This window comes from Variovorax sp. DXTD-1, from assembly GCF_003984625.1.
Lineage (GTDB): Bacteria > Pseudomonadota > Gammaproteobacteria > Burkholderiales > Burkholderiaceae_C > Variovorax.
Genome location: NZ_RWKH01000006.1, coordinates 56,546 through 111,338, shown reverse-complemented (window position 1 = coordinate 111,338; position 54,793 = coordinate 56,546). Strand labels below are relative to the sequence as shown.

The window sequence follows — 54,793 nt, the reverse complement described above, 5'->3', positions numbered from 1 at the left end:
CCCTCGCGTAGACGGCCGGGCGCACACTGTTCGGCGTTCACACCAACCGACAGCCATGGAATTCAAGGACTACTACAGCGCCCTGGGCATCGACCGCACCGCGTCGGAAGACGAGGTGCGCAAGGCCTATCGCAAGCTCGCGCGCAAGTACCACCCCGACGTCAGCAAGGAAGCCGACGCCGAGAAGCGCATGCGCGACATCAATGAAGCCTACGACGTGCTGCGCGACAAGGAAAAGCGCACCGCCTACGACGCGCTGGCCGACCGCGTGGCCCGCAGCGGGCACCCCGAGGGCGACTTTCAGCCGCCGCCGGGCTGGGACACGGGCTTCGAATTTCACCGCGGCCCGGGGCAAGGGCCGGCCGACCACGCGGACTTCAGCGACTTCTTCTCCTCGCTCTTCGGCGAAGCCGAGCGGCGCGGCGCGGCAAGGCGCAACTACCGCGCGCGCGGCGAAGACCATCATGCGGCCATCGAAATCTCGCTCGAAGACGCGCTCAACGGCGCCGAGCGCGAGATCACGCTGCGCGCGCAGGAAATCGACGCGCAGGGCCGCCCCGCGCTCAAGACGCGCACGCTCAGCATCAAGATTCCGCCCGGCATGCATCCGGGACAGTTCATCCGGCTTGCCGGACAGGGCATGCCCGGCCACGGCGGCGAGCCGGCCGGCGACCTGTACCTGGAGGTGCGCATTGCGCCGCACAAGCTCTACCGTGTCGAAGAACGCGACCTCTACTTGACGCTGCCCGTTACCCCGACCGAGGCCGCGCTGGGTGCGCAGGTGAAGGTGCCGGTGCCCACCGGCGGCGCAGTCGAGGTGACCGTGCCGCGCAACGCGCGCAGCGGCCTCAAGCTCAGGCTCAAGGGCCGCGGCCTCGGCGGCAAGCAGCCCGGCGACCTGTACCTGCTGCTCGACATTGCCCTGCCCCCGGCCGACAGCGAGTCTGCCCGCAAGGCCTACGAGCAACTGGCGCAGGCATCGGCTTCGTTCAACCCACGCCAGCATCTGGGAGTGTGAGCATGGCGACCGTTTCCGTCACAACAGCCATCAGTGCGTCGCAGCCGCTTGCCGCGAGCGAGTTGGCCCATGCCTGCGGCGCCGACACCGAATGGGTGGTGCAGCTCGTCGAAGTGGGCATCGTGCAGATTTCCGCGGCCGAGGCTCCGCCCGAGCGCTGGCAGTTCTCGAGCAGCGACCTGCAATGCGCCCTCGAGGCGCGGCGGCTGGAGCGCGACTTTGGCGTGGGCCTGGACGCCGCGGCGCTGATTCTCGACCTGCAGCACGAGGTGCGGCGGCTCAAGGCCGTGATTCGCGCGCACGGCTTGCGCTAGCGTGCAGCGCCCTCAGCCTCGATCTCGGCGTCAGGCGGATTTGCCGCGCGCGGTCTTCTTCGAGGTCTCGGCGCGCGGCGCACTCGCGGGCGCCGGGGCGCCGGCACCGTTCAACTGATCGACCCACAACAGGGTGTCGACGTAGGTCATGAAGCGGTTGAGGTACTCCGGCGACAAATCGCGCATCAACAGCAGCGACCTGTGCACCAGGTGGTGCGAGTTGAGCGGACCGGCGTTCTCGGGCACCTTGGCGAGCGATTGGGTCAGCCGCCGCTCGGCGCTGAGCCGCGACCAGGTGCTCCTGAAGAACTTGAGGGTCTTCAGCTCGGCGGGCGCCGGCGCAAGGCCGTGCAGCGTGTCTTCTGCCACCGCGGTGCCGCCGCCGATGGCCGGTGCATGCCGCGCGATATGGTCGACCAGTTCCGCGAGTGCGCCGCGAGCGGGTGCGCCTGCAGGCAGTCGTTTCGCGGCACTGTCCGCACCCTGGGCCTTTTCAAGATTCCTGCCGTAGGCCGCAGCCAGGCCGGCGAGCTTCTCATCGAGGATGCGCCTCGCCTCCCCCTGATGCGCAGCCGTACGCCTGGCGAACGCCTCCATGAGATGAAAGCGCACCGGGTCCGCGCGATGCTGCCCCTGCGCCCGCCAGGCGCCGATCATCTCGATGGGATCGACGTGGTCGCTCACGGCCGCTTCGTGGTGGCGTTGGATTGCCTTGGCGTGGGCGCCATTTCCACACGCCGGTTCTTCGAGCGGCCTTCGGCATCGGCATTGGACGCGACCGCCTGCTCGGAGCCGAATGCCGCGGCAAACACGGACGACGAGGGAATGCCCTCTTCGATGAGCGCGCGCGTGACCGTGAGCGCGCGCTGGGCCGACAGCTCCCAGTTGTCTGCGAACGGGCGGTTGCCGTCTTTCGACTGCCGCATCTGCCGGTCGTCGGTGAAGCCGCTCACCATCAGCACCTCGTCGCGCGCCTTGAGGTAGGCCGCCACCGGCGCGGCCAGGCTCTTGAGCAGCTGGCGGCCTTCAGGCTGCAGGTCGGCGGAGTTGAATGCAAACAGCACGCTGCCGCTGATGCCGATGCGCCCGTTGTTCAGCGTGACGCGGCCCGCCGCGAGCGGCCCGGCGAGGGCCTGTTCGAGCGCTTCGCGGCGCTGCGTTTCGGCCTGCCGCTGCTGCACTTCGGCTTCGAGCTTGGCCGCAAGGTCCAGCTGCATGCCGAGCGCACCCACGAGAATCAGCACAAAGGCCCCGACCAGGCCCGCCATCAGGTCGCCGAACACCGCCCATACCGGAACGGTCGGTTCCAGTCCGCCGTCGGCTTCTTCACCCATCATGCTTCGCTGCCCACGGCGGCTTGCCGGCTGGCAATCTGCTGCAGGTCTTCGACGATCTGCTTCTGCGACATGATGCTCAGGTCGATGACCTCCCGCGCCTGCGCAACGTAGTAGGCCAGCTGCTCGTCGCTGCGCGCAATGGACTTGCCCAGCGCGCCTTCGACGCGCTGCAGATGCGCCACCAGCTTGTCGTTCGATTCGCTGAACAGCTGCACCGCAAACCCGAAGGCCTCGCCAAGGCTTGCCACCTCGACCGCGCTGCCGGTGATCTGCGCGGCAACGCTCTCCAGCTTGCCGGTTTCGGCCTCGACCTTTTCGGTGAATCGGCTGCCTACGCGTTCGAGCACATCGGCCGACGCGCCAACCAGCGCATCGACCGCCGAGCGCTGCTCGGTGGAGGCATGGTTCACCGCGTCGAGCAAGGTGCCGAGCGTTTCCATGATGCGGCTGCGCTCTTCCAGCATGGCGTTGTCGCGCGCCATGCTGTCAGAGAGCTTCTGCCGCAGTTCGGCCACCACTTCGGCCGCAACGCGCGGTGCATCCGAAGCGGCTTGCAGCAGCTGGGCGATTTCTGCCACGGTGCTCTTCGCATGCGCCTCGGCCTGCGCCGACATGTCGCGCGCAGTTTGCGCCAGCGTTTCGAAGAGCTGTTGCTGCTGGCTGGCCGTGTTCGCGCCGGCCTGCTGCCATTCCTGCTGCAGCGATGCAGCCATTGAGGACAGCGCCGCGGTCCAGGCCGACAGCCGCTGCTCGTCGCGCGATGCCATGTCGGTTTGCAGGCTGGCATGCGCCTGGCCCACCGTGCGCAGCAGCGATGCCGAGTGCTGCTCGAAGGTGGCTGCGGCAGCCGCGAGCGACTGTTGCGTGTCGCCCGACAGTTTTTCGCTGGCGCGCTGGTGCTCTGCGAGCGCACTGCCCCATGTGTCGGATACGCTGCCCACGGTGCTCTCGAGCCGCGCGGACACGGTCTCCACCAGCGAAGCCGAGCGCTGCTCGAAGGTTTCGGCAAAGCGCTCCTGCGAAACGCGCAGGTCCCCCGCCAGCGCCTCATTGCTGCGCTGGTGTTCGGCCAGCGCGGCCTTCCACGTATCGGCCACGGTGGCCGTGGTGGCCTCGAAGCGGCTCGAAAGCCCTTCGAGCTGCTGCTGCACCGTGTGCGCGACCGTGCCGTGCAACGAGGCCGTCTCGCGCGCGATGCCGGCCATGGTGGCTTCGACGACCGGCTGGATCGTTGCGCCGGCAATGCGGGCGCTTTCGGTCAGGCTCTGCTTCAGCGACTGGTCGACCGACGAGGCCAGGCCGGCGTACACCGCCTCGGCCTTGCTGTGGAAATGCTCCTGGCTGGTGATCAGGCGCTCGTTCAACGCCTGGCTCTGCCGCTCCATGGCGGCCAGCATGGCCTGCAGCTGGTCGACCAGCATGGGCATGGCCTGGGCCTGCTGCTCGAGCAGTTGGAACGACGCCTCGCGCTGATGCACCAGCGAGTACACGCGCAAGGTGGTCGCAATCTTTGTGTCGAGCATCTGCCCGGCCTGCAGCCGCTCACGCCGGCACAGCGCTGAGGCCAAACCCAGCATCGCCGACGCAGCCACGCCTGCCACCGAAGTGCCGAACGCCAGCCCCAGCCCCTTCACCGGCGCGGAGAGCGAGGCGCGGATGGCCTGCAGGTCGGTCGCGCTTTCCAGCGCCATGCCGGTGCCGTTCAGCGTCACCACCATGCCGAGAAAAGTGCCCAGCATGCCCAGCAGCACGAGCAATCCGGCAAGGTACGGCGTGAGCGAGGGGCCGGGCAAGCCGACGCGCTCGCCCTCGATGCGCAGGCGCACCGCATTGCGCAGCGACGGATGCAGTTGCTCCAGCCACGAGCCCAGGTTGGCCGGGGCTTCGGTCAACCGCGCCGCGGCGCTGGCCAGGGTGGACGTGGCCTGCCTGAACCGATGCAGCTCCACCACCCCCATCAGGTAGAACGCACCCACCAGCACCGTGATCGAAAGCGCCAGCGGATGGCTGGAGCCGAGGTAGCCCGCGCCCACCCAGCACACCGCAGCCAGGCCGGCGGCAAAAACAGCGTATTGAAGAAATCTAGTCATGGCACTCTGGTGGCCTCGCGAAAGGCTTCAAGGAGCCCTTCGACGGGTTGAAATCGGAAGTCCAGTTCGGCGAGCAGCACGTTCTTCATGTCCTTGCGGAACACATGCAGCCACTCGCCGGCCGGGGCCTCGCTGGCGGGTTCGGCTGCCGTCGGCAGGCCGTCCCCGCTCAAGCGGGTGAAATGTTTTTCGAGCAGGGCGGGCACGCCGGCCAAGAGGCTGTGCTCGCGCGCAGCCAGCACCTGTTCCATGACCACGTCCACGGCAGCCAGCCGGGCCATGGCCGGCGACCTGGCCGCCAGCGCGGCCCGAAGGCGCCCGCGCAAAGGGCCGATGCCGGCCTCCATGGCTTGCTGCAGCGCGAGGTAGCGGCGGCGAAACGGCGGGAACTCGGTCGCTGCCGCCACGGCGGCATCTTCGGCAATGGCCTTGGCCAGCGCGGTGCGCGCACCGGCGCACTCCCGCTCCTCGGCGTTCGCGCCAGGCCGCAGCCGTGAAGAAGCAGCCGCCGGAACGCCGTCCAGCGCCGCGGACAGCGAAATGGCATCGGTCCAGCCGAACCATTGGCTCAATCGGTCCGCGGTGGCTTGCCGGGGTTCGCGCAGGTCCGAATCGGCCAGTCGCGAAAGCAAGCGAACAAGCGCCGAACCATTGAAAACTGTGCGCTGTGAAACGTGCGCCATACCCCAGAACGAAAAACCTGGCAGTCTACACCGGCCACCCTCCCTGGACGCCTCCGCGGACCCTCCCCGGCCGAGTGAAACTTCCGGTAACGCGGCGCCCTGTAACCGGGCGTTCCAGGTCGTCAAGGCGCACGCTGCGCACAGACTCGCCTACGCCTGTCGGCGCCCCTATGCCCTTCGTGGCAAACGCGAAAAAGCCGGACGATGCACTGGGCACCGTCCGGCTTTTTTGTCTTGGCTGGAGCAAGCGGCCAGATGCCGCTGTTCCCGTGCCTGCCGTGATTTACAGGCCGGCTTGACGCGTGAAGCTGCGTGCTTGCGACGGAACCACGCTGCCTGCGAAGGCTTCGCGGCGCAGGTTCTGGCCCGGTGCGTGAGCGGCGGCAACGGCTTCGTTGCGAACTGCGGCGCGGTCGGTCGAAGCAGCCAGCACGGGAGCCACGGTTGCCGAAGCGGCATCGCTGTACACGTTGCCCTCGCGGGCTGCGGCGGCGGCTTGAGGCGCCACGTCGGCGCGGCTGTAACCGGAAGTCAGGGGCTGCACGCCTTCGTAGGTTTCTGCGTGGGCGCCAGCGGCGGCGAGCAGGGAGAGAGCAGCGGCGGCGAGGATGTTCGAGGTCTTCATTTCAATTTCCTTCTTGATTGGGCTTTGGATGCCCTGAAGTTTGCACCACGATGACAAGGGAAAACCCTAGCCAATCGAATCGCAGTGTTCATGAAACTGAAACAATGACGAGGAACTTTCTGACGAGAGGGCAAAAGTGCACATCTCGTTTAAGAAATTTAGCTCAACCTGCGTATTTTTTCTCTAGCCGGTCGAGCTCGGGTTTTCCGACCAGGCGTTGCCGTTCGGCAAACGAAGCCACGAGCGATGGGTCTTCGTCGAGGCGGCGAGTATCACGCAAAAGCGTTAATGCACGTTGCATGCCAGCCACCGCGCCCTGCAATGCAGCATTGGCGTACAGCACCAGCCCATAGCCGAGCGCGCCCAGTTCTTCGGCACCGAAGGTCGGCGTCTTGCCGCCGATCACCATGTTCATCAGTTGCGGCTTGCCCACCCGCCGCGGCAAGGCGCGCACTTCGTCGGCCTGTGTCACGGCTTCCACAAAAAGAATGTCGGCACCGGCCTCGCTGAACAGCTGCGCACGTTCGACAGCCGCCTCGAAGCCGTGCACGGCCGCCGCATCGGTGCGGGCCATGATGAGCATGTCGGCATTGGTGCGTGCATCGGCCGCGGCCTTGATCTTGCCGAGCATCTCGGCTGTGTCGATGACCGCCTTGCCCGCGAAGTGGCCGCAGCGCTTGGGGCTGACCTGGTCTTCCAGCTGGATGCAGTCGGCCCCTGCCCGCTCGAGCACGCGCACTGCATGCCGCACGTTCAGCGCGTTGCCAAAGCCGGTGTCGGCGTCCACCAGCAGCGGCAAGCTCACCGCGTCGCGAATGCGCGCCGTGTGCTCCGCTATCTCATGCAGGCCCATGAAGGCCTGGTCGGGCATGCCGAAGTGCATGTTGGTGACGCCAGCGCCCGTGACGTAGATCGCCTCGAAGCCGAGGTCTTCGATCACGCGGGCGGAGAGCGCGTTGAATGCCCCCGGCACCAGCACGCCGCGGCGCGCCTCGGCCAGGCGGCGCAGCACCCTCTTGGTGGATTCAGTGTTTGCTTGCATCGGATCAGGCGGCATACAGATCGACATACTCATGCACCGCCATGGCCTCGAGCTTCTTCGCATCGAGCGACACATCGAGGATGGCCTCCTGCCGCTTGTGCGCGAAGCGGCGTGCCAGGTTGGTGCGGAACTTGGCTTCGAGCAGCGGAATGCCGTCCGCGCGGCGGCGCCTGTGGCCGATGGGGTATTCGACGACCACCTCCGAAAAGCCGGTGCCGTCCTTGAAGGTCACCGTCAGCGCGTTGGCAATGCTGCGCTTTTCGGGGTCGTGATAGTCGGCGGTAAAGCGCGGGTCTTCCACGCACACGATCTTGTCGCGCAGCGCATCGATCCGCGGGTCGCTCGCAACGCTGTCTTCGTAGTCGCCGGCCGTGAGGCGGCCGAAGATCATCGGCACCGCCACCATGTACTGAATGCAATGGTCGCGATCGGCCGGATTGGCGAGCGGCCCCTTCTTGTCGATGATGCGAATGCAAGCCTCGTGCGTGCGGATGGTCACGCGCTCGATGTCCTCCACCTTCTTGCCCGCCTGCTTCAGCTGCGCATGCAGCGCCATGGCCGCCTCCACCGCCGTCTGGCTGTGAAACTCGGCCGGAAAGCTGATCTTGAACAGCACGTTCTCCATCACGTAGCTTGCATACGGCCGCTGGAATTTGAAAGGCTGGCCCTTGAACAGCACGTCGTAGAAGCCCCAGGTCTTGGCCGTGAGCACGCTCGGGTAGCCCATCTCTCCGGTCTTGGCGATGAGCGCAAGGCGCACCGCGCGGCTCGTGGCGTCGCCCGCGGCCCAGCTCTTGCGGCTGCCGGTGTTGGGTGCATGGCGGTAGGTGCGCAGGCTCTGCCCATCCACCCAGGCCAGCGACACGGCATTGACGATCTCGTCTCGCGACAAGCCCATCAGGCGCGCCACCACGGCCGTCGAAGCCACCTTCACCAGCACCACGTGATCGAGGCCCACCTTGTTGAACGAGTTTTCCAGCGCAAGGCAGCCCTGGATCTCGTGCGCCTGGATCATGGCGGTGAGCACGTCGCGCATCACGAGCGGCTTGCGCCCCGCCGCCACCGCATTGCGGCTGAGCCAGTCGGCCGTGGCAAGAATGCCGCCGAGGTTGTCGCTCGGATGGCCCCACTCCGCCGCAAGCCAGGTGTCGTTGAAGTCGAGCCACCGAATCATCGTGCCGATGTTGAAGGCCGCCTGGATCGGGTCGAGCTGATACGGCGTGCCGGGCACCTTGGCGCCATGCGGCACCACCGTGCCGGGCACGACCGGGCCGAGCAGCTTGGTGCAGGCCGGATACTCGAGCGCCTCGAGCCCGCAGCCGAGCGTGTCGATCAGGCAGTGGCGCGCTGTTTCGTACGCCAGCGCGCTGGTGATCTGCTGGTGGTCGAGCACGTAGTCGACGATGTCGACCAGCACCTGGTCGGGTTCGGGGCGGACGTTGCTGATGTGAGCGGACATGGTTCTTCTCTGTTGCGGTAACGGTGCTTAGCTGTGCGCAAGCCTTCAGCGGCGGTCCGAGATCGGCACGAAGGCCAGGTCTTCAGGGCCGGTGTAGTTGGCGCTGGGCCGGATGATCTTGTTGTCCTGCCGCTGCTCGATGATGTGAGCGGCCCAACCGCTGGTGCGCGCAATCACGAACAGCGGCGTGAACATGGCCGTGGGCACGCCGAGCATGTGATAGCTCACGGCGCTGAACCAGTCGAGGTTGGGAAACATCTTCTTGGCGTTCCACATCACACTTTCGATGCGCTCGGCAATGTCGAACATGCGGGTGGAGCCGGCCTCTTCCGAGTTGTTTTGCCACCCGCTTGATGACCGCATTGCGCGGGTCCGACACGGTGTAGACCGGGTGGCCGAAGCCGATGACGACCTCCCTGGCTTCCACGCGGCGGCGAATGTCCGCCTCGGCTTCGTCGGGTGTGTCGTAGCGCTTCTGTATCTCGAAGGCCACTTCGTTGGCACCGCCGTGCTTGGGCCCGCGCAACGCGCCGATGGCGCCGGTAATGGCCGAATACACATCGGAGCCCGTGCCCGCCACCACGCGCGCGGTGAAGGTCGATGCGTTGAACTCATGCTCGGCATACAGGTTGAGCGAGGTGTGCATTGCGCGCTCCCAGCTTGCCGAAGGCGAGCGGCCGTGCAGCAGGTGCAGGAAGTGCGCACCGATCGAATCGTCGTCTGTCTCCACCTCGATGCGCTTGCCCTGCGTGGACCAGTGATACCAATAGAGCAGCATCGAGCCGAGCGACGCCATCAGCCGGTCGGCAATGTCGCGCGCACCGGGCAGTGAATGGTCGTCCTTCTCCGGCAGCACGCAGCCGAGTGCGGAAACGCCGGTGCGCATCACGTCCATCGGGTGCGCGCTGGCGGGCAGTCGCTCCAGCGCTTCCTTCACGCTCGCGGGCAGGCCGCGCATCGCCTTCAGCCGGCCCTTGTAGGCGCGCAGCTCCGAGGCGGTCGGCAGCTTGCCGTGCACCAGCAGATGCGCAATTTCCTCGAACTCGCAGACGTCGGCAATGTCGAGGATGTCGTAGCCGCGGTAGTGCAGGTCGTTTCCGGTGCGCCCCACGGTGCACAGCGCGGTGTTGCCGGCGGTCACGCCTGAAAGCGCGACGGATTTCTTCGGCCTGAAGCCGGCGGCGGGCGCGTTTTCTGCGATCAGTGTCATACCGTCTCCTCGAATGTCTGTTCATGAAAGTGCGGCGGATTCGCCAGCCGCACCGGGCGTCCGGCGGCATCGACCGCCACCATTTCGAATTCGCCGTCGAGCACACGGGTGAGCGCATCGGTGGCCACGTCCTGCACGCTGCCCGCAACGCGCACGGTGAGCGAACTGCGGCCCACGCGCGACACGTGCGTATCGAGCACCAGCGTGCTGCCCAGCCGCACGGGCGCGTGGAACAGCACCTCGCCGCAGCGCGCCATCACCACGTCGCCACGCACGAAGCCGCGGCCGGAAAGAAACGCCGCCTTCGACAGCAGCTGCAAGGCCTGTCCGCCGAACAGCGTGCCGTAGTGGTTGGTGTGCTCGGGGAACACCACCTCGATCAGTCGGACTGTGCCGCGTGCGCTTTGCATATTCGCAATTTACGCAAGATCGTGTCCATAATGAAGGACTGAATTGGCGAATGATTGCGAAGACCTTGCACGCAATTTTGCGAATCTTGCGAAGAACGGATCGACGATGAAGAAGACCTTCATGGGCGTGCGCCTGCGAAGCCTGCGCGAAGAGCGCGGCCTGAGCCAGTTCGCGCTCGCGCAGCAGTTGGGCCTCTCGCCGAGCTACCTGAACCAGATCGAGCAGAACCAGCGGCCGCTCACGGTGCCGGTGCTGTTGCGCCTGCATGCCACGCTGGGTGTCGACATCCAGGCCTTCTCCGAAGACGAAGAGGCGCGGCTGATCGCAAGCCTGCGCGAAGCACTGGCCGACAACCCGGGCGGCGATGCCGTCGCGCTTGCCGAGCTGCGCGAAGTTGCCACGCAAATGCCGGCCGTGGGCCGCGCACTGGTGGCGCTGCACCAGCGCCACCGCGACGCCACCGAACGGCTCGAAGCACTGGCAGCCGAACTGGGCGACGGCCGCGGCGACCTCGCGCGCATGCCGCAGGCGCGGCCCATGCCCTTCGAAGAAGTGCGCGACTTCTTCTTTGCGCACCAGAACCACATCGCGCCGCTCGATGCTGCCGCCGAGGCCTTTTCCGCGCAATGGCGGCTGCGCGAAGGCAGCCCGGGCGACAGGCTCGCGCAGCGGCTGCTGGAAGCGCATGGCGTGCAGGTAATTCCAGCCGCCGACGACGAAGACGGCGCGCAACGCCGCTACGACCCGGCCACGCGCGTGCTGCGGCTCTCGCGCTACCTGGAGCCGGGCCAGCATGCGTTCCAGCTCGCAACACAGCTCGCGTTTCTTGAAGTAGGCGAGCTGATCGACCAGCTCGTGGCCAATGCGCCGCTCTCCAGCGACACCGCACGCTCTCTCGCGCGCATAGGCCTGGCCAACTACTTTGCCGCCGCCCTGCTCCTGCCCTACATGATTTTTCTCGAGGCGGCCGAGCAACTGCGCTACGACATCGACCAGCTGGCGAGGCGCTTCGGCGTGGGCTTCGAAACCATCTGCCATCGCCTGAGTTCGCTGCAGCGGCCCGACGCGCGCGGCGTGCCCTTCTTTCTGATTCGCGTCGACCGGGCGGGCAACATCTCGAAGCGGCAATCGGCCACGCACTTCCACTTTTCGAAGACCGGCGGCACCTGTCCGCTATGGAACGTGTACGAAGCCTTTGCGCAGCCCGGACGTGTGCTCACCCAACTGGCTCGCATGCCCGACGGGCGCGCCTATCTGTGGATTGCGCGCACGGTGTCGCACGGGTTCCGCGGCTACGGCTCGCCCAACAAGACTTTTTCCATCGGCCTGGGCTGCGACGTCAGCCATGCGACGCGGCTCGTCTACTCCAAGGGCCTGGACCTGCGCGACCCCGATGTGCCCACCCCGATCGGCGCGGGCTGCAAGGTGTGCGAACGGGAAGCCTGCCCGCAGCGCGCCTTTCCGTTCGTCGGCCGCCCGCTCGACGTGGACGAGAACCAGAGCCGCTTCATGCCCTATGCCGCGGCGCCCGACAAATACGGCACCGCGCGCGCCGCGGTCAAGAACGCGGCCAGCCGCGCACCATCGTCCGGATTGCCACGGCGCCGCTTGCCTTGACCTCGGCGCGGTAAGCACCCAGCAGTGCTTCGCGCTCGGCCGCGGCATGCGGGTCGTTGCGCCAGGCCAGCAAGGCAGCCACATCCGCATCTGGCAATGCCGCGAGCAAGGCCTGCGTCACCTGCTTTTCGAGTTCGCGCGCCACGGTCAACAGATTGCGCGGGCGCGGCGACGTGACGCCACGCGACCACAGCGTGTCCACCGCCATGTCGAGCGTGCGGTCGGGCAGCGACATGAACTGGCCGGCATTCCCCCGGGCCAGCTGCTTGACGACGGAACTCAGCAGCAGCTGGCTCGAAAAATCGACCTCTCGCATGTCGGCCACCGCCATGCGCTCAAGCAGTTCCGTGCGCGCAGGATCGGCCGGCTTCGCACGCTCGCGATTGAAGAACTCGAATTTGGCCGCCTGATCCTTCGCGGCGTAGTCGGCGCGCAGTTGCGCGAAGCGGGCCACCGCTGCCACTATTTGCGGGCTTGGCGCGGCTGCGCCCCTGCCCGCAGCGGCTACTTCCTGCTGGATGGCGGCGACGGATGCCGCTACATCGAAAGACCGCGCGGCTGCTGCATCGAGCGCCTGGAGTGCGCTGTCGGCAATGGCCTGATCGGCAGGCTCGAGCAGCTGGCGGGCATCGCGCGCCACCGCGCCCGGCGCATAGGCGGCCTGGTAGCGCGCCTGCACGCCTTCGAATTGCAGCAGGGCCTGGGCGCGGTCTTGCGCACGGGCCAATGCGGGCGCCAGCAACAGCAGGAGCAAAAGAAAAGGTGCGAAGGAGAAACGTTTGGCAACGACTGGAGAAGCGGTCATGGCGTCATTATTGGCGCTCGCCGCGGCCGCCCTCTTCCCCTCTCCTGCGCTCGCTCCTTCAGGCGGCGGCCAGTTCCTCGCGCAGCAGCTTCGCAGCCGTCACCATGTTCGACAGCGCCGCCTCCGTCTCGGGCCAGCCGCGGGTTTTCAGGCCGCAGTCGGGATTGATCCAGAGGTTCTCCGGCGGCACCACGCCCGCGGCCTTGCGCATCAGGCGCACGATCTCGTCGACCGAGGGTACGCGGGGCGAATGGATGTCGTACACGCCGGGGCCGATCTCGTTCGGGTAGCGGAAGCCGCCCGCACTGTTCTCGCCACCGAAGCCCCGCAGCAGTTCCATGTCGGAGCGGCTCGTCTCGATGGTGATCACGTCCGCATCCATGGCGGCAATCTCGGGCAGGATGTCGTTGAACTCCGAATAGCACATGTGGGTGTGGATCTGCGTCTCGTCGCGCACGCCCGAGGCGCTGATGCGAAACGCGCGTGTGGCCGACTTCAGGTAAGCCGGCCAGCCCGCGCGGCGCAGCGGCAAGCCTTCGCGGATCGCGGGCTCGTCGATCTGGATGATGCCGATGCCCGCGCCCTCGAGGTCGACCACCTCGTCGCGGATCGCCCAGGCAAGCTGCTCGCAGGTGGTGGCACGCGGCTGGTCGTCGCGCACGAACGACCATTGCAGGATGGTGACGGGGCCCGTCAGCATGCCCTTCATCGGCAGTTGCGTGAGGCTCTGCGCATAGGCGGTCCACTCGACCGTCATCGGCACCGGGCGCGCCACGTCGCCGAAGATGACCGGCGGCTTCACGCAGCGCGATCCATACGACTGCACCCAGCCGTTGGCGGTGAAGGCAAAGCCGTCGAGCTGTTCGCCGAAGTACTCGACCATGTCGTTGCGCTCGGCCTCGCCGTGCACCAGCACGTCGATGCCCAGCGCTTCCTGCTTGCGCACGGCCAGCGCGATTTCGGCGCGCATCTTTTCGCGATAACCCGCCGCATCGAGTTCGCCGCGCTTGAAGGCGGCGCGCGCGGCGCGGATTTCCGAGGTCTGGGGGAACGAGCCGATGGTGGTGGTCGGCAGTGCAGGCAACGCAAAGCGCGCGCGCTGCACCGACTGGCGCTTGTTGAAGGTTGACGTGCGCTGGTCGTCGCCCGCTACACCGCGCGCCAGCCGCAGCGCCACATCGGCGCGGTGCACGCGCGAGCTGCCGCGCCGCGCGGCCACTGCGGTACGCGCAGTCTTCAGCTCTTCGGCGACGGAGCCTTCGCGGCCCTCGAGCACGGCACGCAGCACGCGCAGTTCGTCGAGCTTTTCGACCGCAAACGCGAGCCACGACTTGAGCTCCGCATCGAGCTTGTTTTCCGCCGCAAGGCTGAACGGCACATGCAGCAGCGAGCACGACGGCGCTATCCACAGTTCGCTCCGGATCTTGTCGACCACCGGGCGCAGCGTGGAAAGCGCGGCATCGGGGTCGGTGCGCCAGATGTTGCGCCCATCGACGATGCCGACCGACAGCACCTTGTGCGCCGGGAGCCAGTCGGCCACGCCCGTCAGCTCTTGCGGCGAGCGCACGGCATCCACGTGCAGGCCGGCCACCGGCAGCTGGCAGGCAAGGCGCAGGTTGTCCGAAAGCGGCGAGAAATACGTGGCCAGCAGCAGCTTGGGTGCACTGCGGGCCAGCTGCCAGCAGGCACGCTCGAAGGCGTTGCGCCAGGCATCGGGCAGGTCCAGGCCCAGGATGGGCTCGTCGATCTGCACCCACTCCACGCCCTGCTGCTTCAGGCGGTTCAGCACCTGCTCGTAAACGGGCAGCAAGGCATCGAGCAGCGAGAAGCGGTCGAAGCCCGCTTCTTTCTCCTTGCCAAGGTACAGAAAGCTCAGCGGACCGAGCAGCACGGCCTTGACCGCATGCCCGGCCTGCTGCGCCTGCGCCACTTCGTCGAACAGCCGCGACGAGGCCAGCTTGAACTGGGTGGCCGCGGTGAACTCGGGCACGAGGTAGTGGTAGTTGGTGTCGAACCACTTGGTCATCTCCAGGGCGAAGGTGCCCGCCGTACCTTCGCAGCCGTGGCCGCAAGCCGCATCGTGCACATGGCCGGCTTCGTCTTCCACGCCGCGGGCCATCTTGAAATAACGCGAGAGTTCGGGTTCGTCGCCCTTGAAGCCGAAACGCGCCGGCTCGCAGCCGAGCAGCTGGATGTGATTGGCCACGTGGTCGTAGTAGGCGAAGTCGCCGACGGTCACGTAGTCGAGCCCCGCGTCGCGCTGGGCCTGCCAATGGCGCGCGCGCAGCTGTTCGCCGACCGCTTCGAGCGCGGCGCGGTCGATCTCGCCGCGCCAGTGCTTTTCGAGTGCGAACTTCAGTTCCCGGTTGGCGCCCATGCGCGGAAAGCCGAGGGTGTGGGTACGGGTGGTCATTTGCAGGTATTCCGGTCGCTGTATCTTGAGAATCAGCAATGGTCGGGCTTTGAGGAATATGATTCAAACGAAACGTTTTGCCATTTCACTTGAAATTCATTCATGTTGCAGTCCATTCTGGAAATACGGCACCTGCGCACGCTGGTTGCGCTGCGCGACACCGGCAGCCTGGTGCGGGCGGCGCAATTGCTCAACCTCACGCAGTCGGCACTGTCGCACCAGATCAAGCTGCTCGAAGACCGTTATGGCGCGCAGCTGTTCGAGCGCAAGTCGGTGCCGCCGCAGTTCAGCACCACCGGGCTGCGGCTGCTGCAGCTGGCCGATACCGCGCTGCCGCTGGTCGAAGAAGCGGAGCGCGACGTGGCTCGGCTTGCGCTGGGGCGCAGCGGACAACTGCGCATCGTGGTCGAGTGCCACACCTGCTTCGACTGGCTCATGCCGGCAATGGACGCCTTTCGCCAGCGCTGGCCCGAGATCGAACTCGACATCGTCTCGGGCTTTCACCCCGACCCGATCGCGCTGGTCATGCAGAACCGCGCCGAGGTGGCGATCGTCTCCGAGCAGGACCCGGACGAAACGGTGGACTACCACGCGCTGTTCCGCTTCGAGATTGTGGCATTGCTGGCCAACGACCACGCGCTCACGGCCAAGCCGCATCTCACCGCACGCCACTTTGCCGACCAGACGCTCATCACCTACCCCGTGCCCGACGAAATGCTCGACATCGTGCGGCAGGTGCTGGCTCCTGCCGGCGTGGAGCCCGCGCACCGACGCACGACCGAGCTCACGGTGGCCATGCTGCAGCTGGTGGCCAGCGGCCGGGGCGTGGCGACCTTGCCGCTGTGGGCGGTGCAGAACTACCTGGATCGCGGCTACGTTACCGCGCGGCGGGTGGGCGCCAGGGGCCTCACGGGCCGGCTGTACATGGCGTGTACGCAGGGCACCTCCGGCCAGCCATGGCTGGCCGACTTTGTGCGCATCACGCGCGAGAGCTGCTTCAAGAGCCTGCCCGGGATCGAGCTGCTTTGACCGGAACTTGCCTGCGTGGTTTGGCGGTTTTTTTGCAGGCCTCGGCAGCAATCCATTCGCGAAAGGCAGCAACCTTGGGTCGGTCGCGGCTGCTTTCCGGGCAGACCAGGTAATAGGCAAAGTCTTCGATCCAGCTCACATTGCAGAGCTGGACCAACCGACCCTCCGCCAGATCGTCGGCCACGACAGCGGCGGGCAGCAAGGCCGCGCCCTGCCCCATGAGTACCGCCTTCAGCAGCAGGCCCGAATCGTCGAACGACGGGCCGCGGGCGGGCCCCATGTCTTCGATGCCCTGTGCCTTGAACCACAGCTGCCAAGCCTTGCGGTCCGCATCGTTCACGCGCGGCCAGCGCTTGAGCTCGGCCGGTGCCACCGGCATGCCCAGCCGCTGCACCAGCGCCGGCGCAGCGACGGGAACGATTTCCACCGTCAGCACGCGCTGACTGCTCAACCCGGGGTAGCAGCCAAGGCCATGGCGAACGGCAACGTCCACGCCGTCACGCGAAAAATCGGCCAGCGCAGTGCTGCTCACCACCTGCAGGTCGATGTCTGGATGCGCATCTTGAAAACCCTTCAGGCGCGGCACCAGCCACGCAGCAGCGAAGAACGGCGTGGCGCTGATCGTGAGGATGCCGGTCTCCGCGGGCACCGCCACGCGGCGCGTTGCGTCGCTGATCTGACGGAAGGCATTGCGCACCGGTGGCAGGTACGCCTGGCCTGCATCGCTGAGAAAGATGCCGCGGTTCGCGCGGCGAAAGAGCGCCACGCCGAGATGCAGCTCCAGCGACTTGATCAGTTGGCTTACGGCACCGGCGGTTACGCACAACTCGTCGGCCGCATTTTTTACCGACAGGTGACGGGCCGTCGCTTCGAAGGCGCGGAGTGCGTTGAGCGGTGGGAGCTGATATTCCATTGCTTAGTTAATCTAACTCGAACTCATTAGAAAATCCGGTTTGTGCAATTGCATACGAAGGAGGATTATCGAGCTACAAAAAAGCTCATAGACAAGCATGCAGCATCTTCGAAATTTTTCTGAACTTAGTTTTTATGATTCTTCAAAGCACATCGGCGAATCGGTGATTCATTACCTCGACCTGACGGAACTCGCTGCCCGCATCCGTTCGCGCGAGATCTCACCCGTGGCCGCGACTCGCGGGCAACTCGACCGCATCGCCGCACTGGACGGCACGCTCCGCAGCTACGCGCTGGTGATGGGAGATCCAGCAATGGCGCAGGCCGAGGCGGCGGAGAAGGAAATAAAGGCCGGCTCCTATCGTGGCCCTTTGCACGGCGTTCCACTCGCCGTCAAAGACTTGTGCGACACCGCAGGCTTCATCACCGCGGGCGGCATGGCCATCCACCAGAACCGCATTCCCGCAGAAGACGCGACTGTGGTGCGCCGCTTGCAAGAAGCCGGCGCCGTGCTTCTGGGCAAGCTTCAACTCACAGAAGGCGCGTACTCCGATCACCACCCTTGCATCGAGCCGCCACGCAACCCGTGGCATGCGGAGCATTGGCCGGGCATGTCGTCGAGCGGCTCGGGCGTGGCGACGGCCGCCGGTCTTTGCTACGGCTCGCTGGGTTCGGACACGGGCGGATCGATCCGCTTTCCATGCGCCGCCAACGGCCTGACCGGGCTGAAGCCCAGCTGGGGCCGTGTGAGCCGCCATGGCGTTCTCGACCTCGCGCCGTCGCTGGACCATGTGGGACCGATGGCGCGCAGTGCGGTCGATGCCGGCGTGCTGCTCGGCGTGATAGCCGGCGCCGACGCGAACGACCCGACCGCATCGCTCGACCCGGTGCCAGACTACCTTGCCGCGGTGGGGCAAGGCATACGCGGGCTGCGCATCGGTATCGATGCCGCGTTCAACTGCGACGGCGTGGGCTTCGCAACAGAGACCATGCTGGCGGATGTCGCCGAGACCTTTCGCGCGCTTGGTGCACGGATGGTGGACGTGCGCCTTCCCGATGTGACGCAGGCCGTGGCGGACTGGTTTCCGCTTTGCGCCGTGGAGGCGGCGGTTGCACACGCCGCAAGCTACCCGGCTCGCAAGGACGAATACGGGCCTGTGCTCGCCTCGGTCGTCGACGCCGGTCTTTCGGTAAGCGGCGTCGACTTGCAACGCATTCTCTTGCGCCGCATGAACCTGCGCGGCCGCATGGCCGAGGTGTTCTGCAAAGTCGATGTGCTGCTGATTCCGGTGCACCCCTTTGACTCGCCCACCGTCGAAGCCATGCAGGCCCTTGCCGAAACGCCCTCGCTCGTGTCTGCATTGCTGCGGTGCACCGCGCCCTTCGACATGACCGGACACCCGGCGATCACGCTGCCGGGTGGATTCACCGCGGGAATGCCGCTCGCGTTCCAGCTGGTCGCCGCGCACATGAACGAAGCAACGCTGGTGCGGGCCGGGGCGGCGTTTCAGGGCGCCACCACCTGGCATCGGCGCCATCCGCTGGATTGACCATCATTAAAGCCATCTCCTCGAAATCTCCATTCCAATCGCGGCATGTGGGCATCTTCCGCGGCTGGTTCGTGGTGGCCGGTGCTTTCACGGTCACCCTTGTGGGCTTTGGCAGTGCATACACCTTCAGCGCTTTTCTCGAGTCCCTGCAACGCGACTTCGGCGCCTCACGCGGATCCGCGTCGCTGGTGTTCTCGATTGCCGGCTTCTTGTATTTCGGGCTGGGCGTGATCAGCGGCCCGCTTGCGGACCGATGGGGCTCACGGCAGCTTGCCGTCGCGGGCATGCTGCTGGTCGGCCTGGGACTGGCCGCTGCGGGGCAGGCCCGCACGCTGACACAGCTCTACCTTGCATACGGGCTTGGCGTGGGCCTTGGGGTCGGTGCATCCTATGTGCCGGTGCTGGGTGCTGTGCAGCGCTGGTTCCGCAGGCGCCGCGGATTCGCGTCAGGCTTGGCTGTAAGCGGCATCGGCGTGGGCACGCTGCTGATGCCGCCGCTCGCGGCCTTCCTCATCGAAGCCCTGGGTTGGCGCCATGCCTATCTGGCGCTCGCTGGCGTAGCCGTGGTGGCGGGCGTGGGCATGGCCCTGCTGATCGAGAACGACCCGCAAGACCGCGGGCTCGGCCCCGACGGAGACCCGCGGGATGCGCAGGCCTCACCGGCCATGCCGCCGGGCGCCACGGTAGGAGAAGCAACAAGGTCGCGGCGCTTCGCGGGCCTGTACGCCGCGTGCCTGATCAGCTCCTTCGGGTTGTTCGTTCCCTTCGTGCACCTCGTGCCCTATGCACTGGACCACGGCGTGCCACCGGGCTCGGCCGTTCTTCTGCTGGGATCGATCGGCGTCGGCAGCACGGCCGGGCGCTTTTTTCTCGGCGGCCTGGCCGATCGTCTCGGCCGTCAGCTCGCACTGCCGCTGATGTCCGCCGGCATGGCGCTTTCACTGGTGGTGTGGGCGAGCTCAGGCGGGTTCTGGGGCCTGGCCGTCTTTGCGTTTGCCTATGGTGTTTTCTACGGCGGTTTTGTCGCGCTGCTGCCCGCCCTGGTCATGGACTATTTCGGCGGCCGCAGCATCAGCGCGATTCTTGGCGTGCTGTACACCAGCGTGGCTGTCGGCACCTTGATCGGCCCGAGCACGGCGGGCTTTGCATTCGACGTCAGCCGCAGCTACATGCTGCCGATACTTGCGAGCATCGGCGCCAACCTGATTGCAGCCGGCATCCTGCTGTCGATATCGAAGGCGCGAAAAGGCGCCCGGCCGACGACCGCAGTGCACAGCGGCAATGAGCCATGAGGGGTCACGAAGCCTTCTGCACCAGCTTCAGCACGCTCGAAAAATCAAGCGCTCCGTGCCCCGCGAGGCTGTGCGCCGCGTACAGGCTGCGCGCCAACCCGCCCAGCGGCGTGGCGGCGCGTACGGCGGTGGCGTTTTCCTGCGCCAGGCCCAAATCCTTGAGCATCAGGTCGGTACCGAAGCCGCCCGCGTAGTTCTTCGATGCGGGTGCGGTATCCATCACGCCCGGCATCGGGTTGTATTTTTCAAGCGCCCAGTTACCCCCGGAACTGCGGCGCATGATTTCGGACAGCACCTTGGGGTCGAGCCCGTTGGCAACGCCCAGCGCCAGCGCTTCGGAGGTGCCGATCATCAAGATGCCGAGCAGCATGTTGTTGCAGATCTTCGCGGTCTGGCCCGCACCTGCCGCGCCGGCATGAAAGATGTTGGCACCCATCTTCTCGAGCACCGGGCGGGCGCGCTCCAGGTCTCTCGCTTCGCCGCCGACCATGAAGGTGAGCGTGCCGGCAATAGCCCCGCCGGTGCCACCGGAAACCGGCGCATCGATCATGGCAATGCCCTTGGCAGCGGCCGCCTCGGCCACCTTGCGCGAGGTGGCAGCCGCGATGGTGCTGCTGTCGATGACGAGCGTGCCGGCCGCGATGCTCTCGAGCAGGCCGGGCTTGCCGGCGCCGCCGAGAAACAGGCCCTCCACGTGCGCGCTGGCCGGCAGCATGCTGATCACCACCTCGGCACCGGCAACCGAATCGGCAGCGGAAGAGGCAATGCCCAGGCCTTCGGCCGCGTATTTCTTGCAAGCCTCGGCCGACAGGTCGAAAGCCTTCACCTCGTGGCCCGCCTTCTTCAGGTTCATGGCCATGGGGCCGCCCATGTTGCCGAGGCCGATGAATGCGATCTTCATTTTTTGTCTCCGTTGTATCTGTGGAAGCGGGTCAGACCAGCGCAGCCAGCTCCGCCGGCATTTCGCCGCGCGGGCGCAGGTGGTCTTCGATGAAATCGGGCGTGATCTCTTCGATGGTGGCGGGATTCCAGCGCGGGTTGCGGTCCTTGTCGATCAGCACCGCGCGGATGCCCTCGGCAAAATCCTTGTGCGCGCAAAAGCCGAGCGAAGCCCAGTATTCGAGCCGGAACACCTCGGCCAGCGACATGCGGTGCACGCGCTGCCACAGCTCGAAGCTCAGCGCGGCCGAACTCGGCGCGCCCTTCATGAAAGTCTTGGACGCGGACTGCAGCCATGCATCGTCGCTTTGCAGGTTGCGCAGGCGGTTCGCAATGTCGAGCAGGTCGTCGCCGGCCATCAGAGCATTGATGGTGTCGTAGTGCTCGCGCACCTTGGATGGCGGCATGTGCGCGCCCTCGCCCGCCCGCGCGAGAATTCGCGAAAGCTCGGCACGGTCGGCCTTCTGCTCGCCGTGCCAGCGCGTAGCGGCAATCGCCTCGAGCACCTGGCCCTTGTGCTCATGCGGCACCAGCACGTCGGCCAGCCCGCAGAAGATGGCATCGGCCGCATTCAGGTTGGCGGCGGTGAGCGCCAGGAACAAGCCCGTGCGCCCCGGCGTGCGACGCAGGAACCAGCTGCCCCCCACGTCGGGGTAGAGGCCGATGCTGATCTCGGGCATGGCAATGCGGCTTTGCGCGGTGACCACGCGGTGCGAGCAGCCCGACATCAGGCCTACGCCGCCGCCCATCACGATGCCGTGGCCCCAGCAGAGAAACGGCTTGGGAAAGGTGTGGATCAGGTAGTCGAGCTCGTACTCTTCGCGGAAGAAGTCTTCGGCGTAGGTGTTGCGCGCGGGGCCGCATTCGAGCAGCGTTTGATACAGCTGGCGCAGGTCGCCGCCGGCGCAGAAGGCCTTCTCGCCAGCTGCCTGCATCAGCACGCCGACGATGCCGTCGTCCTTCGCCCACTCGCGCAGCTTGGGCGTGAGCAGGCGCACCATGTCCACGGAAAGCGCGTTGAGCGAGGCCGGTGCGTTGAGCGTTGCAACGCCGAAGCGCTGGCCGCCGGCGGTCTTGATTTCTTCAAAAAGAACTACGGAGTCGGTCATTGTCTTGGGAGGTTGTGGATGCGAGGCGTCAGCGGATATCGCTGTCCCCTTCCAGCAATTTTCGCGCAACGATCACGCGCATGATCTCGTTGGTACCTTCGAGGATCTGGTGCACGCGGGTATCGCGCACCAGCCGCTCGAGCGGAAACTCGCTCAGGTAGCCGTAGCCGCCATGCAACTGCAGCGCCTCGTTGCACACGTTGAAGCCCGCATCGGTTGCAAAGCGCTTGGCCATGGCGCAGTAGGTACTGGCATCGGCGTGCCCCGCATCGAGCTTGCTTGCGGCAAGCCGCACCATCTGCCGCGCTGCTACCAGTTCGGTCGCCATGTCGGCCAGCTTGAACTGCAGCGCCTGAAAGCTCGATATCGGCTTGCCGAACTGCTGGCGTTCATGCAGGTAGCGGCGCGCCGCGTCCAGCGCGCCCTGTGCTGCGCCCACGGAGCAGGTCGCGATGTTGATGCGCCCGCCGTCGAGCCCCTTCATGGCAATGCGAAAGCCCTCGCCTTCCTTGCCCAGCAGGTTCTCGGCCGGCACGCGCACGTTGTCGAAGTTGATGGTGCGCGTGGGCTGGCTGTTCCAGCCCATCTTGTGTTCCTTCTTGCCATAGCTCACGCCGGGCGCGTCGGCCGGCACCGCAAACGCGGAGATGCCGCCCGCGCCGCCGCCGCCCGTGCGCGCCATGAGCACCAGCACATCGGTCGACCCCGCGCCGGAGATGAAGGCCTTGCCGCCGTTGATGACGTACTCGGCACCCTGCAGCTCGGCGCGCGTCTTGAGCGAGCCCGCGTCCGAACCGGCGCCCGGTTCGGTGAGACAGTAGGAAGCAAGCTTGCGCCCGCTCGTGAGGTCTTCGCCCCATTGCGCCGCCACGGCATCCGTGGACCAGGTGCCGAGCATCCACGTCGCCATGTTGTGGATGGTGATGAAGGCAGTGGTCGACGGGTCGACCGCGGCCATTTCCTCGAACACCAGCGCCGAGTCGAGCCGCGGCAACCCGAGGCCGCCGATGCGCTCGGGCGCATAGAGCCCGCAGAAGCCCAGCTCGCCGGCCTTCGCGATGGCCTCCTTTGGAAAGATCGCCTCGGCGTCCCACTGCGCGGCATGCGGCGCGAACTCGGCCTGCGCAAAGTCGCGCGCGCTCTGCGCAAAGGCGTTCTGCTCTTCGGACAATTCGAAGTTCATTGTTCGCGGCCCTTCCAGCGGTCCAGTTCGGCGGTCCGCTCCCGGGTCGATTTCTCCAGACAGGAATTGAACACCAGCGGCCAGATGGAGCCGCCTTCGTTCGCTTTCGAGGCGCGCTTGCAGGCGGGGTCGCGGCCCTTGAGCCAGGCGCGCTGCTCGGTGCGCAGCGCGACGCGCATCCGCGGCGAGAGCGTCTTCATCACCTCGCCGTAGCGGATGTTGAGCGCGGCATCGGCCGCACGAAAATCGCGCGCCGCGCAGGCGTTCATCTGCTGTTGGTTCCCGTTGGGATTGCAGTCGTCCGGACCGGCGTTGGCCGCCAGCGCGCTGCCGCCGAGCAACGCGAGCGCCGTCACCGCCCCCGAAGCCGCGACGCGGAGACCGTGCCTCATTTGAGGCTGATCGTGGTGTTGACGCCGTGCGAGACGGTGCTGTCGTCAAACCAGCGTGCCGTCACCGTCTTGGTCTGCGTGTAAAACATGATGACCTGCTTGCCGTAAGGGCCCAGGTCGCCCAGCTTGGACGCGCGCGAACCGGTGAACGAGAACATCGGCACAGGCACCGGAATCGGCACGTTGATGCCGACCTGGCCCACGTCGATGTCTTCCTGGAAGCGGCGCGCCGCCGCGCCCGACTGCGTGAAGATGGCGGTGCCGTTGCCGTTGGGGTTGCTGTTGATCAGCTCGATGGCTTCGTCGATGTTCTCGGCGTCCGCCACGCACAGCACCGGCCCGAAGATTTCCTGGTCATAGATCGTCATGCCCGGCTTCACGCCCGAGAAGATCGTCGGGCCGACGAAGTTGCCCTTCTCGTAGCCCGGCACGGTGGGCTTGCGACCGTCGAGCTCGAGCTTGGCGCCATCGGCCACGCCGCGCTCGATGAGCCCGTTGACGCGTTCATAGGCGGCACACGAAACCAGCGGCCCCACGTCCACGCCCTTCTCGGTGCCGGCACCGATCTTCAGCGTCTTGGCCTTGGCGATGAGCTCGGGCACCCAGTTGCGCGCCTCGCCCACCAGCACCGCCACCGACACCGCCATGCAGCGCTGGCCCGCCGCGCCAAAGCTCGCACCTGCCAGCGCGTTGAGCGTTTGCTCCTTGTTGGCATCGGGCATCACGATGGCGTGGTTCTTCGCGCCCATCATGCATTGCACGCGCTTGCCGGCCAGCGTGGCGCGGTTGTAGACGTGCGTGCCGACCTTGGTCGAGCCCACAAAGCTGATTGCCTTGATGTCCTTGTGGTCGCAGATGCCGTTGACCACAGCCTCGCCGCCGTGCACCACGTTCAGCACGCCGGCCGGAATGCCGGCTTCGAGCGCCAGTTCGGCGAGGCGCATGGTCACCATCGGGTCTTGCTCCGAGGGCTTCAGCACGAAGGTGTTGCCGGTGACGATGGCCATCGGGAACATCCACAGCGGGATCATGGCCGGGAAGTTGAACGGCGTGATGCCGGCGCACACGCCCAGCGGCTGCAGCAGCGTGTAGGTGTCCACGCCGTTGGCCACGTTGTTGGCCAGTTCGCCCAGCTGCAGGTTGCCGATGCTCGCGGCATGCTCGACCACTTCGAGGCCGCGGAACACGTCGCCCTCCGCGTCGGGCAGCGTCTTGCCCTGCTCGGCCGTGAGAATCGCAGCCAGCTCGCTCATGTTCTCGCGAATGAGCTGCTGGTACTTCAGGAAGATGCGGGCGCGCGCGCCGATGGGCGTCTTGCGCCAGGTCTTGAAGGCGTCCTTCGCGGAGGCCACGGCGGCATCGAGTTCGGCCTGCGTTGCAAAGGGCACGCGGGCCAGCACTTCCTGCGTGGCCGGGTTGACGATGTCGCGCCATTCGGTGGTCTTCGATTCGACGAACTTGCCGCCGATCAAGAGCTTGACGGTGGCGACCTGGGTGGCCGAGGTCTTGGGGGTGGTGGTGGCGTCCATGGGGTTTTGTCTCCTGTGAATTCGGGGCCTGCGTGGCAGGTTCAAGCCGCATCCTAGCTTTGCAGATTTGCCATGACAATAGACAAATATGCGCCATCGCTTTGCAAAAATGCAGAGCCCACCCAAGGAAACGCGAGCACATGGACTGGGACAACCTTCGCTACTTTCTGGAGCTGGCCCGCTCGGGCACGCTGATAAGCGCCGCGCGCCGGCTGGAGGTGGACCACACCACGGTGGCGCGGCGCATCCAGGCGCTCGAAAAGGAGGTGGGCGCGCCGCTTTTCTCGCGCGAAGCCGGTGGTCACCGGCTCACCGAAGCGGGCCGCAAGCTGCAGCCGCAGGTCGAAGCCATGGAGAGCGCATTCCAGGCGGTGGAAAGCACCGCGCCCGCTTCGCAGGAAGGCCTGTCGGGCCTGATCCGCATCGGCGCCACCGAGGGTTTCGGCACTGTGGTGCTGGCGCCGCAGCTCGCGCTGTTCGCACAGCAGCATCCCAAGCTCACCATCGACCTGCTGGCCATGCCGCGGCTGGTGCATCTGTCCCGGCGCGAGGCCGACATCGTGATTTCGCTCGAACGGCCGGCGCGCGGACCCGTGGTCGTGACTAAGCTCACCGACTACACGCTGCGGCTCTACGCGTCGAAGCAATACCTGGCCGCCCACAAGCCGATCAGGACACGCGAAGACCTGCGCGGCCACACCTTCATCAGCTACGTGGATGACCTGCTCTTCAGCAAGGAATTGCAGTATCTCGACGAACTGCATCGGCCCGACGCCTTTGCGCTGCGCAGCACCAGCGTGCTCGCGCAGCACCGGGCGGTGGTCGCCGGGGCCGGCATTGCGGTGCTGCCGGCCTTCATTGCCGAACAGGACGCCGCATTGCGCCCCGTGCTCGGCGACCAGGCGAACTTCACCCGCACCTTCTGGATGTCGATGCCGGCGGAAACCAAGCATCTCGTGCGAATGCAGACGGTGTGGAACTTTCTGCGCGAAGCCGCCGAAGCGCAGCGCGATGCGCTGCTGCTGCCTACTACTGGATCAGCTGCGCCCCGGTCTTCGCCTGCAGCGCATCGAAGCTCACGCCCGGCGCGAGTTCGACCACCTTGAGGCCTTCGGGCACCACGTCCATCACGGCCAGGTCGGTGATGATGCGGTCGACCACGCCCACGCCGGTCAGCGGCAACGTGCACTGCTCGAGGATCTTGAAGTCCTCGGTGCCGTCCTTCTTCTTCGCGACGTGCTCCATCAGCACGATGACGCGCTTCACGCCGGCCACCAGGTCCATGGCGCCGCCCATGCCCTTCACCATCTTGCCGGGAATCATCCAGTTGGCGAGGTCGCCCTTCACGCTGACCTGCATGGCGCCGAGGATCGACAGGTTGATCTTGCCGCCGCGAATCATCGCAAAGCTGTCGTGGCTGCCGAAGATGGCCGAGCCCGGCAGCGTGGTGACGGTCTGCTTGCCGGCGTTGATCAGGTCGGCATCCACCTGGTCTTCGGTCGGGAACGGGCCGATGCCGAGCATGCCGTTCTCGCTTTGCAGCCACACTTCCTTGTCACCGACAAAGTTGGCCACGAGCGTGGGAATGCCGATGCCCAGGTTCACATAGAAGCCGTCTTCGAGCTCTTGCGCCGCACGCGCGGCCATTTGGTCTTGGGTCCAGGGCATCTCAGGCTCCTTTGGTGTTCTTGACGGGGGCGGGCACTTCGCTGCCAGCGGCGGCTTGCGCAATGGCAGCCTGGGCTTCGACCTTGGCGGCCGCTGCGTCAGCCGGCGCGGCGGCGCTCACAGTGCGCTTCTCGATGCGCTTCTCGGGGTTGGCGTTCAGCACGATGCGGTGCACGTAGATGCCGGGCAGGTGGATGTCGTCAGGCGCCAGCTCGCCCACTTCGACGATCTTCTCGACTTCGACGATGCAGATCTTGCCGGCCATGGCGGCGGCGGGGTTGAAGTTGCGCGCCGTGAGGCGAAATCGCAGGTTGCCTGATTTGTCGGCCACGTCGGCCTTGACCAGTGCCACGTCGGGCACCAGCGAGCGTTCCATCACGTAGGTTTCGCCGTCGAACTCGCGCAGTTCCTTGCCCTCGGCCACTTGCGTGCCGACGCCGGTCTTGGTGAAGAAGGCCGGAATGCCCGCGCCGCCCGCGCGCAGCTTCTCGGCCAGCGTGCCCTGGGGCGTGAATTCGAGGGCGAGTTCGCCGGCCAGGTACTGGCGCTCGAACTCCTTGTTCTCGCCCACGTACGACGCGATCATCTTCTTGATCTGGCGCGTTTCGAGCAGCTTGCCGAGGCCAAAGCCGTCGACCCCCGCGTTGTTCGAGATGACGGTGAGGTTCTGCACGCCGGTGTCCTTGAGCGCATCGATCAGCGCCTCTGGAATGCCGCACAGGCCGAAGCCGCCGACCGCGAGCATCTGCCCGTCGGCCACGACCCCCTTGAGTGCCGCGTCTGCGGAGGGATAAATCTTGTTCACTCGGGCTCCTTGATGGATGGATGGAGAGTTGGCGAAAGCTTTGAAGAGCCTTGAACGATACTACGTAGTCGCATACGTAGTATTTCGTAATGGTGACCCCCGATGCAGGAGATCGACTACCGCCTGGCCTTTGAGCATGCCCCCGTGGGTATGGTGGTTTCGCGCAACCGCACCATCGTGGCCTGCAACGAGCGGGTTTGCGAGATTTTTGGCGCAACGCCCTCTGCACTGGTCGGGCATTCGTTCAGCATTCTGTACCCCAGCGTGGCCGAGTTCGAGCGCATCGGCAAGCGCATGGAGCCGTTTCTGAACGCCAGCGGCCGCTATGCCGACAACCGCATGATGAAGCGCCTGGGCGGCCTGCACGGCGCCAGGGCCGGCGAAACCTTCTGGTGCCACGTCACGGGCCACGCCATGAACCGCGCCGCGCCGCACGAGGCCGGCATCTGGACCTTCGATGACCTGGGTTCACGCCGCGCCGTGAAGGCCGAGCTCACGCCGCGCGAGCGCGAGGTGGCCGCGCAGGTGATGCGCGGGCTCACGTCCAAGGAGATCGGCAAGGCGCTCGGCATCAGCCACCGCACGGTCGAGCTGCATCGGGCGAGGCTGATGCGCAAGTACGCGGCGGCCACCACCGCGGAGCTGGTGCAGAAGCTCATTGCCGGCTAATTCTTCGCAGCTACCCTGACCTGGTTCCGCGCCGATCGTTGCAAAAACGGAAACGCGGTGTCGCGCAAAGGCCTGTGCCGCAGTGCCTTGCGATGACTATCTTCGAGGCATGCGGACAAGTCGCCCGCAGCCATTCAGGAGTATCGATATGACCACACCTCTTCATTCCGAAAAGAACCTGCTTCTCTCGTCGAAGCTGTCGGTTGCGCGGGCGCAAGCCTTGGCGTCGCACCGGCTGCCGGTCACGCTGACCCTGGCAGCCATCATCCTCTCGGTGCTCGGCGTCAAGCCGTAGGGCATTGCGGCCCGGGCCCGCTCACTCGGGCTTGATGTCGGCCGCCTTGATCACCTTCGACCAGGCCACCAGTTCCTGGTCGACGAATTTGCCCAGCGCCGCGGAGTCCATGTAGGTGGCAAAGGCGCCCTGCTCGTCCACCTTCTTGCGGAACGACTCGCTCTCGACGATCTTCTTGATCTCGGCGCTGAGCTTCGCCACCACCTCGGGCGGCGTCTTGGCCGGCGCGAACACCGCGAACCACGACTCCACTTCGTAGCCCGGCAAGCCTGCCTCGGCCGAAGTCGGCACATTGGGCATCGACGGATGCCGCTTGCTGCCGGTATAGCCCAGCGCCTTCATGCGTCCGCTCGCAATGTGCCCGATGACCGAGGGCGGCGTGGTGATGAACATGTCCACGTTGCCCGCGATCAGGTCGTTGATGGCCGGACCCGAGCCCTTGTAGGGCACGTGCGTCATCGGCTGCTTGGCCTGCCGCGACAGCAGTTCGCCCGCAATGTGCTGGATCGATCCGTTGCCCGACGAGGCGTAGAACAAGCCGCCCTCCTTCTTCTTGCCGTGCTCGACCAGTTCCTTCATCGAGTTGACCGGCAGCTTGCCGCTGACGGCAACCACGTGCGGCGCGCGCATCACCATGGCCACCGGCACGAAGTCCTTGGACGGGCTCCACTTGAGCTGCGGGTAGAGCGAGGGGTTGCCGACGTGGTAGCCCGAGTACTGCATCAGCAGCGTGTACCCGTCTGGCGCGGCGCGCGCCACGGCTTCGGTGCCGATGTTGCCGCTGGCGCCGGGCCGGTTGTCGACGACCACGGGCTGGCCCAGCGCGCGCTGCAGCGGCTCGCCGACCATGCGCGCCATGATGTCGGTGGAGCCCGCGGGCGCGGTGGGCACGATGAAGGTGATCGGTTTCGAAGGCCAGGTGTCGGCGCTGGCCGTGGTGGCCGCGGCGGCCGCTAGCGCAAGGCCGAGATTGGCCGCAAGAAGGCGAAGTGTGGGTTTCATGGTTTGTCTCCGGTGGTTTTTTGTAGGCTGTCTCCGAAGCCGGCCCGTCAGGGCGCCAGCTCCGAGATTTCGATCAGATTCAGGTCGGGGTCGCGCACGTAGACCGAGCGAATACGCGATGTGGCGCCGGTCCGCATCACCGGGCCTTCGATGATCGGCACAGCCTTGTCCTTCAGCCGCGCGATCACGTCGTCGAGCGGCACGCTCGCGATGAAGCACAAGTCCAGCGAGCCGGGCATCGGCACCTGCGCCTTGGGCTCGAACTCGTGCCCCTTCACATGCAGGTTGATCTTCTGGTTGCCGAAGCGAAAAGCCTTGCGGCCCGGGCCGAAAGTTTCCAGCGCCATGCCCATCACGTCGATATAGAAGCGGGTGCAGGCCTCCTCGTCGACGGTGGTGAGCACCAGGTGGTCCAGATGGTCGATCATGTCTGCAGCTCCTTGCCGCGGCGCGCATGCGCACGCGCCACGATGTCGTTGAAATCCGCCGGTGGCGCATGCCGCGTGAACCGGTGTCCGGCGCGGGAGACCTGGCTCGGCAAGTCATGCTGCACCAGGGCCTCGAGCTCCGAGGCGGCTTCGATCAGGCCTTCCAGATCCATGCCGGTGTCGTACCCCATGCATTGCAGCATGTGCACCACGTCTTCCGTGGCCACATTGCCGGTGGCGCCGGGTGCATAGGGGCAACCGCCGATGCCGCCGAGCGACATGTCGAGCCGCTCGATACCCGCCTCGACCGCGGCCACGGTGTTGGCAAGCCCCATGCCGCGCGTGTTGTGAAAGTGCGCCGTCCATTGCAGTGCGGAATATCTCGCCAGCACCGCCTCGCAAACGGCCTGCACCTGCGTGGGAAAAGCCATGCCCGTGGTGTCGCACAGCGTGATGCCCTGCACCCGCAGCGCAGCGAAGCGGTCGATCCATTCGAGCACCGTGGCAAGCGGCACCTCGCCCTCCATCGGGCAGCCGAACACGCACGAGAGCGAGACGTTCACCGGCACACCGGCTTGCGCTGCCAACGCAATAACTTCGGTGAGCTGCGCGAAAGACTGCTCGCGCGTCATCCGCAGGTTGCTGAGGTTGTGGGTCTCGCTCACCGACATGACGATGTTGAATTCGCCGATGCGGCTCTCCAGCGCGCGCTCGGCCCCGCGCAGGTTCGGCACCAGCGCGGTATAGACCACGCCGGGCCGGCGGGCGATGCGCTGCATCACCTCTTCGCCGTCGCGCAGTGCCGGTATCGCCTTGGCGGAAGTGAACGAGGTCACCTCGATCTTGGCGTAGCCGAGCGTGCTGAAGCGGTCGACCAGCGCAATCTTGTCGTCGGTGGGAATGAATCGGCTTTCCATCTGGAAGCCGTCTCGCGTGGCCACTTCGTTGATGAAGAGCCGCTTGCCGTTGCCTTCTTTCATACGGCCTCGCTTTCTTCGGTGCGGCGCGCCGGCCAACCCGAACCACGCAGGTCGCCGGTGTGTTCGCCGAGCCGCGGCGCGGGGTGCGCGATGCGGCCCGGCGTGGCGCTGAGCTTGGGCACGACGCCAGGCACCTTGAGCCTGCCACCATCGGAAGTGGTCGCCTCGACGATCATCTGCCGCGCCTGGTATTGCGGATCGGCGGCGATGTCGGCCACCGAGTAGATGCGCCCGACGGGCACGCCCGCCGCATCGAGCACCGCCAGCACTTCGTCGCGGCTGCGCTGCAGCGTCCAGGCCTCGATGGCGGCGTCGATCTCTTCGACACGCTGCACGCGGCCGTCGTTGTGCACCAGCTGCGGATCATTCTCAAGATCCGCGCGGTCGATGGCGCGCATCAACCGGCGGAAGATGCTGTCGCCGTTGCCCGCCACCAGCACGTAATGTCCATCGCAGCACTTGTAGGCATTGGTCGGTGCGATGCCCGGCAACGCGCTGCCGGCACGTTCGCGCACTGCGCCGAACGCGTCGTATTCGGGCAGCAGGCTTTCCATCACGTTGAAGACCGACTCATACAGCGCCACGTCGATGAACTGCCCCTCCCCGCCATGGGCCGTGCGGTGGTGCAGCGCCGTGAGCACGCCAATGACGCCATGCAGCGCAGCCAGCGTGTCGCCGAGCGAAACGCCCACGCGCACCGGCACGCGGCCCGGTTCGCCGCTCAGGTAGCGCAGCCCGCCCATCGATTCGCCGAGCACGCCGAAGCCTGGCTTGTCGCGGTAGGGGCCAGTCTGCCCGTAGCCGGAGATGCGCAGCATGATGAGCCGGGGGTTGAGCGCATGCAGTTGCTCCCAGCCCAGGCCCCAGCCTTCGAGCGTGCCAGGCTTGAAATTCTCGATGAGCACGTCGGCCTCAAGCGCCAGGGTGCGCACCGCCTCCTGGCCTTCGGCGCTGCGCAGGTCTAAACACACCGAGCGCTTGTTGCGAGACTGCACCTCCCACCACACCGAAGTGCCTTCGCGCAGCATCCGCCATTTGCGCAGCGGGTCGCCGATGCCTGCAGGCTCGACCTTGATCACGTCGGCGCCGAATTCCGCCAGCGTCTTGCCGGCGAACGGGCCGGCGATGAGCTGGCCGAGCTCCAGCACCTTGAGGCCTTCGAGTGCGTTCATCTGCGTCTGTCTCCTGTGGGAATGCCCCAACTCTAAGAACAGATCGCGTCCGCCGGAATTGCTCTGACGGCAGCACCCCTTCGCAAAATGCGAAGGCCTAGAATCCCGCGATGGCCAGCCCGATCAATCCCGCGCGTGTCGATTTCGTGACGCTGCGCCTGTTCTGCGCCGTGGCCCAGTCGGGCAGCATCACCAAGGGCGCGGAGGCCTGCCACCTCGCGCTGTCGGCAGCCAGCCGGCGGCTTTCGGACTTCGAGGCCGCCACCGGGTCGAAGCTGCTGGAACGCAGTTCGCAAGGCATCGCCCTCACTCCCGCCGGCCATGTGGCCATGCAGCATGCAATGCGGCTCTTCCAGGGCTTCGAGCAGTTCAGCAACGAACTCGGCGACTACTCGAGCGGCGTGCGCGGCCATGTGCGGCTCTGGGCCAACATGTCGGCACTCACCGAGTTCCTGCCGGCTACCCTGGCGGCCTTTCTCGGCCAGCACCCGGACATCCGCGTTGAGGTCGAAGAGCAGCTGAGCGGCGACATCGTTCGCGCTTTGGTCGACGGCCTCGCCGATGTCGGCGTGTTCGCGGAGAACACGCCCGCCTACGGGCTCGACGTCGCGCAGTTCCAGACCGACGAGTTGGTGGTGCTGTGCGCCAGGCAGCATCCGCTTGCGCGCACCCGCAGAACGGATTTCAAGACCTGCCTCGCCCACGAGTTCGTGGGCCTGAACCGCAGCAGCTCGCTGCTCGAACTGACATCCCGCGCCGCCGAGCAGGCCGGCATTCCGATGCGCCTGCGCGTGCAGGTGCGCAGCTTCGATGCGATGTGCCACATGATCGCCGCCAACCTCGGCATCGGCGTGGTGCCGCTCGCGGCCTGCAAGGCGCAGGTGAGCGCGCTCGATCTCAAGGTGGTGCGGCTGAAGGACCCCTGGGCGATTCGCCGGCTGCTGATGGCGACGAAGACGGGCGAGACCTTGTCGCCCGCGGCGCAGTTGCTGGTTAAGCAGCTGCTTGCATCGTCCACCTGAAACCAGGCCGCACCAGCGGGCTGAAACCTCAGGCCTGCGGCAAACGGAATCCCGCCTTGAGGGTTTCGCGCAGGTGACTCACGAATAGATTGACCGCGCGCGGTATGTGCAGTGAGTACGGTCGAATGGCGTAGATATGGTCCGCGAATGCGCCGGTGGGCTGCCAGTCGGGCAGCACCTCCACCAGCTTGCCGGTTTGCAAGGCCGACTGCGCACTGAAGTCGGGCAGCAGGGCAATGCCCAGGCCGGCCTGCGCGGCATCGCGAAGCGCTTCGCTGTTGTTGGCCGCGAGCGGGCCGGCAATGGGCACGGTCATGCGCTCGGCCTGGCGTGCCCGGGCGTTGCGCCGCTCGAACGACCACACATTCGTTTCTTGCCCGCGGGGATAGTGCAGGCAATCGTGCTCGGCCAGCATGGCCGGCGCCAGCGGCGTTCCCTTGCGGCGGAGGTAGGCCCGGCTCGCCACCAGCACGGATCGGGTCTCGCACAAGCGCCAGGCCACGTGCGTATCGGGCGGCGATGCGGCATGCCGGACCGCCAAGTCGAAGCCTTCCGTCGCAAGCGAGCTGAGACGATCGGAAAGCTCCATCTCGATGCGGATCGATGGATGCGCGAGCAGGAAGTCGGCCAACCGCGGCAAGAGTTGCTGCCGCCCCAGCGCCACCGGCGCCGTCACTCGCACCAAGCCGCGCGGTTCGCCCGCATGGTCCTGGGCCTTCAAAAAGCTGTGGGCGATTTGCTCGAAGGGCTCCCGGGTCTGGTCGACGAGCTGCTGGCCGGCCTCGGTGAGCCGCATGCTGCGCGTGGTGCGCCGCACCAGCGGCACGCCCGCGGCGCGTTCGAGTTCGGCGATGCGCTGGCTCATGGCCGCCTTGCTCACGCCCAGGCGCGCCGCTGCGGCGGTGTAGCTGCCCTGCTGTCCGAGCACGATCAGCCAGTGCAGGTGCGTCCAGAGCGATTCGGCTTTTTGCGTATCCATGGCTGCATTGTTCACCATAGCGAACAAACAGTTCAACTTTAGCGCCTAGGCAGGCGCCCTTCCCTTTCCTAGACTGGCGCAATCACTTGACCCTGGACTCTCCATGACCACACAGATCGCGCATTTCATCGCCGGCCAGCACACCACCGGCGGTTCCAACCGCACGCAGGACGTCACCAATCCGGCCTCCGGCAAGGTCACGGGCAAGGTGGTGCTTGCCGCCGCTGCCGATGTCGACGCCGCAGTGGCAGCCGCCCAGGCTGCGTTTCCCAAGTGGGCCGACACGCCGCCGATTCGCCGCGCCCGCGTGATGTTCAAGTTTCTGGAGCTGCTCAACCTGCACAAGGACGAGCTGGCCCACATGATCACCGCCGAGCACGGCAAGGTGTTCACCGACGCGCAGGGCGAGGTCTCGCGCGGTATCGACATCGTCGAGTTCGCCTGCGGTATTCCGCATCTGCTCAAGGGCGACTTCACCGACCAGGTGAGCACCGGCATCGACAACTGGACGCTGCGCCAGCCGCTCGGCGTGGTGGCGGGCATCACGCCCTTCAACTTTCCCGTGATGGTGCCGATGTGGATGTTCCCGGTGGCCATTGCCGCGGGCAACACCTTCGTGCTCAAGCCCAGCCCGACCGACCCGACCCCTTCGCTGCGCATGGCCGAGCTGCTGAAGGAAGCGGGCCTCCCCGACGGCGTCTTCAACGTGGTGCAGGGCGACAAGGCCGCAGTCGATGCGCTGCTCGAGCATCCCGACGTCAAGGCCGTCAGCTTCGTGGGCTCCACGCCCATTGCCAACTACATCTACGAAACCGGCGCGCGCAACGGCAAGCGCGTGCAGGCGCTCGGCGGCGCAAAGAACCACATGGTGGTGATGCCCGACGCCGACATCGACCAGACGGTGGACGCGCTGATCGGCGCCGGCTACGGTTCGGCCGGCGAGCGCTGCATGGCGATCAGCGTGGCGGTGCTGGTGGGCGACGTGGCCGACAAGATCATTCCCAAGCTCGTCGAGCGCACGAAGACGCTCAAGGTGCTCGACGGCGAGAACCTCGCGGCCGAGATGGGCCCGATCGTCACCCGCGCGGCGCACGAACGCATCACGGGCTACATCGCCCAGGGCGAAAAAGAAGGCGCGAAGCTGCTGGTCGATGGCCGCCAGTTCGACGGCAACCAGGCGGGCGCGGGCTGCGGCGACGGCTTCTGGATGGGCGGCACGCTGTTCGACCATGTCACGCCCGAAATGCGCATCTACAAGGAAGAGATCTTCGGCCCGGTGCTCTCGTGCGTGCGCGTGGCCAACTTCAAGGATGCGATCGACCTGGTCAACGACCATGAGTTCGGCAACGGCGTGAGCTGCTTCACGCGTGACGGCAATGTGGCGCGCGAGTTCAGCCGCCGCATCCAGGTGGGCATGGTCGGCATCAACGTGCCGATTCCCGTGCCCATGGCGTGGCACGGCTTCGGCGGCTGGAAGCGCTCGCTCTTCGGCGACATGCATGCCTACGGCGAGGAAGGCGTGCGCTTCTACACCAAGCAGAAGTCCATCATGCAGCGCTGGCCCGAGAGCATCGGCAAGGGCGCCGAGTTCGTGATGCCCACCGCCAAGTGACCGAAGGCGCGATCCGAAGCAATCGAAGCAATAAGTTATAGCCGCGGGCGCAGCGGCGGCCTGCCAGGGCTAAGGATGGTCTGCATAACCACGGCAACGATGGTGTGCGAAGCCCGTGAACTCGCGATATGAGAAGACGGATACTCGCAAGCTCAATTTCGTTTGAATTCGGCGAGAAATTCGTCCCTGTTTGCGCCGCAGCGGGCGCTTTGCAGTTCTGCGGGCGCACTCATGCCGGCATCGCCTGCAAAATTCGATGGCGGCTCATCCACAGGTTGCTCAGCGCAAACAGCGTCGTGAGCTGCGCTGTGTTCTTCTTCAGACCTCGATAACGGACCTTCACGAAGCCGAACTGGCGCTTGATCACCCGGAACGGGTGCTCCACCTTGGCACGCACGCTGGCCTTGAGCTTCTCCAGCTTGTGAATCAAGGCGTCGATTTCGTTGTCCTTGTTCAAAGCCCGGCGCTTGCCGGGACGCATCGCCACGCGCCAGATGACGTTGGCCTTGGCGTCAGGGCGCTTATCCACGCCCTGGTAGCCCGCATCCCCAAAGGCCACCTCCTCGTGCCCGTGCAGCAGGCTGTTGCCCTCGGTCACGTCGTTGACGTTGGCCGCCGTGCCTCGCACGGTGTGCACCAGCCCGCTGTCGGCGTCCACGCCGATGTGCCTTCATGCCGAAGTGCCATTGATTGCCCTTCTGCGCCGAATGCATCTCGGGGTCGCGCAAGCCGTCCTTGTTCTTCGTCGAGCTGGGCGCCGCGATCAGCGTCGCATCGACCACGCTGGCGACCTTCAGCAGCAGGCCTCGTTCGCTGAGCGAATCGTTCACGGTCCTCAGAATCTGTTCGGCCAACTTGTGCTTGTCCAGGCGGTGGCGAAACCGCAAGATCGTGCTCTCGTCGGGCAGGCGGGAGAAATCGCCCAGTTGCGCAAACTCGCGGTAGATCGGCGTGTCGAAGAAAGCTTCTTCCATGGCGGGGTCCGACAGACCGAACCACTGCTGCATGAAGTGCACGCGCAGCATGGTGCTCAACGAGAACGGCGGGCGGCCGGTGCGGCCCTCGGGGTAGTACGGCGTGATGAGTTCGATCAACGCCGCCCAGGGCACGACCTGTTCCATCTGCGCGAGCAACTCCTGCTTGCGCGTCTTCTTCACCGTGAGCTTCAGGCCAAGGCTAGTTTGATTCATCAGAAAGATGATGCTCGCAATTCATGCGCCCAGATCGCCTTCGGCAACCACATCGCGTCGAGAGTTATGCAGACCATCCCTAACCAAAGGCTGACTTGCCCCGCTTTGCAGCCAGACTTTGGGCATGACCCTGGTCCAGCGCCCATGACGACGACGAGCCAAGCCGCGCGGAGCCTGTCGGCCGTGCCTTCGACCTTGCGGATTTCGCTTGCGGCGCGCGCCTCCGGCGACGCGATGTTTCCGCAGATCGGGGTGCGCGACGCCTACGCCGCATCGGTGCTCGAGCAGATACGCGACGACGGGCATGCCCTGCCGCAAGACAGGGCCACCATCTACGGCATCCTGAACCGCACGCGCCGCTTCCGCAGCCTTGCACAGGAATTTCTCAAGCAGCATCCGGGCGGCCGCGTGGTGAACATGGGCTGCGGCCTGAGCCACTACTTCCAGTGGCTGGACGACGGGCAGTGCCGCCTGACGGATGCCGACCTGCCCGAAGTGCTCGAACTGCGCCGCGCGCTGATTCCCGAAACCGATCCGCGGCACGACGTGTGCCCGCTCGATCTCACCTCCCAGGGATGGTGGGAGCAGCTGGCACTGCCGCGCAATCGCAAGGGGGCGCCCGTTTTTCTCTTTACCGAGGGCGTGCTGATGTACCTGGAGCCGCAACAGGTGCGGGCCGTGTTCGCAACCTTCGGCGAGCGCGCGCCCGCGGGCTCGGTGCTGGCGTTCGACGCCATGTGCTGGCTTGCCGTCGGACGCGCCGCGCAGCACCCTTCGGTGCGCGCCACTGGCGCGGAGTTTCGATGGGGGCTGCGCCGGGCCTCCGAGCTGACCGAAGCCCATCCGCGGTTGCGGCTCGATTCCGCCTATCGGGTGCTGGAAGGCTTCGGCCTGCCATACACCCTGTTCGCGCCGCTGGTGCTGATGATGCTGGGCGTGTCGCTCTACGCTGTCTATGCGTTGAACGCGACCGACCCCGCCGATACATAAACGCACAATTTTTCCAATCGCCGGCCTTGTCTGGCCTGCATTGCGCGGCTTGGCTGACGCCGGGCGGGCCAGCTTCAAGGCATGCTCGCCGTTCCTCTCGTCGCGGAAAATCCTCGTGCGTGCTGCATTAGGATGGTTCTTCCGCAGCCTGGCCGGCACACCCGCTGGCCGCGTCTTCTTCGTGAACGCTTCCGTACCTCCAAGACTCGCAACCCTCAAGAAACACATGCTTGATCGCCGATCCTTCCTTGCCGCTGGTGGTGCCGCCGCCGCACTCGCCGCCCTTGGACTGCCCGAAGAGGCAATGGCCGCCAACGGCCTGAAACTGAGCCAGCCCTCGCCCTTCTCGTTCGACCGCCTCGTCGCGCAGGCCGGGCGCCTGGCCTCGCAACCCTATGCAGCAGCCGCGCCGCTGGCACCCGATGTGCTCGAGAAGATCGACTACGACGCCCACGGCAAGATCAAGTTCGACCCCGCCAACGCCCTCTTCCGCGACGGGCCCGGCGCCTTTCCCGTCACCTTCTTTCACCTGGGCCGCTTCTTCCAGACACCGGTGCGCATGCACGTGCTCGAGAACGCGGGAGGCGACGTGTTTGCACGCGAGGTGCTCTACAGCCCCAGCTACTTTTCGATGCCGCCCGACAGCCCGGCGCGCGCGCTGCCGGCCGGCGCGGGCTTTGCAGGCTTTCGCCTGCAGGAAAGCCGCCTGGGCGACCAGAGCAAGCTCGACTGGCAGAAGAACGACTGGGTCGCGTTTCTAGGTGCCTCCTACTTCCGCGCGATCGGCGAGCTGTACCAGTACGGCCTGTCGGCGCGCGGCATCGCACTCGACGTGGCCGTGCCCGACAAGCCGGAAGAGTTTCCGACCTTCACGCGCTATTACTTCGAGACGCCCGCACCCAACAACACCACCTCGATGACGGTCTACGCGCTGCTCGAGGGGCCGAGCGTCACGGGGGTGTTCAAGTTCGTGATGCAGCGCGGCAAGGCCGTGATCATGGACATCGATTCGCGCCTCTTCCTGCGCCGCGACGTGTCGCGCCTTGGCCTGGTGCCGCTCACTTCGATGTACTGGTACTCCGAGACCATCAAGCCCACTGCCATCGACTGGCGCCCCGAGGTGCACGACTCCGATGGCCTTGCCATCTGGAACGGCGCGGGCGAGCGCATCTGGCGCCCTCTCAACAACCCGACGCAAACCCGCGCTTCGGCGTTTGCCGACACCCGGCCGCGCGGCTTCGGGCTGCTGCAGCGCGACCGCGTATTCGACAACTACCAGGACGGCGTCAACTACGAAAAGCGCCCGAGCCTGTGGATCGAGCCGCAGGGCGACTGGGGCGAGGGCTCGGTGCAGCTGATCGAGATTCCCACCGACGACGAAATCCACGACAACATCGTCGCCTTCTGGGTGCCCAAGGCCGACGCGAAGGCGGGCGCGAGCTACAGCCTGCAGTACCGGCTCCACTGGACCGACCAGGAGCCCTTTCCCTCGCCGCTCGCGCGCTGCGTCGCCACGCGCATCGGCCGCGGCGGTCAGCCGGGCCAGCCGCGGCCGCCGGGGGTGCGCAAGTTCATGGTCGAGTTCGTCGGCGAGCCGCTCACGACCGTGCCCTTCGGCGTAAAGCCAGAGCTGGTGCTGACCGCGCCCCGCGGCAAGTTCTCCTACGTGTTTGCCGAGGCCGTGCCCAACGGCGTGCCCGGCCACTGGCGCGCGCAGTTCGACTACACGCCCGAAGGCAACGAACCCGTCGACATGCGGCTCTACCTGAAGACCGGCGACAAGACGCTCACGGAAACCTGGCTGTATCAATTCCAGCCAAGTTGATCGCCGCCATCAGCGCGCTGCGCGTGTGTTGTAGGGCGCGAAAAGCTCCACGGCCCAGTCGACGAACACGCGCAGCTTGGCACTGAGATGCCGGTTGGCGGGGTACACCACGTGCAGCGGGTATGGCGGCGGCGCCCAGTCTTGCAGTACCGCCACCAGCGCGCCGCTCGCGAGGTGCGGCGCGGCCATTGGATAAAAGACCTGCGACACGCCCATGCCGGTAAGCACGGCCGTGATCTGCGCGGTGCTTTCGTTCACGCCTACCGCGGTGCGGCCATGGATCTCGATGCGCTCTTCGCCATGCGCATAGCGCAGCGGAATCGGGCGGTTGCTCAGCGATGAAAAGTAGCCCACCACGCGGTGCGCGCCGTCGCCGAGGTCCGCCGGCGTCTTGGGAATGCCATGGCGCTCCAGGTAGCCCGGCGTGGCGCAGGTCACGAAGGGCAAGGTCGCGATGCGGCGCGCCACCAGCGACTGGTCGCTCAGTTCGCCGGCGCGGATCACGCAGTCGACCGCATCGCCGATCAGGTTCACCGGCCGGTCGCCCACGCCGATCTCGAGTTCGATCTCCGGGTACCGCGCGTGAAATGCCGGCAGTTGCGGAATCAGGATCATGTTGGCAAACGACGAGCCGACATCCACCCTCAGCCGCCCGCGTGGATTTGCTTGCGCGTTGCTGAGATCCGATTCGATCTCTTCCAGTTCGGCCAGCACGCGTGCCGTTCGCTCGTAGTACGCGGCACCCTCGGGCGTGACCGTCACGCGCCGCGTCGTGCGCTGCAGTAGCTTCACGCGCAGATGCGTCTCGAGTTGCTGCACCAGCTTCGTCACCGAGGGCTTGGGCATCTGCAGCGAATCGGCTGCGCGGGTGAAGGTGCCGGCCTCGACCACACGGGCGAAGACACGCATGGCGGCGATCTGGTCCATTGCCGGATTATTAGTGATTCGTGAATAAACAAATCCGCCGCAGCGTCTTGGTCCGCGGGGGGATGGCGCCCAAACTTCCTTGCCTGTTCAACGCTGCCTCGCAGCAAGCAATCCAAAGGAAGAATCCCATGTCCCAACCCAAGCTCAACGACAAGATCGCCCTCGTCACCGGCGGCACCAGCGGCATCGGCCTGGCCACCGCGCAACGCTTTGTGGCCGAAGGCGCCTACGTGTTCATCACGGGCCGCCGCCAGGCTGAACTCGATGCGGCCGTAAAAACCATCGGCCGCAACGTGACGGGCGTGATCGGCGACGTGTCGAATCTCGCGGATCTCGACAAGCTCTACGCAACCATCAAGGAACAGAAAGGCCGCCTCGACGTGCTGTTTGCCAATGCGGGCGGCGGCAGCCTGCTGCCGCTGGGGCAGATCACCGAAGAGCATTTCGACAAGATCTTCGGCACCAACGTGCGCGGCCTGCTCTTCACCGTGCAGAAGGCGCTGCCGCTGATGCCCAAGGGCGCGTCGATCGTCCTCAACGCATCGATCACCAGCATCAAGGGCACGCCCGCCTTCAGCGTCTACAGCGCCACGAAGGCGGCCGTGCGCAGCTTCGCGCGCAGCTGGGCGGTGGACCTGAAGGATGCCGGCATCCGCGTCAACGCCGTGAGTCCCGGCGTGGTGCCGACCCCGGCCTATGACCTGCTGGGCCTCACGCCCGAACAGGTGAAGGGCTTCATCGACTCACAGGCGCAGAACATCCCGCTTGGCCGCGTGGGCGCGCCAGACGAGATCGCCAAGGCCGTGGTGTTCCTCGCCTCGGACGACAGCAGCTTCGTGCACGGCGCCGAGCTCTTCGTCGACGGCGGCATGGCGCAGATCTAGGCTTGATCAGCGCTTCTTCACCGACACCAGCTCGACTTCGAAGTTGAGCGTGGCGTTGGGCGGAATCACGCCGCCCGCGCCGCGCGTGCCATACGCAATGGCCGGCGGGCAGGTGAGCTTGGCCTTGCCGCCCGGCTTCATCTTCTGCACGCCTTCGGTCCAGCACGGGATCACGCCGTTGAGCGGAAACTCGGTGGGCTCGCCGCGGCTGTAGGAGCTGTCGAACTCCTTGCCGCTGTCGGGAAACGTGCCGCGGTAGTGCACCTTCACCACATCCGTTGCGGCCGGCGATGCGCCGGTGCCTTCCTTCAGCGATTGATAGACCAGGCCGCTCGGCGTGGTGACGGGGGCCGGCTGCGCCCACGCGGTGGACACGGCGCACACGGAAAGAAAAGCAGCACAGACGAGCGACGAAGAAGAAAAGGACTTCACGGAATACCTCGGAAGGATGGGAAAAGCATGATTATGGCGAGCGGTGGAACAGCCCTTGCTTTGCTGCATGCGCACTGTCAACATCCGCGAAAAGAGAGGAACGCTCCATGCAGTCCATCGAAGCCACTCCGGTCGCCGTCCCTGTTCCGGCCGGCACCGGCCACCTGAAGAAGGTGCTCGGCCCCATCCAGCTCTGGGGCATTGCGGTGGGCCTCGTCATTTCCGGTGAATACTTTGGTTGGAGCTACGGCTGGAACACGGCCGGCACGCTCGGCTTTCTGGTCGCCACGGTGCTGGTGGCCACCATGTACACCACCTTCATCTTCAGTTTTACCGAGCTCTCGACGGCCATTCCGCACGCCGGCGGCCCCTTTGCCTATGCAAGGCGCGCCTTCGGGCCGACCGGCGGTTTCGTGGCCGGTTTTGCCACGCTGGTCGAGTTCGTCTTTGCGCCGCCGGCCATTGCGCTGGCCATCGGCGCCTACCTCAACGTGCAGTTCCCCGGCATCAACCCGAAGTGGTTTGCACTGGGCGCCTATGTGATCTTCATCGGGCTCAACTGGATCGGCATCGGCATTGCGGCGGCCTTCGAACTCTTTGTGACGGTGCTGGCGATCTTCGAGCTGTTCGTGTTCATGGGCGTGGTCACGCCGGGCTGGTCGATGGCGAATTTCGTTGCCAACGGCTGGGCGGGCGGCAACGTGCTCAACGGCGCGGCCGTCTCGGGCATCTTCGCGTCCATCCCATTCGCAATCTGGTTCTTCCTGGCGATCGAAGGCGCGGCCATGGCGGCCGAGGAAGCACGCGACCCGCACCGCACCATTCCCATCGCCTACACCACCGGCATCGTCACGCTGGTGGTGCTGGCCTTCGGCGTGATGATCTTCGCGGGCGGCGTGGGCGACTGGCGCAAGCTCGCCAACATCAACGACCCGTTGCCGCAAGCCATGAAGGCGGTGGTGGGCGACAACAGCGGCTGGCTGCACATGCTGGTGTGGATCGGCCTGTTCGGGCTGATCGCCTCGTTCCACGGAATCATCATGGGCTACTCGCGCCAGATCTTCGCACTGGCGCGCGCAGGCTATCTGCCGCGCTACTTCGCCGGCCTGAGCCCGCGCTTCGACACACCGCACCGCGCCTTGCTGGCCGGCGGCGTCATCGGCGTGGTGGCCATCTTCAGCGACGAGTGGGTGCAGTTCGGCGGCCAGACGCTCACCGCCAACATCGTGACCATGGCAGTGCTCGGCGCCATCGTGATGTACCTGATCTCGATGGCCGCGCTCTTCAAGCTGCGCAAGAGCGAGCCCAACCTGCTGCGCACCTACCGCGCGCCCTTCTACCCGGTATTTCCGGCCATCGCGCTCGGGCTCGGCGTGGTGTGCCTCGGCGCCATGGTGTGGTTCAACGCCATGCTCACGCTGCTGTTCCTGGTGCTGATGGCAGCGGCCTACGGCTACTTTCTCTTGACCTCTGCACAACGCAAGGCGGCGGCGCCGGACGAGATGCTTTCCGCGCCTCCGGCCGCCTGAAGGAAAGATGCGCTATCGCACCACCATCGCCGGCCAGGTCTTCGCATTCGACGACCTGAAGCAGGTCATGGCCGTGGCCAGCCCGGCCCGCTCGGGCGACTATCTTGCGGGCATCGGCGCGGCCACGGCGCAGCAGCGCATGGCCGCGCGCCACGTGCTGGCCGAAACGCCGCTCAAGCAGTTCCTGACCGAAGCGCTGATTCCCTACGAGAGCGACAACATCACGCGCCTGATCGTCGACAGCCACGACGCACAGGCTTTTGCGCCGGTGTCGCATCTCACGGTGGGCGACTTCCGCAACTGGCTGCTGTCGGAACAGGCCACCACCGAAGCACTGACGGCGCTGGCGCCCGGCCTCATGCCCGAGATGGTGGCGGCCGTGTCCAAGCTCATGCGCAACCAGGACCTGGTCTCGGTCGCCAGGAAGTGCAGCGTGGTCACGCGGTTCCGCGACACCATCGGCCTGCCCGGCCATCTGGCCGTGCGCCTGCAGCCCAACCACCCCACCGACGACCTGCGCGGCGTGGCGGCCTCCACGCTCGACGGCTTGCTTTATGGCGCGGGCGACGCGGTGATCGGGATCAACCCCGTGTCCGACAGCATGCAGGTGCTGGGGCGTTTGCTGCACATGCTCGACGAGGTGATCCAGCGCTTCGAGATTCCCACGCAAAGCTGCGTGCTCACGCATGTGACCAACACGCTCAAGCTGGCGGAAGCCGGCGGGCCGGTGGACCTGGTGTTCCAGTCGATTGCGGGCACCGAGAAGGCGAACCTCTCTTTCGGCATCACGCCCGAGCTACTCGACGAAGCCTATGCCGCGGCGCTGGCGCTGAACCGGGGCACGGTGGGCAACAACGTGATGTACTTCGAGACGGGCCAGGGCAGCGCGCTTTCGGCCAACGCCAACTTCGGCGTGGACCAGCAGACCTGCGAGGTTCGCGCCTATGCCTTGGCACGGCGCTACAAGCCGCTCCTCATCAACACGGTGGTCGGCTTCATCGGGCCGGAGTACCTGTACGACGGCAAGCAGATCATCCGCGCCGGGCTCGAAGACCATTGCTGCGGCAAGCTGTTGGGCCTGCCCATTGGCTGCGACATCTGCTACACCAACCACGCCGAAGCCGACCAGGACGACATGGACAACCTGCTGGTGCTGCTCGGCGCCGCGGGCATCAACTTCATCATGGGCATCCCGGGCGCCGACGACGTGATGCTCAATTATCAGAGCACCTCGTTCCACGACGCGCTGTTCCTGCGGCAGACGCTCGGCCTGAAGCGCGCGCCCGAATTCGAGGCCTGGCTGCAACGCATGCAGATCACCAATGCGGCGGGGCAGCTCGCACCGCCTTCGGCCAACCGCCTGCTGGCCGACATGAGCGGGCTGGCCGCACTGGCGCCATGAGCGGCGATTCCGTCACGCCAAACCCTTGGGGCCAGTGGCGCTCGGCCACGCCCGCGCGGCTGGCGCTGGGCCGTGCCGGGGCCGGCATGCCGACCGACGAGACGCTGCGCTTCGGCTGGGCGCATGCCATGGCGCGCGATGCCATTCATGCAGCGCTCGATGTCGATGCGCTCGAAGCCACGCTGCGCCAGCAGAACTGGGACACGCTGCACGTCCGCAGCCGCGCGGAAGACCGCACCACCTACCTGCGCCGGCCTGACCTCGGCCGGCAACTCGACCCCGCCGACGCGGAGCGCCTGCGTGCCGCGGCAAAGCCGGGATGCGACGTGTGCGTGGTCATCGGCGACGGCCTTTCCTCGCTCGCAGTGGCGCGGCATGCCGCGCCGCTGCTGGCTGCCTTGCGTTCGCATCTGCCGGCCGATACGCGCTTCTCGCCCGTGGTGATCGCCACGCAGGCACGCGTGGCGCTGGCCGACGAGGTGGGCGAACTTTTCGGCGCCGCCCTCTCGGTCATGCTGATCGGCGAACGCCCGGGGCTCAGTTCGCCCGACAGCCTGGGCATCTACCTGACCCATTCACCCAAGCGCGGCCGACATGATGCCGAGCGCAACTGCATCTCGAACGTGCGCCCCGAAGGCCTGCTCTGCGAAGCCGCCGCGTTCAAGCTGGCATGGCTGATGCACGAGGCGCAGCAGAGAGGGCTGACCGGCGTCGGCCTCAAGGACGAGAGCGATCTGGCGGTGCTTCAGCAAGACGCCCACAGGCCCGAACTGCCCGGATAACAAGTTCCGCTATTCGCCAGAAAACGCATTAAAATGACTTTTAAGCCGTTTAATAGTCATTTTATTGATGCCACGAAACAGCCACAGCCTTTCCGCCCTGCCCTCGCAGACCATCGACCCTCTTGAAAGGCTCGGCCTGCGCCTCCGCGCGCACAGGGTCCATCGCGAATGGACGATCACCGAAATGGCCGAGCGGCTGCTGTGCTCGCCAAACACCCTTCGCGCACTCGAGTCCGGCAAGCCGGGCACCAGCATCGGCCTGCTCGCCCACGCGTTATGGCTCTTTGGCGAGATCGACTCGATGGACAGCGTGGCCCCCGCCCCCGCAGCGCTGGCCGCGAAACGCCGCGTGCGCAGGTCGGCGGCGGAAGGCCCAGCAGGCAAGATCGCGGAAGACGAACGTGACTTCTGACAGCGCCGTCGACGAGCGAAGCATCTACGTCGGCCTCGCGCACCGCACCGGTGAACGGGTGCAACCGGCCGGCCTGATGAAGGTGGTGCGCCGCGGCGTGGTGGAGTCCGGTGAGTTCGCCTACGGGCGACGTTATCTTGAAGCCCCGGCGTCCGCACCGCTCAACCCCGAGCATCTGCCGCTGCGCGATGCGACCTTTGTGCTGCCCGAGCGCCGCATTCGCGACGGTGGCGCCATGCCGCTCACGCTGCGCGATGCACTGCCCGACAGCTGGGGCCGCAAGGTGCTCGAGATACGCCAGGGCAGGCCCCTGTCGGACATCGATGCATTGCTGCTGACCAACGAGGACCGCATCGGCGCGATGGTGTTCGCCGAATCGCTGCCCATCGAAAGTGAAGAACCGCCATCGACGCTCCTTTCGCTGGAGGAACTCGCCGAAGCATCCCGCCGCATCGAAGCGGGAATCGAGATCGGCCCCGACATGCACCGGCTGCTGCGCGGCGGCAGCCTGGGCGGCGCACGCCCCAAGGCGGCCTTTGTGCACGAGGGCCGGCGCTGCATCGCCAAGTTCGCATCGCGCGGCGACGACCATGATGTGGAAGTGATCGAGGCGGCAACGCTCTGGCTGGCCAATGCCTGCGGCATCGAAGTTCCGCCTTTTCTGCTGCAACCGCTTGTGGCAGGGCATGCCTTGCTGGTCGAGCGCTTCGACCGGGCGGGGTCGGTGGGCAACGAACGGCGTTTTCACTACCTCTCGGCTTCGGCACTGCTCGATGTGCCCTACGAATCCAGCCGGGGCAGCTATGTCGAGTTGGCGCAGTTGCTGCGACGCATTTCTGCGCAGCCGCAAACAGACCTCGCCGAGCTTTTTCGCCGCCTGGTGTTCAACCTGGCGGTGGGTAACAGCGACGACCACGTCAAGAACCATGGCGCGTTGCGGCGCGAAGACGGCCTCTGGCGACTGGTCCCGGCTTTCGACCTCGTCATGCAGCTGGGCGGGCACACGGGCTACCAGGAGCTGGCCATTCTTCCGGGACAGCACGCATCGAGCCTCGACCTGGCGCGCGCCGCGTCCTCCCATTTCGGGCTGTCGGCGGCGCAGGCGGACGCGATCATCCGCGCCACGGAAGAAACTGTCGCCTTGCATGCCGCTGCGGGCGTCGAGGCGGCGGGGGGAAGCCGGGCGCTCGTGCGTCGGGTTGCGGCGTTCATCGAGCAGCAGCACACACGCATGCACGCGTAGCTGGCACGGCCGATGCGTAGGTCAATGCGGAAGCGTCACGGGCGCGGCGGGCGTAGCTGCTCTCGAGGGAGTTGCCTATGATCATGGCACTGCCCCCAGGAGACAAAACATGGCCGACCGCTACCCCCTTGCCGAGCTGAAAGACCTGCCCGAAGACATCCGCACCGCGATTCTGGCGGTGCAGGAGAAGGCCGGCTTCGTGCCCAACGTTTTCCTCGCGCTGGCGCGGCGCCCGGCCGAGTGGCGCGCCTTCTTCGCCTACCACGACGCGCTGATGCTGAAGGAAGAAGGCTCGCTCACCAAGGGCGACCGCGAGATGATCGTCACCACCACGAGCGCGGCCAACCAGTGCCTTTACTGCGTCGTGGCACACGGCGCGCTGCTGCGCATCTACGAGAAGAAGCCGCTGGTGGCCGACCAGGTGGCCGTGAACTACCGCAAGGCCGACATCACGCCGCGCCAGCGCGCCATGCTCGACTTTGCGATGAAGGTCTGCGAGCGCTCGCATGAAGTCGACGATGCGGACTTCAGCGCATTGCATGCCCACGGCTTCGACGATGAGGACATCTGGGACATCGCTTCCATCACGGCCTTCTTCGGTCTGAGCAACCGCCTTGCCAGCTTCAGCGGCATGCAGCCGAACCCCGAGTTCTTCCTGATGGGGCGGCTGCCTCGCGAGAAGAAATAGCGCGATCCTTCAGGCCTTGTTTCGGCAGGACGCGAGCGCGTCCAAGGCGGGCTTGTAGGTGGAGTTGCTCACATCCATCAACCCCAGCACGGTGTGATAGAGGTTGTCGTGCGTGAGCGGCGTGTCGAGCCCCGCTTCCATGCACGGCATCGAGAGCTTGCGGCGTTCGCTCATGCCCTGGCCGAACCAGGTGACCATGGGCACGTGCTTCTGCGCCTCCGGCGCAAAGCTGTAGGGCACGCCATGCAGGAACAGGCCGTACTCGCCGAGCGACTCCCCATGGTCGCTCACGTACAGCAGCGCCGGGTCGTAGCGCCCCGACTGGGCCTTGAGCCAGTCGATGGTCTGGCCCAGGAAGTGGTCGGTCTGGGCGATGGAGTTGTCGTACACGTTCTGCAGCTCCGCATGGCCGCACTCGGCCAGTGCGTTGGTCTTGCACTCGGGCAGGAAGCGCTTCACCTCCGGCGCCGAACGCTTGTAGTAGGCCGGCCCATGGCTACCCATCTGATGCATGACCAGCACCACGCCCTTTGCGCGGCGCTCGGCCGGCAGCGCCGCGATGCGTGCGTCGAGCCCCTTGAGCATGACGTCGTCCAGGCACTCCTCGCCGTCGCACAGCGCGCTCTTCTGCGCGGGCGAAAGGCTGTCGAACGCCGAGGCATTCGGAATGCGCGTGCAGACGTCCTTGCAGCCCGCCTGGTTGTCGAGCCACAGCACGGCCAGGCCGGCGGCCTGCAGCACGTCGACCAGGTTCTCGTAGTCGTCCTTGCGCGATTCGTAGCCTTGCTTGCCCAGCGGCGAGAACATGCACGGCACCGACGCGAGCGTGTTGGTGCCGCACGAATGCACGTCGCGGTAGCTCAGCACGCCCCGCGCGGCCAGCTCGGGCGTGGTGTCGCGGGCATAGCCGTTCAGGCCGAAGTGGTCGGCCCGCGCTGTTTCGCCCACCACCAGCACGAACATCGGCGGCCGGGCCTGCCCGGCATAGCTCGCGCCCAGCGCCGTGCCGGCGGTGATGGGAATCAGCTTGCGGCTGCGCTTGAACAGCGGCTTGATGAGCACCGAGCCGGCCGAATAGAGGCTCGCCACCGGGTTCATCATGTAGCGCAGGTGCACGTTGTTGCGCATCAGCGGCGCGAGCTGGCGGTTCATCGACACGGCCGCCGCCAAGGCCATCACCGCGGCCAGCACCAGCAGCGCCGCGTTGCGCCAGAGCTTGCCGACAAAGCGCATCGGCACGATGCGCGCGCGCCAGAGCGCCACACCCGGCAGCAGCACAACCAGCAGCACATGGAACGCCATGCGCCAACTCATGAGGTCTCGCGCCTCGTTCGGGTCGGTCTGCAGCACGTTGGCAATCATGGTCGGATCCATCACCACCCGGTACTCGAGCATGTAGTGCTGCACGAACGCCGCCATCAGCACCACGGCAAACCACAGCGGCTTCATCCAGCGCGACCATGCGGTGAAGGACAGCAGCGCCACGGTGGCGCACACCATGAGCACCGCCATGGCTGCGGTGGTGGGCAGGTAGGCGCTCGGTGCGCCGCCGATGCGCGCGAGTTCGTCCCACAGCGGCCAGTTGGCGGCGGCGGCAAGGTAGAGGGCGAGCCACACCACCACCCGTTGCGCCGTGCGCGGCCGTGCGAGCCACAGGTCGATGCGTGCCCAGAGCGCATGTGCAAATGCCAGGTAAGGCGCGCTGGCTGCAGGCGGTTCCATGCCCCGTGCGGGCGCAGGCTCGATTCGCGTAAATGACATGCGCCGACTGTAGAAAGCGCAACTGAAGGAAGCCTGAATGGCCCGTTCAGCCGGCGTTCAGAATGGGCCCGCGGAGGCCCTCCCCTGGCTAGGCGCGGGCTCGCCTTGCCCGCAGCCGGGGCCGCATATAGGCCCTGAGTGCCAGGTTCAATGGGCGACTGACGCGGCGCTCGACCACGATCGCGACCAGCGCCGCCAGCATGGCGCCGACGACCACGTCGAACGGAAAGTGCAGCCCCAGGAACACGCGGCTCCATCCGACGACGGCGGCCACCACCAGCGCCGCAATCATGGGCGCGCGCCACGGCAGGCACCAGAGCGCAAACGCGGCGGCAAAGGTGCCCGCGGCATGCAGGCTCGGAAAGCCCGGCCGCGCGCCCTGCGGCGCCCACTGCACGCCCAGCCCATAGAACGCGGGCCGTTGGAACGGCATGACCGAACGGAACACGTTCACCAGGACCCAGACGGCCAGCACGCTGACCAGCGCGGTAAAGAAGGCATAGCGCAGGCGCCGGTCGATTGCCGCCGCGCCCATGACCGCGAGGGCCAGCAGGGTCGGCAGCACATCGGAGGCAAAGCGCGCGAAATGGATGCTCCACGCCGGCGCCGTGGCACCCGCGTTGATCAGCTCGAACAGGGCAATATCAAGGGCCTGCATGCAAGGCGGCCGGCCCGGGTGCCGGCAAGGGGGTGCCGCGGGGCGCGGCGATCAGCTCGATGGCAAAACCGACGGTCCAGCAGATCCAGGCCGTCCACAGCGTGTGGCTCATGTAGTGCGCGCCGCGCAGCTGCTGCGACACGCCAAGCATCAACCCCGCGGCCAGGGAAACGCAAAGCCAGGCGATGGCCCCGCGAGGCGACACGCGCCGCAGCACGAAAAAGCCGCCCGCATAGGCAAACGCGGCGGAGGCATGGCCCGCCGGAAAACATCCGCCCGGGCCGCCGTCGTACACCTTCCACGCCCAATGCGACACATGGCTTGCCACACCGCCGAATTCCTTCAGGTCCCACGGGCAGCTCGTATGGCTCGCATGCTTGAGCAGGCTGATTGCGATGACCGAAAGCAGCACCGTGAAGGCCAGTTGCGCCCGTGCACGAACAGGCAGCCGCCGCAAGATGCCCAGCGGCCAGCGGATGGCGGCGAACAGCGCAATCACGCACAGCCAGCTCAGGTTCTTTGCCGCCTCATGCATCACGCGGACAAGAAAGGCGTTGTCGCGCCACGGAAAGCCCATGGGCGTGCCTGCCAGGCGCGCCAATGCAAGATCGCCCCCCGTGGCATCCCAGGCCAGCAGGAGCACCAGAGCAAGGAGCGTCCAGCCCCCCAGGCGGATGTTCGACGGATTCGAAAGGTTCGGAGCACGCGTCATGAGCAGAAAAGCAGGTCTGAAAACACCCCTTGAGCCTACGTTTGCGGCCTGAACCGTTCCTGAAGCGGTCTGAACGAGAGCTGACCCGGCTGCGGCGGCACCTCGGTCGGCGCTAGACTTCGTTTTTTCTCGAAAGACCCCCTCGCGTGCGGATATTGCTTGTCGAAGATGACAGTGCGTTGGCAGACGCCGTCTGCAGCTATCTGCTTGCGAAGGCGTTCGTCGTCGACGTGGCGCCCGGCCTTGCCGAAGCGCGCGGCGCCCTGCTTTCGGTGCAATACGCTGCCGTGCTGCTCGACCTGCACCTGGGCGATGGCGACGGCCTTTCGCTGCTGCCGCAAGTGCGCGCGCTGCGCGAGCCGCCCATCGTCATCGTGCTGACCGCGCGCGACCAGGTGACCGACCGCATCCGCGGGCTCGATGCCGGCGCGGACGACTACCTCATCAAGCCCTATGACCCGGCCGAGTTGCTGGCGCGGCTGCGCGCCGTCGAGCGGCGGCGCAACGCCGGCAGTTCGCCGGTGCTGCATCTGGGCACGCTGGAGATCGACCTGGCGCAAGACCGGGTTCGCAAGGACGGGAATCCGGTCGTCCTGACCCAGAAAGAATGGGCCCTGCTGCGCGTGATGGCCACCCGGCCCGAGCGCATCCACACCCGCGAAAACCTGGCCGACGCGCTCTATGGCTTCGGCGACGAGGCCGACAGCAACACGCTCGAGGTGTTCATCAGCCGCCTCCGGCGCAAGCTGGGCAAGAGCCACATCCAGACACTGCGCGGCCTCGGCTATCGCCTGTCGACATCGGCGGGCGACGACGAATGAGCGCTCCATTTCCGAGCAACGGCCGGGACACGCTGGCCGGGCGGCTGACGCGCACCCTGATCGTTTGGGTCGGCGGCGTGTGGCTGCTGTGCGTGCTGGCGGTGGTCTGGTATGTGGACCGCGAGATCAACCACAACTTCGACAACGAGCTGGTCGAGGTGTCGCACCGCATGTTCGACATGGCGGTGCAGGAGTTTGACAAGCTGCAGCAGACGGGCTCCCCCGCGGAAACGCCGCTGATCGCGCCCAAGCAGCTGTTTTCGGCGGATGCCGTGAAGTACCAGGTGGTCGACATCCACGAGCAGGTGCTGCTGCGCTCGGCCGAGGCACCCACCAATGCCTTCGACGTTCCGCTGGCCTCGGGCTTTGCCAACAACCAGACCTGGCGCATCTATACCGTGCGGCACCCCACGCGGGGGCTGTACTTCCAGGTGGCCGATCCGCTGGACGAGCGGCGTTCGGCGCTGAACCGCACGCTGTTCGGCCTGATCATTCCGCTTGGCGCCGTGCTGCCGCTCCTCGCGCTGGTGCTGCGCAACGTGGCCCGCACCGAACTGCGCGTGCTGCAGCAATTGGCGGGCGAGATCGAGAAGCGCAGCGGCTCCGACCTGCGGCCCATTGCCCTGCCCGGCCTGCCGCGCGAGCTGCGCGCGGTGGGCGACCACGTCAACAGCCTGCTGGAGCGGCTGTCGCATTCGCTCGATGTCGAACGCGCCCTGGCCGCCAACGCCGCGCACGAACTGCGAACGCCGCTGGCCGCGGCTCGGCTGCGCCTGCAGACGGCACTCGAGCACGACCTTCAGCGCAACGATGTGCAGGCCGCGCTCGACGCGCTGCAAATGCTCAGCCACCGCACCGAAAAGCTGCTGCAGCTGTCGCGGGCCGAGTCGGGCGCATCGCTCGCGCGGTCGCGGGTCGACCTGGTCCAGCTCGCCGGCACCGTGGTGCAGGAGTTCTGGAACGATCCGCAGGTCAATGAACGATTGGATCTCAAGCTGCCCGACAGTGCCGCCCCGGTGGCAGTGGGCGACGTCGACGCCCTCGCGATTGCGCTGCGCAACCTGGTGGAAAACGCGCTGCGCTACAGCGGCGGCGCCCGCGTGGTGGTGGAAGTGATGGCACCCTGCACGCTCGCGGTGCGCGACTTCGGGCCCGGCGCAAGCGCGGCGCAGCTCGCCTCCTTGCAGCAGCGCCATGTCCGCCACAGCTCCGACCGCGCGGGCTACGGACTGGGGCTGTCGATCGTGGGCACCATCGTCGAGAAGCACAACGCGAAGCTCGAACTCGCATCGCCGCCGGCGGGTGCGGCCACCGGTTTCGAGGCGCGCATCGTGCTGCAGCCGGCCTAGTTTCTCTTTACGAGCGAACCACGCGCCCTACTCGCTCACCACCGCGCGCAGCCAGTCCGGCAAGGGCAGCGCCTTCTGCTTCGGAAAGTCGACCCAGATCGTGGTCGCGCCACCTGCGGCGCAGACCACGTCGGGCGCCTCGGCGCGGGCCATGGTGGCCCAGCTCTCAAAGGTAGTTCGCGCCGGGTCGCTCACGTACATCTTGATGAGCACATTGCCGGGATATTCGATCTGGCGGTAGAAATTGCAGAAGGCATTGACGATCACCATGCCTTCGCCGCCCGGCGTCGGCTCGATGCCGAGCGAATGTATCCAGTCGATGCGCGCGGTTTCCAGGTAGCGAAAGTAGGTGCCGTTGTTCAGGTGCCCCATGGCGTCCATGTCGCCCCAGCGGATCGGGATCGACATTTCATACACGAGCTTCTTCTTTTCGGGAATTTCGATTCTCATCGGTGGGCCTTGATGGATGCGAGGATGCCAAGAACGAACAACAGCGCGGCCGCCAGCTCGGTAGCCTGGGGCCAGCGCCCGTCCCAAAGAAAGGAATAGAGCAAGGCGAACAACGTCTCGCTCACGATGAGCTGGCCGCACAGGCTGGCCGACAGGCGCTGGCTCGCGATGTTCCACAAAATGGTAGCGAGCCATGAAGAGCCGAAACCGCCCGCCAATGCGAGCCAGACGAAGAGCATGCCTTGGGGCTGCGCGCGAAGCGTGGCCACGTCGCTGCCGGCCACCACCCACAGCAGCAAGGCGCCCACGCCGGTCGCAATGCCGAGCCAGTTGGCCCAGTCGGTCGCGTTGAGCTCCGTATGGCGCTGCAGCCAGGCGGCGTTGAGCAAGCCGTACACCGTCCAGCTTGCCATGGCGCAGAGCGCCAATGCAATGCCCCAGCCGAAGCGAACGCCGTTGCCGGCCGTGCCGTGCTGCGCCGACCAGGCGCCGTAGACCATCAGCGCAATGCCCGCGCCCGTGAGCACCAGGCCGGGCAGCAGCGCGCGCATGCGCAGCCCCGCGGGCCGGCCGAGCAGCATCATCCAGACGGGAATGGTGCCGATGATGAGGCTGGGGACCTCTGTGCCCGCCGCCGCAATGCCGAAGGCCAGCAGCAGGTAGTAGCCGCTGAACCCTAGCACGCTGAGGCCCAGCGCCGCCATCGCCTGGCGCCTGTTCGGCCAGCGCAGCGACGCGGGCCGCGTGAACACTGCCAACCCCGATATGGCGCCGAACACCGCGAAGCGCGCGGCCGTGATGTCGACCATGCCAAAGTGCCCGACCATGCGCGGCGCCACGAACACCAGGCCCCAGAGCGCACCCGCGCCCAGCCCGGCGGCTATGCCAACCCAGGCGCGCGGCGTCAGAGCGCGAACCCGTCGTCGGCGGCAATCACCGCGCCGTTCACGAAATGGCTCTGGCCGCTGGCCAGCAGCACGATGAGGCCGTCCAGGTCTTCAGGCTTGCCCACCCGTTTGCGCGGCAGCATGCTCACGAGCTTGGCGCCGCCTTCGGAGGCCCAATGGTCTTCGTTGAGCTCTGTGGTGATGTAGCCGGGGCACAGCGCGTTCACGTTGATGCCGAAGCGGCCCCACTCGAGCGCCAT

At 66.3% G+C, this 54,793-nt stretch carries 55 protein-coding genes and 1 pseudogene (2 of these 56 cut by a window edge); 23 read left to right on the top strand and 33 right to left on the bottom strand.

Features of this window, described 5'->3' with window-relative positions:
* The 3 genes in view from EJI00_RS07510 to EJI00_RS07500 are tightly spaced (at most 44 nt apart) and all read left to right on the top strand, a layout consistent with a single transcriptional unit that may run on beyond the window.
* Positions 1-11, top strand: partial view of a histidine phosphatase family protein gene (locus EJI00_RS07510; protein ID WP_126746846.1) — the final stretch only. Its footprint begins 631 nt before the window's first position; the window shows 11 of its 642 coding nt (coding positions 632-642); its start codon lies beyond the left edge, outside the window; it ends in the stop codon at positions 9-11.
* 44 nt (positions 12-55) lie between these two features.
* The gene (locus EJI00_RS07505; protein WP_126746845.1) at positions 56-1,018 is read left to right on the top strand and encodes a DnaJ C-terminal domain-containing protein; all 963 of its coding nucleotides are present in this window, start codon (positions 56-58) and stop codon (positions 1,016-1,018) included.
* 2 nt (positions 1,019-1,020) lie between these two features.
* Positions 1,021-1,332: a chaperone modulator CbpM gene (locus EJI00_RS07500; protein ID WP_185868083.1), complete on the top strand. Its 312-nt coding sequence runs from the start codon at positions 1,021-1,023 to the stop codon at positions 1,330-1,332.
* Between the two features lie 30 nt (positions 1,333-1,362).
* Here the strand turns inward: EJI00_RS07500 and EJI00_RS07495 are convergent, their stop codons facing one another.
* The 9 genes and pseudogenes from EJI00_RS07495 to EJI00_RS07455 all read right to left on the bottom strand — a co-directional run bounded on the left by EJI00_RS07495 (position 1,363) and on the right by EJI00_RS07455 (position 10,188).
* On the bottom strand, positions 1,363-1,989 hold the full coding sequence (locus tag EJI00_RS07495) for a DUF2894 domain-containing protein (RefSeq protein ID WP_126746945.1): 627 nt from the start codon (positions 1,987-1,989) through the stop codon (positions 1,363-1,365).
* A gap of 23 nt (positions 1,990-2,012) precedes the next feature.
* Entirely contained in the window at positions 2,013-2,666 is a 654-nt protein-coding gene (locus EJI00_RS07490; protein WP_126746944.1) for an OmpA family protein, read from the bottom strand.
* Positions 2,666-4,759: a DUF802 domain-containing protein gene (locus EJI00_RS07485; protein ID WP_126746843.1), complete on the bottom strand. Its 2,094-nt coding sequence runs from the start codon at positions 4,757-4,759 to the stop codon at positions 2,666-2,668. Before EJI00_RS07485 ends, EJI00_RS07490 begins: the two co-directional genes overlap by 1 nt.
* The gene (locus EJI00_RS07480) at positions 4,756-5,442 is read right to left on the bottom strand and encodes a DUF3348 domain-containing protein (RefSeq protein ID WP_126746842.1); all 687 of its coding nucleotides are present in this window, start codon (positions 5,440-5,442) and stop codon (positions 4,756-4,758) included. Before EJI00_RS07480 ends, EJI00_RS07485 begins: the two co-directional genes overlap by 4 nt.
* 283 nt (positions 5,443-5,725) lie before the next feature.
* Positions 5,726-6,067, bottom strand: a complete 342-nt coding sequence (locus tag EJI00_RS07475) for an alpha/beta hydrolase (protein ID WP_126746841.1) — start codon at positions 6,065-6,067, stop codon at positions 5,726-5,728.
* Positions 6,068-6,230: 163 nt separating this feature from the next.
* Positions 6,231-7,109: an oxaloacetate decarboxylase gene (locus EJI00_RS07470; RefSeq protein WP_126746840.1), complete on the bottom strand. Its 879-nt coding sequence runs from the start codon at positions 7,107-7,109 to the stop codon at positions 6,231-6,233.
* Positions 7,110-7,113: 4 nt separating this feature from the next.
* On the bottom strand, positions 7,114-8,568 hold the full coding sequence (locus EJI00_RS07465; RefSeq protein WP_126746839.1) for a bifunctional 2-methylcitrate dehydratase/aconitate hydratase: 1,455 nt from the start codon (positions 8,566-8,568) through the stop codon (positions 7,114-7,116).
* A 45-nt stretch (positions 8,569-8,613) separates the two neighbouring features.
* A pseudogene (gene prpC / locus EJI00_RS07460) lies at positions 8,614-9,778 on the bottom strand (2-methylcitrate synthase).
* Positions 9,775-10,188, bottom strand: coding sequence for an acyl-CoA thioesterase (locus EJI00_RS07455; RefSeq protein WP_126746838.1), 414 nt, complete (start codon positions 10,186-10,188; stop codon positions 9,775-9,777). The pseudogene prpC and the gene EJI00_RS07455 overlap by 4 nt, the downstream one beginning before the upstream one ends.
* Positions 10,189-10,294: 106 nt before the next feature.
* Between EJI00_RS07455 and EJI00_RS07450 the strand changes: the two genes are divergently transcribed.
* Positions 10,295-11,806 carry a short-chain fatty acyl-CoA regulator family protein gene (locus EJI00_RS07450; protein WP_126746837.1) on the top strand — a complete coding sequence of 504 codons (1,512 nt, stop codon included), beginning with the start codon at positions 10,295-10,297 and terminating at the stop codon, positions 11,804-11,806.
* On the opposite strand, the gene EJI00_RS07445 is transcribed toward EJI00_RS07450, so the two are convergent.
* A complete protein-coding gene (locus tag EJI00_RS07445; RefSeq protein WP_126746836.1) occupies positions 11,748-12,611 on the bottom strand; it encodes a hypothetical protein in 864 nt (287 codons plus the stop codon). The genes EJI00_RS07450 and EJI00_RS07445 overlap by 59 nt on opposite strands.
* Before the next feature lie 58 nt (positions 12,612-12,669).
* A complete protein-coding gene (gene metE / locus EJI00_RS07440; RefSeq protein WP_126746835.1) occupies positions 12,670-15,024 on the bottom strand; it encodes a 5-methyltetrahydropteroyltriglutamate--homocysteine S-methyltransferase in 2,355 nt (784 codons plus the stop codon).
* A 102-nt stretch (positions 15,025-15,126) separates the two neighbouring features.
* On the opposite strand from metE, the gene EJI00_RS07435 reads away from it, so the two are divergent.
* Positions 15,127-16,053, top strand: coding sequence for a LysR family transcriptional regulator (locus EJI00_RS07435; protein ID WP_126746834.1), 927 nt, complete (start codon positions 15,127-15,129; stop codon positions 16,051-16,053).
* Here EJI00_RS07435 and gcvA read toward each other — a convergent pair.
* On the bottom strand, positions 16,022-16,966 hold the full coding sequence (gene gcvA / locus EJI00_RS07430; protein ID WP_126746833.1) for a transcriptional regulator GcvA: 945 nt from the start codon (positions 16,964-16,966) through the stop codon (positions 16,022-16,024). The two genes, EJI00_RS07435 and gcvA, sit on opposite strands and share 32 nt — an antisense overlap.
* 151 nt (positions 16,967-17,117) lie before the next feature.
* Here gcvA and EJI00_RS07425 point away from each other — a divergent pair, with 151 nt between their 5' ends.
* Positions 17,118-18,515, top strand: coding sequence for an amidase (locus tag EJI00_RS07425; RefSeq protein ID WP_221885031.1), 1,398 nt, complete (start codon positions 17,118-17,120; stop codon positions 18,513-18,515).
* 47 nt (positions 18,516-18,562) lie between these two features.
* Positions 18,563-19,807, top strand: coding sequence for an MFS transporter (locus EJI00_RS07420; RefSeq protein ID WP_260590486.1), 1,245 nt, complete (start codon positions 18,563-18,565; stop codon positions 19,805-19,807).
* A gap of 4 nt (positions 19,808-19,811) precedes the next feature.
* Here the strand turns inward: EJI00_RS07420 and mmsB are convergent, their stop codons facing one another.
* Genes mmsB through EJI00_RS07395 form a run of 5 tightly spaced genes read right to left on the bottom strand, consistent with a single transcriptional unit; the run spans position 19,812 to position 24,959 of the window.
* Positions 19,812-20,708: a 3-hydroxyisobutyrate dehydrogenase gene (gene mmsB / locus EJI00_RS07415; protein ID WP_126746831.1), complete on the bottom strand. Its 897-nt coding sequence runs from the start codon at positions 20,706-20,708 to the stop codon at positions 19,812-19,814.
* A 31-nt stretch (positions 20,709-20,739) separates the two neighbouring features.
* A complete protein-coding gene (locus tag EJI00_RS07410) occupies positions 20,740-21,855 on the bottom strand; it encodes an enoyl-CoA hydratase/isomerase family protein (RefSeq protein WP_126746830.1) in 1,116 nt (371 codons plus the stop codon).
* Positions 21,856-21,883: 28 nt separating this feature from the next.
* The gene (locus EJI00_RS07405) at positions 21,884-23,038 is read right to left on the bottom strand and encodes an acyl-CoA dehydrogenase family protein (RefSeq protein WP_126746829.1); all 1,155 of its coding nucleotides are present in this window, start codon (positions 23,036-23,038) and stop codon (positions 21,884-21,886) included.
* Positions 23,035-23,394 carry a lysozyme inhibitor LprI family protein gene (locus EJI00_RS07400; protein WP_260590485.1) on the bottom strand — a complete coding sequence of 120 codons (360 nt, stop codon included), beginning with the start codon at positions 23,392-23,394 and terminating at the stop codon, positions 23,035-23,037. The genes EJI00_RS07405 and EJI00_RS07400 overlap by 4 nt, the downstream gene beginning before the upstream one ends.
* 32 nt (positions 23,395-23,426) lie before the next feature.
* Entirely contained in the window at positions 23,427-24,959 is a 1,533-nt protein-coding gene (locus EJI00_RS07395; protein WP_126746827.1) for a CoA-acylating methylmalonate-semialdehyde dehydrogenase, read from the bottom strand.
* Positions 24,960-25,099: 140 nt separating this feature from the next.
* On the opposite strand from EJI00_RS07395, the gene EJI00_RS07390 reads away from it, so the two are divergent.
* A complete protein-coding gene (locus tag EJI00_RS07390) occupies positions 25,100-26,065 on the top strand; it encodes a LysR family transcriptional regulator (protein ID WP_126746826.1) in 966 nt (321 codons plus the stop codon).
* Here the strand turns inward: EJI00_RS07390 and EJI00_RS07385 are convergent.
* Complete coding sequence (locus tag EJI00_RS07385; RefSeq protein ID WP_126746825.1) at positions 25,989-26,627, bottom strand: 3-oxoacid CoA-transferase subunit B; 639 nt, start codon at positions 26,625-26,627, stop codon at positions 25,989-25,991. The two genes, EJI00_RS07390 and EJI00_RS07385, sit on opposite strands and share 77 nt — an antisense overlap.
* Before the next feature lies 1 nt (position 26,628).
* Complete coding sequence (locus EJI00_RS07380; RefSeq protein WP_126746824.1) at positions 26,629-27,432, bottom strand: CoA transferase subunit A; 804 nt, start codon at positions 27,430-27,432, stop codon at positions 26,629-26,631.
* A gap of 102 nt (positions 27,433-27,534) precedes the next feature.
* Between EJI00_RS07380 and EJI00_RS07375 the strand changes: the two genes are divergently transcribed.
* Positions 27,535-28,101 (top strand): LuxR C-terminal-related transcriptional regulator, encoded by a 567-nt coding sequence (locus tag EJI00_RS07375; protein WP_126746823.1) that lies wholly within the window; start codon positions 27,535-27,537, stop codon positions 28,099-28,101.
* 148 nt (positions 28,102-28,249) lie between these two features.
* Positions 28,250-28,396, top strand: a complete 147-nt coding sequence (locus EJI00_RS25055; protein WP_165442094.1) for a hypothetical protein — start codon at positions 28,250-28,252, stop codon at positions 28,394-28,396.
* 21 nt (positions 28,397-28,417) lie between these two features.
* Here EJI00_RS25055 and EJI00_RS07370 read toward each other — a convergent pair whose 3' ends face one another.
* Genes EJI00_RS07370 through EJI00_RS07355 form a run of 4 tightly spaced genes read right to left on the bottom strand, consistent with a single transcriptional unit; the run spans position 28,418 to position 31,978 of the window.
* Positions 28,418-29,398 (bottom strand): Bug family tripartite tricarboxylate transporter substrate binding protein, encoded by a 981-nt coding sequence (locus EJI00_RS07370; protein ID WP_126746822.1) that lies wholly within the window; start codon positions 29,396-29,398, stop codon positions 28,418-28,420.
* 47 nt (positions 29,399-29,445) lie between these two features.
* On the bottom strand, positions 29,446-29,826 hold the full coding sequence (locus tag EJI00_RS07365) for a VOC family protein (protein WP_126746821.1): 381 nt from the start codon (positions 29,824-29,826) through the stop codon (positions 29,446-29,448).
* Entirely contained in the window at positions 29,823-30,806 is a 984-nt protein-coding gene (locus EJI00_RS07360; RefSeq protein WP_126746820.1) for a hydroxymethylglutaryl-CoA lyase, read from the bottom strand. Before EJI00_RS07360 ends, EJI00_RS07365 begins: the two co-directional genes overlap by 4 nt.
* Positions 30,803-31,978, bottom strand: coding sequence for a CaiB/BaiF CoA transferase family protein (locus EJI00_RS07355; protein ID WP_126746819.1), 1,176 nt, complete (start codon positions 31,976-31,978; stop codon positions 30,803-30,805). The genes EJI00_RS07360 and EJI00_RS07355 overlap by 4 nt, the downstream gene beginning before the upstream one ends.
* 110 nt (positions 31,979-32,088) lie before the next feature.
* Here EJI00_RS07355 and EJI00_RS07350 point away from each other — a divergent pair, with 110 nt between their 5' ends.
* Positions 32,089-33,000, top strand: coding sequence for a LysR family transcriptional regulator (locus EJI00_RS07350; RefSeq protein WP_126746818.1), 912 nt, complete (start codon positions 32,089-32,091; stop codon positions 32,998-33,000).
* A 28-nt stretch (positions 33,001-33,028) separates the two neighbouring features.
* Here EJI00_RS07350 and EJI00_RS07345 read toward each other — a convergent pair whose 3' ends face one another.
* Entirely contained in the window at positions 33,029-33,979 is a 951-nt protein-coding gene (locus EJI00_RS07345) for a LysR family transcriptional regulator (protein ID WP_126746817.1), read from the bottom strand.
* A gap of 103 nt (positions 33,980-34,082) precedes the next feature.
* Between EJI00_RS07345 and EJI00_RS07340 the strand changes: the two genes are divergently transcribed.
* Complete coding sequence (locus EJI00_RS07340) at positions 34,083-35,591, top strand: CoA-acylating methylmalonate-semialdehyde dehydrogenase (protein ID WP_126746816.1); 1,509 nt, start codon at positions 34,083-34,085, stop codon at positions 35,589-35,591.
* 229 nt (positions 35,592-35,820) lie between these two features.
* Here EJI00_RS07340 and EJI00_RS07335 read toward each other — a convergent pair.
* A protein-coding gene (locus EJI00_RS07335; protein WP_126746815.1) for an IS5 family transposase occupies positions 35,821-36,781 on the bottom strand; the annotation gives its coding sequence in 2 pieces (ribosomal slippage) (positions 35,821-36,259 and positions 36,258-36,781; 963 coding nt in all).
* 144 nt (positions 36,782-36,925) lie between these two features.
* On the opposite strand from EJI00_RS07335, the gene EJI00_RS07330 reads away from it, so the two are divergent.
* Positions 36,926-37,771 carry a class I SAM-dependent methyltransferase gene (locus EJI00_RS07330; RefSeq protein ID WP_185868082.1) on the top strand — a complete coding sequence of 282 codons (846 nt, stop codon included), beginning with the start codon at positions 36,926-36,928 and terminating at the stop codon, positions 37,769-37,771.
* A 226-nt stretch (positions 37,772-37,997) separates the two neighbouring features.
* The gene (locus EJI00_RS07325) at positions 37,998-39,596 is read left to right on the top strand and encodes a glucan biosynthesis protein (RefSeq protein ID WP_126746814.1); all 1,599 of its coding nucleotides are present in this window, start codon (positions 37,998-38,000) and stop codon (positions 39,594-39,596) included.
* 9 nt (positions 39,597-39,605) lie between these two features.
* Here EJI00_RS07325 and EJI00_RS07320 read toward each other — a convergent pair whose 3' ends face one another.
* On the bottom strand, positions 39,606-40,523 hold the full coding sequence (locus EJI00_RS07320) for a LysR family transcriptional regulator (RefSeq protein ID WP_126746813.1): 918 nt from the start codon (positions 40,521-40,523) through the stop codon (positions 39,606-39,608).
* 128 nt (positions 40,524-40,651) lie between these two features.
* Here EJI00_RS07320 and EJI00_RS07315 point away from each other — a divergent pair, with 128 nt between their 5' ends.
* Positions 40,652-41,407 (top strand): glucose 1-dehydrogenase, encoded by a 756-nt coding sequence (locus EJI00_RS07315; protein ID WP_126746812.1) that lies wholly within the window; start codon positions 40,652-40,654, stop codon positions 41,405-41,407.
* 6 nt (positions 41,408-41,413) lie between these two features.
* Here the strand turns inward: EJI00_RS07315 and EJI00_RS07310 are convergent, their stop codons facing one another.
* A complete protein-coding gene (locus tag EJI00_RS07310) occupies positions 41,414-41,839 on the bottom strand; it encodes an FKBP-type peptidyl-prolyl cis-trans isomerase (protein ID WP_126746811.1) in 426 nt (141 codons plus the stop codon).
* Positions 41,840-41,946: 107 nt separating this feature from the next.
* Between EJI00_RS07310 and eat the strand changes: the two genes are divergently transcribed.
* From eat to EJI00_RS07280, 6 genes are all read left to right on the top strand, one after another.
* Positions 41,947-43,368, top strand: coding sequence for an ethanolamine permease (eat, locus tag EJI00_RS07305; protein WP_126746810.1), 1,422 nt, complete (start codon positions 41,947-41,949; stop codon positions 43,366-43,368).
* A gap of 7 nt (positions 43,369-43,375) precedes the next feature.
* Positions 43,376-44,770 (top strand): ethanolamine ammonia-lyase subunit EutB, encoded by a 1,395-nt coding sequence (locus EJI00_RS07300; protein WP_126746809.1) that lies wholly within the window; start codon positions 43,376-43,378, stop codon positions 44,768-44,770.
* Positions 44,767-45,552: an ethanolamine ammonia-lyase subunit EutC gene (eutC, locus tag EJI00_RS07295; protein ID WP_126746808.1), complete on the top strand. Its 786-nt coding sequence runs from the start codon at positions 44,767-44,769 to the stop codon at positions 45,550-45,552. The genes EJI00_RS07300 and eutC overlap by 4 nt, the downstream gene beginning before the upstream one ends.
* Before the next feature lie 67 nt (positions 45,553-45,619).
* Positions 45,620-45,964, top strand: a complete 345-nt coding sequence (locus EJI00_RS07290) for a helix-turn-helix transcriptional regulator (protein ID WP_126746807.1) — start codon at positions 45,620-45,622, stop codon at positions 45,962-45,964.
* Complete coding sequence (locus EJI00_RS07285) at positions 45,954-47,207, top strand: type II toxin-antitoxin system HipA family toxin (RefSeq protein ID WP_126746806.1); 1,254 nt, start codon at positions 45,954-45,956, stop codon at positions 47,205-47,207. Before EJI00_RS07290 ends, EJI00_RS07285 begins: the two co-directional genes overlap by 11 nt.
* Before the next feature lie 109 nt (positions 47,208-47,316).
* Entirely contained in the window at positions 47,317-47,895 is a 579-nt protein-coding gene (locus EJI00_RS07280) for a peroxidase-related enzyme (RefSeq protein WP_126746805.1), read from the top strand.
* A 9-nt stretch (positions 47,896-47,904) separates the two neighbouring features.
* Here EJI00_RS07280 and EJI00_RS07275 read toward each other — a convergent pair whose 3' ends face one another.
* From EJI00_RS07275 to EJI00_RS07265, 3 genes are all read right to left on the bottom strand, one after another.
* A complete protein-coding gene (locus EJI00_RS07275) occupies positions 47,905-49,656 on the bottom strand; it encodes a phosphoethanolamine transferase (protein WP_126746804.1) in 1,752 nt (583 codons plus the stop codon).
* 88 nt (positions 49,657-49,744) lie between these two features.
* Positions 49,745-50,314, bottom strand: coding sequence for a phosphatase PAP2 family protein (locus EJI00_RS07270; RefSeq protein WP_126746803.1), 570 nt, complete (start codon positions 50,312-50,314; stop codon positions 49,745-49,747).
* Entirely contained in the window at positions 50,301-51,026 is a 726-nt protein-coding gene (locus EJI00_RS07265) for a phosphatase PAP2 family protein (protein WP_126746802.1), read from the bottom strand. Before EJI00_RS07265 ends, EJI00_RS07270 begins: the two co-directional genes overlap by 14 nt.
* 146 nt (positions 51,027-51,172) lie before the next feature.
* Here EJI00_RS07265 and EJI00_RS07260 point away from each other — a divergent pair, with 146 nt between their 5' ends.
* Together EJI00_RS07260 and EJI00_RS07255 are read left to right on the top strand one after the other, a co-directional pair.
* The gene (locus tag EJI00_RS07260; RefSeq protein ID WP_126746801.1) at positions 51,173-51,847 is read left to right on the top strand and encodes a response regulator transcription factor; all 675 of its coding nucleotides are present in this window, start codon (positions 51,173-51,175) and stop codon (positions 51,845-51,847) included.
* Positions 51,844-53,196: an ATP-binding protein gene (locus EJI00_RS07255; protein ID WP_126746800.1), complete on the top strand. Its 1,353-nt coding sequence runs from the start codon at positions 51,844-51,846 to the stop codon at positions 53,194-53,196. The genes EJI00_RS07260 and EJI00_RS07255 overlap by 4 nt, the downstream gene beginning before the upstream one ends.
* 27 nt (positions 53,197-53,223) lie before the next feature.
* On the opposite strand, the gene EJI00_RS07250 is transcribed toward EJI00_RS07255, so the two are convergent.
* The 3 genes in view from EJI00_RS07250 to EJI00_RS07240 are tightly spaced (at most 20 nt apart) and all read right to left on the bottom strand, a layout consistent with a single transcriptional unit that may run on beyond the window.
* The gene (locus tag EJI00_RS07250) at positions 53,224-53,646 is read right to left on the bottom strand and encodes an acyl-CoA thioesterase (RefSeq protein WP_126746799.1); all 423 of its coding nucleotides are present in this window, start codon (positions 53,644-53,646) and stop codon (positions 53,224-53,226) included.
* Positions 53,643-54,530, bottom strand: coding sequence for a DMT family transporter (locus tag EJI00_RS07245; RefSeq protein ID WP_260590525.1), 888 nt, complete (start codon positions 54,528-54,530; stop codon positions 53,643-53,645). Before EJI00_RS07245 ends, EJI00_RS07250 begins: the two co-directional genes overlap by 4 nt.
* 20 nt (positions 54,531-54,550) lie before the next feature.
* Positions 54,551-54,793: the end of an SDR family oxidoreductase gene (locus EJI00_RS07240; RefSeq protein ID WP_126746797.1), read on the bottom strand. Its footprint extends 540 nt past the window's final position; 243 of the gene's 783 nt are visible here — the last part of the coding sequence; its start codon lies off the right edge, out of view — the gene reads right to left on this strand; its stop codon occupies positions 54,551-54,553.

Bases quoted from the DNA above. Each gene is read 5' to 3' on its own strand.
- EJI00_RS07455 (WP_126746838.1), bottom strand. From the start codon at position 10,188: ATGCAAAGCGCACGCGGCACAGTCCGACTGATCGAGGTGGTGTTCCCC.
- EJI00_RS07365 (WP_126746821.1), bottom strand. From the start codon at position 29,826: ATGATCGACCATCTGGACCACCTGGTGCTCACCACCGTCGACGAGGAG.
- EJI00_RS07470 (WP_126746840.1), bottom strand. From the start codon at position 7,109: ATGCAAGCAAACACTGAATCCACCAAGAGGGTGCTGCGCCGCCTGGCC.
- gcvA (WP_126746833.1), bottom strand. From the start codon at position 16,966: ATGGAATATCAGCTCCCACCGCTCAACGCACTCCGCGCCTTCGAAGCG.
- EJI00_RS07405 (WP_126746829.1), bottom strand. From the start codon at position 23,038: ATGAACTTCGAATTGTCCGAAGAGCAGAACGCCTTTGCGCAGAGCGCG.
- EJI00_RS07265 (WP_126746802.1), bottom strand. From the start codon at position 51,026: ATGACGCGTGCTCCGAACCTTTCGAATCCGTCGAACATCCGCCTGGGG.
- EJI00_RS07370 (WP_126746822.1), bottom strand. From the start codon at position 29,398: ATGAAACCCACACTTCGCCTTCTTGCGGCCAATCTCGGCCTTGCGCTA.
- EJI00_RS07275 (WP_126746804.1), bottom strand. From the start codon at position 49,656: ATGTCATTTACGCGAATCGAGCCTGCGCCCGCACGGGGCATGGAACCG.
- mmsB (WP_126746831.1), bottom strand. From the start codon at position 20,708: ATGAAGATCGCATTCATCGGCCTCGGCAACATGGGCGGCCCCATGGCC.
- EJI00_RS07320 (WP_126746813.1), bottom strand. From the start codon at position 40,523: ATGGACCAGATCGCCGCCATGCGTGTCTTCGCCCGTGTGGTCGAGGCC.
- EJI00_RS07375 (WP_126746823.1), top strand. From the start codon at position 27,535: ATGCAGGAGATCGACTACCGCCTGGCCTTTGAGCATGCCCCCGTGGGT.
- EJI00_RS07250 (WP_126746799.1), bottom strand. From the start codon at position 53,646: ATGAGAATCGAAATTCCCGAAAAGAAGAAGCTCGTGTATGAAATGTCG.
- EJI00_RS07330 (WP_185868082.1), top strand. From the start codon at position 36,926: ATGACGACGACGAGCCAAGCCGCGCGGAGCCTGTCGGCCGTGCCTTCG.
- EJI00_RS07345 (WP_126746817.1), bottom strand. From the start codon at position 33,979: ATGGATACGCAAAAAGCCGAATCGCTCTGGACGCACCTGCACTGGCTG.
- EJI00_RS07500 (WP_185868083.1), top strand. From the start codon at position 1,021: ATGGCGACCGTTTCCGTCACAACAGCCATCAGTGCGTCGCAGCCGCTT.
- EJI00_RS07435 (WP_126746834.1), top strand. From the start codon at position 15,127: ATGTTGCAGTCCATTCTGGAAATACGGCACCTGCGCACGCTGGTTGCG.
- EJI00_RS07360 (WP_126746820.1), bottom strand. From the start codon at position 30,806: ATGAAAGAAGGCAACGGCAAGCGGCTCTTCATCAACGAAGTGGCCACG.
- EJI00_RS07465 (WP_126746839.1), bottom strand. From the start codon at position 8,568: ATGTCCGCTCACATCAGCAACGTCCGCCCCGAACCCGACCAGGTGCTG.
- EJI00_RS25055 (WP_165442094.1), top strand. From the start codon at position 28,250: ATGACCACACCTCTTCATTCCGAAAAGAACCTGCTTCTCTCGTCGAAG.
- EJI00_RS07270 (WP_126746803.1), bottom strand. From the start codon at position 50,314: ATGCAGGCCCTTGATATTGCCCTGTTCGAGCTGATCAACGCGGGTGCC.
- EJI00_RS07395 (WP_126746827.1), bottom strand. From the start codon at position 24,959: ATGGACGCCACCACCACCCCCAAGACCTCGGCCACCCAGGTCGCCACC.
- eat (WP_126746810.1), top strand. From the start codon at position 41,947: ATGCAGTCCATCGAAGCCACTCCGGTCGCCGTCCCTGTTCCGGCCGGC.
- EJI00_RS07315 (WP_126746812.1), top strand. From the start codon at position 40,652: ATGTCCCAACCCAAGCTCAACGACAAGATCGCCCTCGTCACCGGCGGC.
- EJI00_RS07390 (WP_126746826.1), top strand. From the start codon at position 25,100: ATGGACTGGGACAACCTTCGCTACTTTCTGGAGCTGGCCCGCTCGGGC.
- EJI00_RS07355 (WP_126746819.1), bottom strand. From the start codon at position 31,978: ATGAACGCACTCGAAGGCCTCAAGGTGCTGGAGCTCGGCCAGCTCATC.
- EJI00_RS07495 (WP_126746945.1), bottom strand. From the start codon at position 1,989: ATGATCGGCGCCTGGCGGGCGCAGGGGCAGCATCGCGCGGACCCGGTG.
- EJI00_RS07410 (WP_126746830.1), bottom strand. From the start codon at position 21,855: ATGACCGACTCCGTAGTTCTTTTTGAAGAAATCAAGACCGCCGGCGGC.
- EJI00_RS07385 (WP_126746825.1), bottom strand. From the start codon at position 26,627: ATGCCCTGGACCCAAGACCAAATGGCCGCGCGTGCGGCGCAAGAGCTC.
- EJI00_RS07450 (WP_126746837.1), top strand. From the start codon at position 10,295: ATGAAGAAGACCTTCATGGGCGTGCGCCTGCGAAGCCTGCGCGAAGAG.
- EJI00_RS07300 (WP_126746809.1), top strand. From the start codon at position 43,376: ATGCGCTATCGCACCACCATCGCCGGCCAGGTCTTCGCATTCGACGAC.
- EJI00_RS07480 (WP_126746842.1), bottom strand. From the start codon at position 5,442: ATGGCGCACGTTTCACAGCGCACAGTTTTCAATGGTTCGGCGCTTGTT.
- EJI00_RS07325 (WP_126746814.1), top strand. From the start codon at position 37,998: ATGCTTGATCGCCGATCCTTCCTTGCCGCTGGTGGTGCCGCCGCCGCA.
- EJI00_RS07255 (WP_126746800.1), top strand. From the start codon at position 51,844: ATGAGCGCTCCATTTCCGAGCAACGGCCGGGACACGCTGGCCGGGCGG.
- EJI00_RS07505 (WP_126746845.1), top strand. From the start codon at position 56: ATGGAATTCAAGGACTACTACAGCGCCCTGGGCATCGACCGCACCGCG.
- metE (WP_126746835.1), bottom strand. From the start codon at position 15,024: ATGACCACCCGTACCCACACCCTCGGCTTTCCGCGCATGGGCGCCAAC.
- EJI00_RS07485 (WP_126746843.1), bottom strand. From the start codon at position 4,759: ATGACTAGATTTCTTCAATACGCTGTTTTTGCCGCCGGCCTGGCTGCG.
- EJI00_RS07340 (WP_126746816.1), top strand. From the start codon at position 34,083: ATGACCACACAGATCGCGCATTTCATCGCCGGCCAGCACACCACCGGC.
- EJI00_RS07280 (WP_126746805.1), top strand. From the start codon at position 47,317: ATGGCCGACCGCTACCCCCTTGCCGAGCTGAAAGACCTGCCCGAAGAC.
- EJI00_RS07475 (WP_126746841.1), bottom strand. From the start codon at position 6,067: ATGAAGACCTCGAACATCCTCGCCGCCGCTGCTCTCTCCCTGCTCGCC.
- eutC (WP_126746808.1), top strand. From the start codon at position 44,767: ATGAGCGGCGATTCCGTCACGCCAAACCCTTGGGGCCAGTGGCGCTCG.
- EJI00_RS07290 (WP_126746807.1), top strand. From the start codon at position 45,620: ATGCCACGAAACAGCCACAGCCTTTCCGCCCTGCCCTCGCAGACCATC.
- EJI00_RS07350 (WP_126746818.1), top strand. From the start codon at position 32,089: ATGGCCAGCCCGATCAATCCCGCGCGTGTCGATTTCGTGACGCTGCGC.
- EJI00_RS07490 (WP_126746944.1), bottom strand. From the start codon at position 2,666: ATGGGTGAAGAAGCCGACGGCGGACTGGAACCGACCGTTCCGGTATGG.
- EJI00_RS07445 (WP_126746836.1), bottom strand. From the start codon at position 12,611: ATGACCGCTTCTCCAGTCGTTGCCAAACGTTTCTCCTTCGCACCTTTT.